This window comes from Streptomyces sp. NPDC058683 (assembly GCF_042716195.1).
Classification (GTDB): Bacteria; Actinomycetota; Actinomycetes; order Streptomycetales; family Streptomycetaceae; genus Streptomyces.
This window is the reverse complement of record NZ_JBHXSK010000077.1, coordinates 1-44,143: the sequence shown is the minus strand read 5'-3', so window position 1 is coordinate 44,143 and position 44,143 is coordinate 1. Positions and strand designations below refer to the sequence as shown.

The 44,143-nt window shown below is 71.3% G+C and carries 38 protein-coding genes and 2 pseudogenes; 23 read left to right on the top strand and 17 right to left on the bottom strand.

What is annotated here, in order from left to right:
- A partial coding sequence (locus ACFWXC_RS48870) for a pentapeptide repeat-containing protein (RefSeq protein ID WP_384490033.1) occupies positions 1-272 on the top strand: 272 nt, incomplete at its 5' end.
- Here ACFWXC_RS48870 and ACFWXC_RS48865 read toward each other — a convergent pair.
- Both ACFWXC_RS48865 and ACFWXC_RS48860 read right to left on the bottom strand, forming a co-directional pair.
- A pseudogene (locus ACFWXC_RS48865) lies at positions 166-1,461 on the bottom strand (cation:dicarboxylate symporter family transporter); the annotation flags it as partial. The gene ACFWXC_RS48870 and the pseudogene ACFWXC_RS48865 overlap by 107 nt on opposite strands.
- A 184-nt stretch (positions 1,462-1,645) precedes the next feature.
- Entirely contained in the window at positions 1,646-3,241 is a 1,596-nt protein-coding gene (locus ACFWXC_RS48860; protein ID WP_384490029.1) for a peptide-N4-asparagine amidase, read from the bottom strand.
- 130 nt (positions 3,242-3,371) lie between these two features.
- Between ACFWXC_RS48860 and ACFWXC_RS48855 the strand changes: the two genes are divergently transcribed.
- A complete protein-coding gene (locus ACFWXC_RS48855) occupies positions 3,372-4,892 on the top strand; it encodes a M1 family metallopeptidase (protein ID WP_384490027.1) in 1,521 nt (506 codons plus the stop codon).
- A gap of 215 nt (positions 4,893-5,107) precedes the next feature.
- A complete protein-coding gene (locus ACFWXC_RS48850) occupies positions 5,108-7,099 on the top strand; it encodes an N-acetylmuramoyl-L-alanine amidase (RefSeq protein ID WP_384490025.1) in 1,992 nt (663 codons plus the stop codon).
- Positions 7,100-7,123: 24 nt separating this feature from the next.
- Here ACFWXC_RS48850 and ACFWXC_RS48845 read toward each other — a convergent pair whose 3' ends face one another.
- The gene (locus ACFWXC_RS48845) at positions 7,124-7,858 is read right to left on the bottom strand and encodes a L,D-transpeptidase family protein (RefSeq protein ID WP_384490031.1); all 735 of its coding nucleotides are present in this window, start codon (positions 7,856-7,858) and stop codon (positions 7,124-7,126) included.
- Positions 7,859-8,096: 238 nt separating this feature from the next.
- On the opposite strand from ACFWXC_RS48845, the gene ACFWXC_RS48840 reads away from it, so the two are divergent.
- From ACFWXC_RS48840 to ACFWXC_RS48825, 4 genes are all read left to right on the top strand, one after another.
- Complete coding sequence (locus ACFWXC_RS48840) at positions 8,097-9,980, top strand: ABC transporter transmembrane domain-containing protein (protein WP_384490023.1); 1,884 nt, start codon at positions 8,097-8,099, stop codon at positions 9,978-9,980.
- Entirely contained in the window at positions 9,977-11,758 is a 1,782-nt protein-coding gene (locus ACFWXC_RS48835) for an ABC transporter ATP-binding protein (protein WP_384490021.1), read from the top strand. The genes ACFWXC_RS48840 and ACFWXC_RS48835 overlap by 4 nt, the downstream gene beginning before the upstream one ends.
- A gap of 195 nt (positions 11,759-11,953) precedes the next feature.
- Entirely contained in the window at positions 11,954-12,424 is a 471-nt protein-coding gene (locus ACFWXC_RS48830) for a DUF5709 domain-containing protein (RefSeq protein ID WP_384490019.1), read from the top strand.
- Positions 12,425-12,493: 69 nt separating this feature from the next.
- Positions 12,494-12,754, top strand: a complete 261-nt coding sequence (locus ACFWXC_RS48825; RefSeq protein WP_360494384.1) for a type B 50S ribosomal protein L31 — start codon at positions 12,494-12,496, stop codon at positions 12,752-12,754.
- A gap of 53 nt (positions 12,755-12,807) precedes the next feature.
- On the opposite strand, the gene ACFWXC_RS48820 is transcribed toward ACFWXC_RS48825, so the two are convergent.
- Positions 12,808-13,602, bottom strand: coding sequence for a metal-dependent hydrolase (locus ACFWXC_RS48820; protein ID WP_384490017.1), 795 nt, complete (start codon positions 13,600-13,602; stop codon positions 12,808-12,810).
- Positions 13,603-13,747: 145 nt separating this feature from the next.
- On the opposite strand from ACFWXC_RS48820, the gene ACFWXC_RS48815 reads away from it, so the two are divergent.
- Together ACFWXC_RS48815 and ACFWXC_RS48810 are read left to right on the top strand one after the other, a co-directional pair.
- A complete protein-coding gene (locus tag ACFWXC_RS48815) occupies positions 13,748-16,261 on the top strand; it encodes a DUF3516 domain-containing protein (protein WP_384490015.1) in 2,514 nt (837 codons plus the stop codon).
- A 34-nt stretch (positions 16,262-16,295) separates the two neighbouring features.
- On the top strand, positions 16,296-17,162 hold the full coding sequence (locus tag ACFWXC_RS48810) for an acyl-CoA thioesterase (protein WP_384490013.1): 867 nt from the start codon (positions 16,296-16,298) through the stop codon (positions 17,160-17,162).
- A gap of 80 nt (positions 17,163-17,242) precedes the next feature.
- On the opposite strand, the gene ACFWXC_RS48805 is transcribed toward ACFWXC_RS48810, so the two are convergent.
- The gene (locus ACFWXC_RS48805) at positions 17,243-18,109 is read right to left on the bottom strand and encodes a DUF6397 family protein (RefSeq protein ID WP_384490011.1); all 867 of its coding nucleotides are present in this window, start codon (positions 18,107-18,109) and stop codon (positions 17,243-17,245) included.
- Positions 18,110-18,235: 126 nt separating this feature from the next.
- On the bottom strand, positions 18,236-18,649 hold the full coding sequence (locus tag ACFWXC_RS48800; protein ID WP_384490009.1) for a roadblock/LC7 domain-containing protein: 414 nt from the start codon (positions 18,647-18,649) through the stop codon (positions 18,236-18,238).
- 95 nt (positions 18,650-18,744) lie between these two features.
- On the opposite strand from ACFWXC_RS48800, the gene ACFWXC_RS48795 reads away from it, so the two are divergent.
- The gene (locus tag ACFWXC_RS48795) at positions 18,745-19,173 is read left to right on the top strand and encodes a PPOX class F420-dependent oxidoreductase (RefSeq protein ID WP_384490007.1); all 429 of its coding nucleotides are present in this window, start codon (positions 18,745-18,747) and stop codon (positions 19,171-19,173) included.
- Positions 19,174-19,177: 4 nt separating this feature from the next.
- Here the strand turns inward: ACFWXC_RS48795 and ACFWXC_RS48790 are convergent, their stop codons facing one another.
- The 6 genes from ACFWXC_RS48790 to ACFWXC_RS48765 form a co-directional block, all read right to left on the bottom strand.
- Positions 19,178-19,789 carry an ATP/GTP-binding protein gene (locus ACFWXC_RS48790; protein WP_384490005.1) on the bottom strand — a complete coding sequence of 204 codons (612 nt, stop codon included), beginning with the start codon at positions 19,787-19,789 and terminating at the stop codon, positions 19,178-19,180.
- Between the two features lie 2 nt (positions 19,790-19,791).
- A complete protein-coding gene (locus ACFWXC_RS48785) occupies positions 19,792-19,962 on the bottom strand; it encodes a hypothetical protein (protein ID WP_384490003.1) in 171 nt (56 codons plus the stop codon).
- A 123-nt stretch (positions 19,963-20,085) separates the two neighbouring features.
- The gene (locus ACFWXC_RS48780) at positions 20,086-20,499 is read right to left on the bottom strand and encodes a DUF742 domain-containing protein (RefSeq protein WP_384490001.1); all 414 of its coding nucleotides are present in this window, start codon (positions 20,497-20,499) and stop codon (positions 20,086-20,088) included.
- Positions 20,500-20,515: 16 nt separating this feature from the next.
- Positions 20,516-20,953, bottom strand: coding sequence for a roadblock/LC7 domain-containing protein (locus ACFWXC_RS48775; protein ID WP_384489999.1), 438 nt, complete (start codon positions 20,951-20,953; stop codon positions 20,516-20,518).
- Positions 20,950-23,454: a nitrate- and nitrite sensing domain-containing protein gene (locus tag ACFWXC_RS48770; RefSeq protein ID WP_384489997.1), complete on the bottom strand. Its 2,505-nt coding sequence runs from the start codon at positions 23,452-23,454 to the stop codon at positions 20,950-20,952. Before ACFWXC_RS48770 ends, ACFWXC_RS48775 begins: the two co-directional genes overlap by 4 nt.
- A 92-nt stretch (positions 23,455-23,546) precedes the next feature.
- The gene (locus tag ACFWXC_RS48765) at positions 23,547-24,320 is read right to left on the bottom strand and encodes an MHYT domain-containing protein (protein WP_384489995.1); all 774 of its coding nucleotides are present in this window, start codon (positions 24,318-24,320) and stop codon (positions 23,547-23,549) included.
- A gap of 150 nt (positions 24,321-24,470) precedes the next feature.
- Between ACFWXC_RS48765 and ACFWXC_RS48760 the strand changes: the two genes are divergently transcribed.
- On the top strand, positions 24,471-25,070 hold the full coding sequence (locus tag ACFWXC_RS48760; RefSeq protein ID WP_384489993.1) for a class I SAM-dependent methyltransferase: 600 nt from the start codon (positions 24,471-24,473) through the stop codon (positions 25,068-25,070).
- Here the strand turns inward: ACFWXC_RS48760 and ACFWXC_RS48755 are convergent.
- Entirely contained in the window at positions 25,067-25,816 is a 750-nt protein-coding gene (locus ACFWXC_RS48755; protein ID WP_384489991.1) for an alpha/beta fold hydrolase, read from the bottom strand. The genes ACFWXC_RS48760 and ACFWXC_RS48755 overlap by 4 nt on opposite strands.
- 117 nt (positions 25,817-25,933) lie before the next feature.
- Between ACFWXC_RS48755 and ACFWXC_RS48750 the strand changes: the two genes are divergently transcribed.
- The 3 genes from ACFWXC_RS48750 to ACFWXC_RS48740 all read left to right on the top strand — a co-directional run bounded on the left by ACFWXC_RS48750 (position 25,934) and on the right by ACFWXC_RS48740 (position 27,852).
- The gene (locus ACFWXC_RS48750) at positions 25,934-26,467 is read left to right on the top strand and encodes a PadR family transcriptional regulator (RefSeq protein WP_384489989.1); all 534 of its coding nucleotides are present in this window, start codon (positions 25,934-25,936) and stop codon (positions 26,465-26,467) included.
- Between the two features lie 105 nt (positions 26,468-26,572).
- A complete protein-coding gene (locus ACFWXC_RS48745; RefSeq protein WP_384489987.1) occupies positions 26,573-26,869 on the top strand; it encodes a hypothetical protein in 297 nt (98 codons plus the stop codon).
- A 134-nt stretch (positions 26,870-27,003) separates the two neighbouring features.
- The gene (locus ACFWXC_RS48740) at positions 27,004-27,852 is read left to right on the top strand and encodes a hypothetical protein (protein ID WP_384489985.1); all 849 of its coding nucleotides are present in this window, start codon (positions 27,004-27,006) and stop codon (positions 27,850-27,852) included.
- A gap of 52 nt (positions 27,853-27,904) precedes the next feature.
- Here the strand turns inward: ACFWXC_RS48740 and ACFWXC_RS48735 are convergent, their stop codons facing one another.
- The gene (locus ACFWXC_RS48735) at positions 27,905-28,087 is read right to left on the bottom strand and encodes a hypothetical protein (RefSeq protein WP_361952527.1); all 183 of its coding nucleotides are present in this window, start codon (positions 28,085-28,087) and stop codon (positions 27,905-27,907) included.
- 518 nt (positions 28,088-28,605) lie between these two features.
- Between ACFWXC_RS48735 and ACFWXC_RS48730 the strand changes: the two genes are divergently transcribed.
- Together ACFWXC_RS48730 and ACFWXC_RS48725 are read left to right on the top strand one after the other, a co-directional pair.
- Entirely contained in the window at positions 28,606-29,724 is a 1,119-nt protein-coding gene (locus tag ACFWXC_RS48730; protein ID WP_384489983.1) for an alpha/beta hydrolase family protein, read from the top strand.
- Positions 29,725-29,795: 71 nt separating this feature from the next.
- Positions 29,796-30,252 (top strand): annotated as a pseudogene (locus ACFWXC_RS48725) (esterase-like activity of phytase family protein); the annotation flags it as partial.
- A gap of 700 nt (positions 30,253-30,952) precedes the next feature.
- On the opposite strand, the gene xylA reads toward ACFWXC_RS48725, so the two are convergent.
- Positions 30,953-32,119: a xylose isomerase gene (gene xylA / locus ACFWXC_RS48720; protein WP_384489981.1), complete on the bottom strand. Its 1,167-nt coding sequence runs from the start codon at positions 32,117-32,119 to the stop codon at positions 30,953-30,955.
- 232 nt (positions 32,120-32,351) lie between these two features.
- Between xylA and xylB the strand changes: the two genes are divergently transcribed.
- From xylB to ACFWXC_RS48685, 7 genes are all read left to right on the top strand, one after another.
- A complete protein-coding gene (xylB, locus tag ACFWXC_RS48715; RefSeq protein WP_384489979.1) occupies positions 32,352-33,797 on the top strand; it encodes a xylulokinase in 1,446 nt (481 codons plus the stop codon).
- A 52-nt stretch (positions 33,798-33,849) separates the two neighbouring features.
- Entirely contained in the window at positions 33,850-35,058 is a 1,209-nt protein-coding gene (locus ACFWXC_RS48710) for an ROK family protein (protein ID WP_384489977.1), read from the top strand.
- A 295-nt stretch (positions 35,059-35,353) separates the two neighbouring features.
- Positions 35,354-36,847 (top strand): APC family permease, encoded by a 1,494-nt coding sequence (locus tag ACFWXC_RS48705; protein WP_384489975.1) that lies wholly within the window; start codon positions 35,354-35,356, stop codon positions 36,845-36,847.
- Positions 36,844-37,857: an acetamidase/formamidase family protein gene (locus ACFWXC_RS48700; RefSeq protein ID WP_384489973.1), complete on the top strand. Its 1,014-nt coding sequence runs from the start codon at positions 36,844-36,846 to the stop codon at positions 37,855-37,857. The genes ACFWXC_RS48705 and ACFWXC_RS48700 overlap by 4 nt, the downstream gene beginning before the upstream one ends.
- 48 nt (positions 37,858-37,905) lie before the next feature.
- On the top strand, positions 37,906-38,511 hold the full coding sequence (locus ACFWXC_RS48695) for an N-acetylmuramoyl-L-alanine amidase (protein ID WP_384489971.1): 606 nt from the start codon (positions 37,906-37,908) through the stop codon (positions 38,509-38,511).
- 88 nt (positions 38,512-38,599) lie between these two features.
- On the top strand, positions 38,600-39,856 hold the full coding sequence (locus ACFWXC_RS48690; RefSeq protein ID WP_384489969.1) for a GAF domain-containing protein: 1,257 nt from the start codon (positions 38,600-38,602) through the stop codon (positions 39,854-39,856).
- 95 nt (positions 39,857-39,951) lie between these two features.
- Positions 39,952-41,475 (top strand): aldehyde dehydrogenase family protein, encoded by a 1,524-nt coding sequence (locus ACFWXC_RS48685; protein WP_384489967.1) that lies wholly within the window; start codon positions 39,952-39,954, stop codon positions 41,473-41,475.
- A 162-nt stretch (positions 41,476-41,637) separates the two neighbouring features.
- Here the strand turns inward: ACFWXC_RS48685 and ACFWXC_RS48680 are convergent, their stop codons facing one another.
- Both ACFWXC_RS48680 and ACFWXC_RS48675 read right to left on the bottom strand, forming a co-directional pair.
- Entirely contained in the window at positions 41,638-43,032 is a 1,395-nt protein-coding gene (locus ACFWXC_RS48680; RefSeq protein ID WP_384489965.1) for a tyrosine-type recombinase/integrase, read from the bottom strand.
- The gene (locus ACFWXC_RS48675) at positions 43,023-43,220 is read right to left on the bottom strand and encodes a helix-turn-helix transcriptional regulator (RefSeq protein ID WP_384489963.1); all 198 of its coding nucleotides are present in this window, start codon (positions 43,218-43,220) and stop codon (positions 43,023-43,025) included. Before ACFWXC_RS48675 ends, ACFWXC_RS48680 begins: the two co-directional genes overlap by 10 nt.
- Between the last annotated feature and the right edge of the window lie 923 nt (positions 43,221-44,143).

Below are 44,143 nucleotides of genomic sequence, written 5' to 3'. Positions count from 1 at the left end.
GATTCCGGAGGGGAGCCGCCCCGTTTCCGCACGTCAGCGTTCGGACACGGACTCCTTGGCCGGTACCTGCGCGGGCACCTCGGCATCGGCGGCCGCGACTTCGACGGGCGCGACTTCGACGGGCGCGACTTCGACGGGCGCGACTTCGGCGGGCGCGACTTCGGTCACCGCGACCTCGCCACCCAGCACCTTCTTCGCCCGCTCGACGTCCAGCGCGCCCTCCCAGCGGGAGACGGCGAAGACGGCGACACAGTTGCCGAGCAGGTTGGTGACGACGCGCATCGAGTCCATGATGCGGTCGACGCCGAGCAGCAGGGCGACCGCACCGGCCGGGATCGCCCCGAGCGAGGAGGCGGTCGCGGACAGCGCGAGGAAGGCCGAACCGGGGATGCCGGCCATGCCCTTGCTGGTGAGCATGAGCACCAGGACGACGGTGATCTGCTCGCTCAGGCTCAGGTCGACGCCCACGGCCTGGGCGATGAACAGGGTGCCGATGGAGAGGTAGAGCGAGGCGCCGTCGAGGTTGAAGGAGTACCCCGTGGGCAGCACCAGGCCGACGGCGTCGTCGCGGGCGCCGGCCTTCCGCAGCTTCTGCATCACGCGCGGCAGCACGGACTCCGTGGAGGCGGTGCCCAGCGCGAGCAGCAGCTCCTCGCGGATGTAGCGGACGAACTTCCAGAGGCTGAGCCCGGTGAGCGCCTTCAGGGCGACCGCCAGCAGGGCGACGAAGACCGCGGCGGCCGCGTAGCACAGGACGATCAGCTTGGCGTAGGTCTCGATGACACCGAGGCCGTACTGGCCGATCAGCACGGCCATCGCACCGAAGACGGCGATCGGGGCGAGGCGCATCACGAAGCCGACGATCGCGAAGATGATCTCCTGCGCCTGCTCGATGGCCGGCAGCACCTGCGGCACCTTGGTCCGGCCGAGGTGGAGCAGGGCCGCCCCCACCAGACAGGCCAGCACCAGCACCTGAAGCAGCGAGTTCTCCGCGAAGGCGCCTATGAAACTGGTGGGCAGGGCGTCGAGAATGAAGTCGGCCGTCGAGGGCAGCGAGCCGCCGCCCGTCTTCGCGTCGACTGCCTTGGCGCTCAGCGTGGCCGGGTCGACATGCATCCCCGAGCCGGGCTGGACGACGTTGGCGGCGACCAGGCCGATGACCAGGGCGAGCGTGCTCGCTACCTCGAACCAGATCAGGGCCTTGAGCCCGATCCGTCCGAAGGCCTTCAGGTCACCGGCCTTGGCGATGCCGACGACGACCACGCAGAACACCAGCGGGGAGATGATCGTCTTGATGAGCCGGGTGAAACCGTCGCCGAGCGGCTGCAGGTCCGAGGCGAAGCCGGGCCACAGCTTCCCGACGACGATTCCGAGCACGAGCGCGCAGGCGACCTGCGCGAAGAGAGAGGTTCGCAGTATGCGTGCGACGCGTCGCGGCAGGGACGGTACGGACTGCGGCACGGGCACTCCTGTGGGGGTGTCGACTCGCGGAAGCCGAGCGGGACTTCCGCGACAGCGGGACTTCTGCCATACGGAAAGCGGTTTCCGTGTCGATCACTCTGGAGACCTTCTTGATCCCGTCCGAGACCAGCGCGTATCAGCCGTGTAAATCACGCGCCTGGTGACGCATCGCACACCACTCGGCTCAGCAGCCGCTGCGATCCTCCGTCAGCACCCCCTGTTCGGTGGCCAGCGAACGGTCGTAGCACCCGCCGGACCCGTACAGCCGGTAGCGCTCGCTCGACGTGCCGACCGCGTGCCGCTGGTCGCGCGGCACATTCAGGGTGTAGGTCGCGTCACCGCGGTAGGTGTCGTCCAGCCGCGACCACCCGCGCCCGGGCCGGCTGACGGCCGCCCGGTCGCCGAGGGTGAGTTCGGTGCGCAGGCGATCGTCCGTGCCGACGGTGATGGCACCGTTCATCGTGTACGTCCGGTGCGTGCGTGTCGTCCGGGGCGCCCCGCCCGCCTTCACAGTGACGTTCTGGTCGTCCGACCAGGTGGCGTCGAGCGCGTCCGTCGTCTCGCCGTCGTTCCAGCGGTGCGCCGAGGTGTTGGCCAGCGTCCGGCTGACGGTGGTGGTCACCCGGCCGTGCGAGGTGTCGACGTATCCGGAGACGGTGAGCCGGTGCCCGGCGTCGGTGTCGACCCGGTACTCCCCCGAACCCGGGGTGTAGACCGAGGAGTTGACGGGGTCGGAGGACTTGGCCTCGGTGAGCTTGCCGGTGACGTGGGCGCGGTGCACGTCCTGCCAGACCAGCACGTTCACGGGGGCGCTCCAGCCGGTCTGCCCCTCGGGGACGCCGACGACGGAGACCTCGACCTGGTGCGGACGGCCGTCGTTGAGGAGCCCGGCGAACGGCGTCAGGTCGTATTCGATCGGCTTGACGTCGAAGGCGCGGGGGCCCGGAACGACGTACCAGAGGAAGGGGTTGGACCAGCCGCCGGTCCACACGTTCGGGAACGGCGCGGCGATTCCGGCCGGCCGGCCGTCGACCTTGATCTGCACCTCCCGGTAGGGCCCCTTGCCCGCCTTGCAGGAGTACGACGCCGGGTCGGCCACCGTCAGGTACCAGAACTCCTCGCAGCCGCCGCCGGACCCGGTGGCGTATACCTCGGCGACGATGCGCTCGCTGTTGCGCGGGGTGGTGAGGGCGGTACCGCCGTCCAGGGTGAGCACCTGGTCGGGGACCGTGGCCTGGGGGCGTCCCGCGTAGAACGTGAGCGTGACCTTGACGTCGATGACGCCGGTGTACGTGTCGTCGACGACGTTGCCGATGAGCATCTCGACGTCCTGCGTGCCGCGGAAGGTGTCGCTGTAGTGGGTGACGTCCTTCTCCACGTGCCACTCGATGCCGTCCGGCGAGGGCTCGGGGGTGGAGGTGCGCAGCACCTCGACGCCTCCGACGTGCAGATAGCCGAGCCGGTCGTACTGACGGCCCTTCACCTTGCCGTCGAGCCGCAGCACCACCTTGCTCCAGCGGTCGCCGCAGCCCTGGGGCGGTGCATAGGTGCCCCTGTACGGCGTGAAGTCGCGGAACTGGGCCTCGGCCAGGGTGACTTGGCAGGACTTGGCGCCCTTGGGCACGGACACCGGCGGCGCCGCGGTCACCGGGTCGTGCCAGTCGGTGCCGAACTCGGCCGGGACGTCGGCGGCTACGGCCGCGGGGGCACCCGTACCGAGGAGTGCGCTCGCCAGGAGGGTCACCCCGGCGAGCATGGACATGATGATCCGTCTTCTCATGGCCGGTGTTCTACGGGGAGTTGACCACCCGACGCAATGAGGAGACCGGCCGACCGCTCAATGACCCGCACGGACGCACCCCATCGGCACATATGATGCTATAAGCGGATCTTGCTGCCACAGTGCTCCCATGGAGATCACGACTGCTCGCGTCCGTCGCGTGGCCCTCGCCCTCGCCCTCGGCGGTGCCGTCACCCTCACCTGCGACGCCGTGCTCGCCGGCCTCCCGCACCGGGGCCACGGCTCCCCCGCCCCCGGCCCCTCGGCGGCCGCCTCCGACCCGGCCCCGGCGCCCGGCGCTCCGGGCATCGGCGACCCGCTGATGCCGCTGGACGGCAACGGCGGCTACACGGTGCACCGTTACACGCTCGACTTCGACTGGCAGGCGCCCGGGACGCCGTTCGAGGCCGGAGCCACCATCAGCGCCACCGCCACCCAGGCCCTGTCCCGCTTCGACCTGGACTTCGCGGGCAACACCCTGCACAAGGTCACCGTCGACGGCGCGTCGGCCATCGCCGTACGGGACGGCGACGAACTCGTCGTCACGCCCGCGCGGCCGATCCCGCGCGGCCGCGCCTTCGCCGTCCGCGTCACCTACACCGCCGACCCCACCCAGCGCCGGCAGCGCGGCGACGCGATCCGGGAGTACGGCTGGGTGCCCACCGCCGACGGCACCCTGCTCTGTGCGCAGCCCGACGGCGCCAAGCTGGTCTTCCCGGTGGACGACCACCCCAGCCTGCGGGCACCGGTCACCTTCCGCATCACCACCCCCGCGGGGCTCCGCGCGGTGGCCAACGGCCGGCTCGTCGAGCGCGTCCCGCGGCCCGGTGGACGCGTGCGCTGGACGTACGACTCCGAGGAACCCATCGCGGCCCAGCTGATCCAGGTGGCGATCGGGAAGTTCACGGTCGTCGACAGCACGGGCCCGCGCGGACTGCCGGTCCGGGACGTGGTGCCGGACGGCCTGGTCGCGGAGACCGAGCCCGACCGCGCGCTCACCCCGGAACACCTCGCCTGGCTGGAACGGCGGCTCGGCCCCTACCCGTTCCGCCGCTACGGCGTGCTGGTCGGGGACACCGACCTGCCGGTGGCGCTGGAGACGCAGTCGCTGTCCCTCGTACCCAAGGACGACCTGCTGGGCGACCGGATCGACGCCGAACGCAATCTCGTCCACGAGCTGACCCACCACTGGACCGGGGACAGCGTCGCCATCCGGCGATGGTCCGACCTGTGGCTGAGTGAGGGTCATGCCCGGTTCTACGAGCGGCTGTACTCCGACGAGCACGGCGGCGTGAGCATGGAGGACGCCATGCGGGCGGCCTACGAGCAGCACGACCAGTGGCGGCACGACGACGGAGCCCCCGCCGAGCCGACGGAGCCGACGCTGTTCAAGGTGATGCGGTACGACGGCTCGGCGCTGGTGCTGTACGCCCTGCGGGAGAAGGTGGGTGACGAAACGTTCGACCGGATCGAGCGCACCTGGGTGACCAGGTACCGGGGCCGTGCGGCCGGTACCAAGGACTTCGTCGCGCTCGCCTCCCGGGTCGCGGGCGAGGATCTGACGCCCTTTCTGACTCCGTGGCTGTACGGGCCGGACACCCCGCCCATGCCCGGCCATCCCGACTGGCAGGTGGACCCGGTCGAGGACTGAGTCCGGGACGGTGGGCGACCGCCCCTCGGACGCCGATCCGCTGCCGCCGACCGGGTGGCCTCTGCCGGACCGCTGGTCCACCCGGTTGACGTTCGGCGCGCCGTGCCGCGCCGGACACGGAAACGTACGAGGGGTGACGTTAAGGGCGATCCCTTCGCCCTGGTTGCGACGAGCGTGGTTGGAGACCCTCAGCAAGCGGTTGGAGACCCTCCGGTATGAGAAGAACTGTCGCCCCACGTGTGCCCGGCGCCCTGCGGACCTGCCGCATGACGGCCTGTCTGCTCGCGACGGCCGCGCTGCTGCCACCGCTGCTGATCCTCCCGGCGTCGAGCGCCGACGAGGCGGAGGGCCAGCGCCTGCAGAACGCCTTCACCGATGCCGCCCGCGAGTTCCACGTGCCACGCAGTGTGCTCCTGAGCGTGTCCTACATGCAGTCGCGCTGGGACTCCCACCCGGGCACCCCCAGCGTCGCGGGCGGCTACGGGCCGATGCACCTGGTGGAGCCCGGCGGCGGCCACGCCCCCGCACCGGCCCCCGCACCGGCGGCGCCGGACGGCCGCGAGAACAGCTCCCCCGCAGGGACGGCGTCCGCCTCGGGCGGGCACGCCGTGCAGCCGGCGGACCTGGAACGCGCCGCCCGGCTGATCAAGGTCCCGCCCACGGAGCTGCGGACGGACGCCGTCGCCAACGTACGCGGCGGCGCGGCCCTGCTGGCCGCCGCACAGCGGCATCTCGGCAAGCCGCTCAGCGAGGACCCGGAGGACTGGTGGCAGGCGGTGGAACGTTTCCCCGGCACCCGTGACGTCACCTCGGCCACGACGTACGCAGACGACGTTTTCACCCTGATCCGCCGGGGGGCGCACCGGACCACCGCCGAAGGCCAGGAGGTCACACTCCCCGCCAGCCCCGGCATCCGCCCGCGCCCCGGCCCGCAGGTCCCACCCCGGCCCAAGGAGGTCGAGTGCCCTCCGGAGCTGTCCTGTGACTGGCTCGCCGCGCCCTACCAGGAGATCGACGAGGACGGCGACTACGGCAACCACGACCTGGCCGACCGGCCCCGGGACCAGAAGATCGAGTACATCGTCATCCACGACACCGAGTCGACGCTGCCGAACATGTTCCAGACCGTGCAGGACCCGACCGAGGCGTCCTGGCACTACTCGATCCGCTCCAGCGACGGCCACGTCACCCAGCACGTCAGGACGAAGGACGAGGCCTGGCACTCCGGCAGCAAGTTCGTCAACGCCCGTTCGATCGGCGTCGAACACGAAGGGTTCCTCGCTCACCCCGGCACCTGGTACACGGAGCAGATGTACCGGTCCTCGGCCCGCCTGGTGCGCTTCCTGGCGAAGAAGTACGGCGTCCCGCTCGACCGGCAGCACATCTTCGGCCATGACAACGTGCCGGCGCCGACCGGCGACAGCATCCCCGAGATGCACGAGGACCCCGGCCCCTTCTGGGACTGGCAGCACTACTTCGACCTGCTCGGCGCGCCGCTGAAGGCTACCGCCGGACCGGACAGCGACATGGTGATGATCCTGCCGGACTACGCCACCCACAAGCCGCGGTACACCGGCTGCGAGGGCGACGGAAAGCGGTGCCAGCCGCACGGCTCCAGCGCCGTCCGCCTCCACACCGACCCGGCCGACAACGCCCCGCTGATCCAGGACCCGGGCCGCAGGCCGGACGGCGACGAATCCACCGAGGACGTCAGCGACCTCGGTTCGCGCGTCTCCACCGGCCAGACCTTCGCCGTCGCCGACCGCAGCGGCGAGTGGACGGCGATCTGGTTCCAGGGCAACAAGGCCTGGTTCAAGAACCCCAAGGACCACCCGACGGCCGTCGGCGCGAGCGGCCGCATGGTGACACCCAAGGAGGGCCTGGACGAGATCCCGGTGTACGGGCGTGCCCTGCCGGAGGAGGAGGCCTACCCGGAGGGAATGGAGGAGGAGACCGACTCGCCGCTCCCGTACACCCTCTGCGCGGGCCAGCGCTATGTGACACAGTCCGGCGTCGACAGTTCCTATGTCGACAGGTCGACCTTCTCCGGCACGCCCCAGCCCGTGGTGCTGGGCCAGGAGAGGTACTACGAGATCCAGTTCGGCCACCGGCTCGCCTATGTCCGGGCGAACGACGTGGACCTGATGCACGCGAGCACCGGCTCGGCGGGCGCGCCCGAGCAGCAGCCCGGCCCGGCAGGCCAGTGACCCCGCACGGCATCCGGGGTCGCCTCAGGCCAGCAGGTCCGCCCGGTCCCCCATCACCACCACGGGATCGCGGTCCGGGTCGAGCGTGCGGAGCAGGAACCGCATGGCCTCCCCGGAGAGGCTGATGCACGCCGAGGTGCCGCTGCCGTGGTCGAGGTGCAGCCAGATGCCGCCGCCCCGCTCGGCGCCCCAGGGGCGGGTGACGTCGTGCGGCGGTGCGCCCCGCAGCCGGTTGTAGTCGATGGCGATGACGTAGTCGAAGTCGTGCTGGTGCGCCGAGTCCCAGTAGTACGGGGGTGCGTAGACACCCACGTCATGGGTGTAGGAGAGCCGGGCGCCCGGGTCGGGGAGCACACCACCCGCGTCGGTGACGGTGAACACGCCCACCGGGCTGCGTCCGTCGCCCGCGTAGTGCTCGGTGGTCCAGCCGTTCCGCCCGTTGTGGGCGGGCCAGCTGCCCACCGGGCGCCAGCCGTCGTCCCGCAGGCTGTACAGCACGACCGTGGCGTCGGCCGAGTCCTCGCCCTCGCCGTACACGGCCAGGACCTGGCTGGAGTCGGCGGGAATCTCCGCGTGCAGCCGCTCGCCGACGCCGGGCAGCGCGGTCGGGTCACCGACGGGCACGGCCGGCCTCGGCTGCCCGGCCCGGCCCGCCCCGGCGGCTCTGTCGGGCGCCCCCGGTACGCCGTTCTTCGCACCGCCGCCGTTCCCCGGCCCGCCACAGGCACTCAGGGCCATCAGGACGGTTCCGAGGGCCATCGCCGTCACGGCGGTCACACGCCGAACGCTCTTGATCTGCACCCGGCCATCCTGGCATCACATATGCGTCCATTGATTGAATTTCCAGACATGGTCCGCGTGTTGGACGGCAAGCCCTGGCCGGAAGACGGTGGATTCTGCCGACCGCCCGGGAAAACCGTTTGATTTCGACCACCCTCCGACGCGAACCTTTCACGGCTTGTCGCCACCTTCCCCCGACACGAGCCGCTGGGACGTCATGCAAATTCAAGATCTTCCGTATTCCGATCCGGGCGTGCCGGACGCACGTTCGGGTCCTCGCTTCCTGTGGTGGCTCGGGCGGAATCAACTGGGTGGCCAGCTCAAGGCACTGGCCTGGGGACTGCTGCACTTCGTGGCCGTCTCCGCGCTCCCCTTCTGCGTGGGGCTCGCCGTCCAGGCCGTCGTCGACCGCTCCGGCACCCGGCTGGCGCTGACGGGCGGTCTGCTCGTGCTGTGCGGCGCGGCGATCGCCGTCGGCGACACCTTCCTGCATCGGGCCGCCGTCACCAACTGGATCACCGCGGCCGCCCGCGTCCAGCAGTTGCTCGCCCGCAAGGCCACCCAGCTGGGCTCGGCGCTGACCCGGCGGGTGGCGGCCGGCGAGGTGGTCGCCGTCTCCACCGGCGACGTCGAGAAGATCGGCTGGTTCGTCGAGGCGGTCTCCCGGTTCACCGCGGCCGCGGTGACGGTCGTCGTGGTCGGCGTGGGGCTGCTCTTCTACCAGCCCGCGCTCGGCTGGGTGGTGGCCGCGGGGCTGCCGCTGGTGGCGCTGGCCGTGCTGCCGCTGCTGCCCCGGGCGACCCGGCGCGCCGACTTCCAGCGCGCCAAGGCCGGCCGGGCCACCGAGCTGGCCTCGGACACCGTGGCGGGGCTGCGCGTGCTGCGCGGCATCGGCGGCGAGGACCTCTTCCTCGACCGTTACCGCCGTGCGTCCCAGGAGGTGCGGCGGGCCGCCGTGCGCAGCGCCCGGATGTGGTCCCTGATCGCCGCGATCCAGGTGCTGGTGCCCGGGCTGCTGCTGATCGCGGTGGTCTGGCACGGCGTCCACCTCGCCCGGCAGGGCCGGGTCACCGTCGGCGAACTGGTCACCGTCTACAGCTCGGTCATGATCCTCAACTACCCGTTGCAGCACTTCACCGAGATCGCCATGGCGTACTCCTTCTCGCGCCCCTCGGCGAAACGGGCCGCCCGGGTGCTCTCCCTGGAACGGGCCACCGACACCGGCGGCTCGCGCGCGGACGCGGTGCCGGACGGCGACCTGTATGACCCGGACACCGGTCTGCTGGCGCCCGCGGGCCGGCTGACCGCCGTGGTCTGCGGCGACCCCGACGCGGCCGGCCACCTCGCCGAACGGCTGGGCGGCCACCCCGCCGAGGCCGCCACCTCCGTGCTGCTCGGCGGCGTACCGCTCGACGAACTGCCTCTGGAGACCGCCCGCACCGCGGTGCTCGTCCAGGACAAGGACCCGGTGCTGCTCTCCGGTTCGCTGCGCGAGCTGCTCGACGTGCCGGCCTCCGGCGCCGTGCGGGCCGAGGACGCGCTGGCCGCCGCCCAGTGCGCGGACGTCCTGGAGGCCCTGGTCCAGGGCTCGTTGGACGTCACCGACCCGCTGGACGCCCGGATCACCGAGCGGGGCCGCTCCCTGTCGGGCGGCCAGCGCCAGCGGCTCGCGCTGGCCCGGTCGCTGATCACCGACCCCGAGGTGCTCGTCCTGGACGAGCCGACCTCCGCCGTCGACTCGCACACCGAGGCGCGGATCGCGGAGGGCATCCGCGAGGTGCGGTCCGGCCGTACGACCGTGCTGTTCACCTCCTCGCCGCTGCTGCTCGACCGGGCCGACCGGGTCGTCCTCGTCCACGAGGGCGAGGTCGGCGCGGTCGGCGTGCACCGCGAACTGGTGCGCACCGAGCCGCGGTACCGGGCGGTGGTGACCCGGGAGACGGACGACGAAGCCGCCCTCCGGAACACGAGGGACGAAGACGGCGCGCTGCGAGGCGGCGCACCCAAGGAGAAACAGGCCGCGCTGCGAGGCAGCACGCCCAAGGAGCAAGAAGTCGCGCTGCGGAACGGCGCGCTGGAAGAGATCGAGGAAAGCGCATGATCGGCGTCGCACCACCGGCGTACGACCCGGCGGCCCCGACGACGGCCACCACCCTGCCCATCGGCGCCACCTCGACCGTGCGCGCCTACGTGGCCGAACTGTTCCACCGGCATCGCCGGGCCTTCTCCGTCCTCATCATGGTCAACACGGTGGCCGTGATCGCCTCCATGGTCGGCCCGTACCTGCTCGGCGGACTGATCGAGCGGGTGTCGGACGGTGCCCGTGAACTCCATCTGGGCCTGACCATCGGCCTGTTCGTGCTCGCGCTCGCCGTCCAAGCCGTCTTCGTGCGCGAGGTACGGCTGCGCGGCGCCGTGCTCGGCGAACGGATGCTGGCCGACCTGCGCGAGGACTTCCTCGTCCGGTCCGTCGGGCTGCCGCCGGGCGTCCTGGAGCGGGCGGGCACGGGCGATCTGCTGTCCCGGATCACCACCGACATCGACCGGCTCGCCAACGCCATGCGGGAGGCCGTGCCGCAGCTGTCGATCGGCATCGTGTGGGTGGTGCTGCTGCTCGGCGGGCTCGTGGTCACGGCGCCGCCGCTGGCCGCCGCCGTGCTGCTCGCCCTGCCGATCCTGGTGGTCGTCTGCCGCTGGTACTTCAGGCGGGCGCCCTCCGGCTACCGCTCCGAGGCCGCCGGGTACGCGTCCGTGGCCGCCGCCCTCGCGGAGTCCGTGGACGCCGGCCACACCGTCGAGGCGCACCGGCTCGGCGCCCGGCGCATCGCCCTGTCGGAACGCCGGGTCAAGGAGTGGACGGCATGGGAGCGCTACACGCTGTGGCTGCGGTCGGTGCTGTTCCCCGCCATGAACGCCACCCACACCACCGTGCTCGGCGCGGTGCTGATGATCGGCGGCGTCCTCGTCCTCGACGGCCGGCTCGACGTGGGCCAGCTGACCACGGGCGCCCTCATCGCCCAGATGCTCGTCGAGCCGGTCAACCTGATCCTGCGCTGGTACGACGAGGTCCAGGTCGCCCAGGTGTCGCTGGCCCGGCTGGTCGGCGTCCGGGACATCGAGCCGGACGCCGGTGACGCCTCGCTGGCCCCCGACGGCCGGGAGGTGCACGCCGACGAGGTCCGCTTCGGCTACCTGCAGGGCGTCGACGTGCTGCGCGAGGTCTCCCTGGAGGTCGCGCCCGGCACCCGGCTCGCCCTGGTCGGCCCCTCGGGCGCGGGCAAGTCCACCCTGGGCCGGCTGCTCGCCGGGATCTACGCGCCCCGCGACGGCCGGATCACCCTCGGCGGCGCCGAGCTGTCCCGGATGACCGCCGAACGGGTCCGCTCCCATGTCGCCCTCGTCAACCAGGAGCACCACGTCTTCGTGGGCTCCCTGCGCGACAACCTGCTGCTCGCCCGGACCGGCGCCGAGGACGCCGAGCTGTGGGCGGCCCTGGGCGCGGTCGACGCGGACGGCTGGGCGCAGGCCCTGGAGCAGGGCCTGGACACCGAGGTCGGCTCCGGCGGCCTCACGCTGACCCCGGCGCAGGCCCAGCAGATCGCGCTGGCCCGGCTGGTGCTGGCCGACCCGCACACCCTGGTCCTGGACGAGGCGACCTCGCTCCTCGACCCGCGCGCGGCCCGCCATCTGGAGCGGTCCCTGGCCCGGGTCCTCGACGGCCGCACCGTGGTCGCCATCGCCCACCGGCTGCACACCGCCCATGACGCGGATGTCATCGCCGTGGTCGAGAACGGCCGGATCAGCGAGCTCGGCAGCCACGACGAGCTGGTTGCGGCCGACGGCGCCTACGCGGCGCTGTGGCGGTCGTGGCACGGGTGACCGGCCGTGGCACGGGGTATGCGCCGCAGGTCGCGCCCCGTGCCGTTGCGCGGGTACGAGCAGGGGTGGAAGGCTGGAGAGCGGCACCGGTTCGGGGACGGGCCGGGAACCGCAGGGTTCGCGGCGCGTGAGGCCCGTGCCGAGCGTGCCGGCGGCCCGCCCCTCGGACCGCCGCCTCACCCCCTGGAGGTAGCCGTGACCACCGCCGACGGATGGGGGGACGACGTCTACCAGCCCGACGGATCCGAGACCCGCGAGGACACGGGACTGCTCGACGTGGAGGACACGCTGGAGTCCGACGGCGTCAGCGATCCCCTGGACCGGGGCTGGTCCCCGCCCGAGCGGCCGTGGGCCGTGGAGCACACCGGGGTGACCGCGGCGGAGGGCCACCGGGGCGAGACCCTGGACCAGCGGCTCGCCGAGGAGCTGCCCGATCCGGTCGCCCCCGACGGCGACGGCATCGGCGACTGTCAGGGCAGCGACGGCGAACTCCTGGACAAGGAGGTCGGCGATCTGCGCTCCGGCCGCCTCGTGGCACCCGACGAGGGGGCGCACGAGGACGACGAGAACGGTCTCGTCGCCACCGACATCGGCATCGACGGCGCCGGGGCCTCCGCCGAGGAGGCCGCGATGCACATCGTCGACGAGGACACCGCCTACGGCTGACGCCGGCCCCCTCTGCCCGACCGCACCGATCGCCCTGTCCGCCCTGTCCGTCTTGTTCGAGGAGCCGCCATGCAGCAGGACAAGCACCCCGACTACCACCCCGTGGTCTTCCGCGACCGCGCCGCCGGATACGCCTTCCTGACCCGGTCCACCGCGACCAGCGATCAGACCATCGACTGGGACGACGGCGAGACCTACCCGGTGGTCGACGTGGAGATCTCCTCGGAGAGCCACCCCTTCTACACCGGGAAGGCCCGCACGGTGGACACCGAGGGCCGCGTCGCCGCGTTCGAACGGCGCTACGGGGGCGGCTCGGGGCAGACCGGCTGACCCCGGAGCCCCTGGAGCCCCTGGAGCCCCTGGAGCCCCTGGAGCCCCTGCGGTCAGATCACGTTCAGGGCGGCCGCGCAGCCTATGCCGCCCAGCACCATGAACACGGGCATCAGCACCTTGAGCTCCACCCAGCTGCCCGCGCGGAACCGCATCACCTTCGGCGGGCCGAGCGGGTACCAGCGCCTGCGGCCGATCGGAATGGGCCACAGGATCGGGCAACCGGAGACGGTCAGCGCGTCCCCGATGTCGTGCACCAGTGCCCCCAGCACCACCGGCAGCCCCAGCCACAGGTACTCCTGGCCGGGCTGGGTGAACAGCCAGTCCGAGCCGTTGCCCGGCTTGTCCAGGACGCCCGCCAGGATCCAGGCGCTGGTCCCCGCGAGCAGCCACACCAGTATGTCGCTGCTGGAGCCGCGGGCGGCCCGCCACAGCAGGCCCTCGATCGCCAGCACCATGTGCGCGAAGAGGATCGCCAGCACCGCCCAGCGGCCGCCGAGGATCGCCGCGGCGGAACAGCCCCCGCCGATCAGCACCGCCCACACCCAGGTGTGGGTCAGCGTCCGGTGCCCACCGTTGCGACGCGGGTCGCCCGGCTTCCGGGTCGCCTTGTAGACGGCGTAGGAGAGCTTGTCGACGATCTCGCAGACCCAGCGGGACAGCGGTCCGAAAGCGCGCGAGATGGTGGCGGCCTTGTGGTCGAGATCCGGGGCGAGCGCGGCGCCGGCGCAGATCAGTGCCCCTACCAGGAGCACCGGCCAGGGCATCCCGTGCCCGGCCGCGGCGGCCGCGGCTCCGACGCCGAGCCAGGCTGCGGCTCCCGACAGTGAGTGTGCTGGTCCCATCATGGCCGCTGTGCGCCCCATTCCTCGTATGCCGCTGTCCAGTTGACCGGGTGCGATGACGCTCCGTCGGCGACACAGCATAGGGGTCGTGATCTTCGGGCTCGCAGCCGATTCCCCCCTCGGCGGTCGGGCCAGGCAAGATGGGTGCGTGACCCTCATCGATCGACTGCCGCCGACCGCCGACCCCGACGCCCTGTACGAAGCCTTCGAGTCCTGGGCTCAGGAGCGCGGTCTCACGCTCTACCCCCACCAGGAGGAGGCGCTGATCGAGGCGGTCTCCGGGGCGAACGTGATCGTGTCGACGCCGACCGGCTCCGGCAAGAGCATGATCGCCGCGGGCGCGCACTTCGCCGCCCTGGCCCGGGACGAGGTCACCTTCTACACGGCGCCGATCAAGGCACTGGTGTCGGAGAAGTTCTTCGAGCTGTGCAAGATCTTCGGCACCGAGAACGTCGGCATGCTCACCGGCGACGCCTCCGTGAACTCCGACGCGCCCGTCATCTGCTGCACCGCCGAGGTGCTTGCCTCCATCGCCCTGCGCGACGGCAAGCAGGCGGACGTCGGCCAGGTCGTCATGGACGAGTTCCACTTCTACGCCGAGGGCGACCGCGGCTGGGCCTGGCAGATCCCGCTCCTCGAACTGCCGCAGGCGCAGTTCATCCTGATGTCCGCCACCCTCGGCGACGTCTCCTTCTTCGAGCAGGACCTCGCCCGCCGCACCGGCCGTCCCACCTCGGTGGTCCGCTCGGCGACCCGTCCGGTGCCGCTCTCCTACGAGTACAAGTTCACCCCGCTCACCGAGACGCTCACCGAGCTGCTGGAGAGCAGGCAGGCGCCGGTGTACATCGTGCACTTCACCCAGGCGCAGGCGGTGGAGCGGGCGCAGGCGCTGATGAGCATCAACATGTGCTCGAAGGAGGAGAAGGAGCAGATCGCCGAGCTGATCGGCAACTTCCGCTTCACCACCAAGTTCGGCCAGAACCTCTCCCGGTACGTCCGGCACGGCATCGGCGTGCACCACGCCGGCATGCTCCCCAAGTACCGGCGCCTGGTGGAGAAGCTCGCGCAGGCCGGTCTGCTGAAGGTCATCTGCGGCACCGACACCCTGGGCGTGGGCGTCAACGTGCCCATCCGCACGGTGTTGTTCACCGCACTCACCAAGTACGACGGCAACCGCGTGCGCACGCTGCGCGCCCGGGAGTTCCACCAGATCGCCGGCCGGGCGGGCCGGGCCGGCTTCGACACGGCCGGGCTGGTGGTCGCGCAGGCGCCCGAGCACGTCATCGAGAACGAGAAGGCGCTGGCGAAGGCGGGCGACGACCCGAAGAAGCGGCGCAAGGTGGTGCGCAAGAAGGCGCCGGAGGGCTTCGTCGCCTGGTCGGAGACCACCTTCGAGAAGCTGATCGCGTCCGAGCCGGAGCCGCTGACGTCGCGTTTCCGGGTGACGCACACCATGCTGCTGTCGGTGATCGCCCGCCCGGGCAACGCCTTCGAGGCGATGCGTCATCTGCTGGAGGACAACCACGAGCCGCGCAAGCAGCAGCTGCGGCACATCCGCCGGGCGATCGCCATCTACCGCTCGCTCCTCGACGGCGGCATCGTCGAGAAGCTGGACGAGCCGGACGCCACCGGCCGTATCGTCCGCCTCACGGTCGACCTCCAGCAGGACTTCGCGCTTAACCAGCCGCTGTCCACGTTCGCCCTCGCCGCGTTCGAACTCCTCGACCCCGAATCGCCGTCCTACGCCCTCGACATGGTCTCCGTCGTCGAGTCCACCCTGGACGACCCGCGGCAGATCCTGGTCGCCCAGCTGAACAAGGCGAAGGGTGAGGCGGTGGCCGCGATGAAGGCGGACGGCATCGAGTACGAGGAGCGCATGGAGCGCCTCCAGGACGTCACCTACCCGAAGCCTCTGGAAGAGCTGCTCTTCCACGCGTACGACACCTACCGCAAGAGCCACCCCTGGGTCGGCGACCATCCGCTGTCGCCCAAGTCGGTCATCCGGGACATGTACGAACGGGCGATGTCCTTCACGGAGTTGGTGTCCTTCTACGAGCTGGCCCGCACCGAGGGCATCGTGCTGCGCTACCTGGCGAGCGCGTACAAGACGCTGGACCACAACATCCCCGACGACCTCAAGTCCGAGGACCTGCAGGACCTGATCGAGTGGCTGGGCGAGATGGTCCGCCAGGTCGACTCCAGTCTGCTGGACGAGTGGGAGCAGCTCGCCAATCCGGAGGAGATGACGGCCGAGGAGGCCCAGGAGAAGGCCGACGAGGTCAAGCCGGTCACCGCCAACGCGCGCGCCTTCCGGGTCCTGGTCCGCAACGCGATGTTCCGCCGCGTGGAGCTGGCCGCCCTCGACCACGTCGACGAACTGGGCGAGATGGACGCGGAGTCCGGCTGGGACGCCGATGCCTGGGGCGAGGCCATGGACAAGTACTGGGACGAGTACGAGGACCTGGGCACCGGCCCCGACGCCCGCGGCCCCAAGCTGCTCGTGATCCAGGAGGAGCCGCAGAACGCGCTGTGGCGTGTCCGGCAGATCTTCGACGACCCGAACGACGACCACGACTGGGGCATCAGCGCGGAGGTCGACCTGACGGCCTCCGACGCCGAGAGCCGCGCGGTCGTCCGCGTCACCGATGTCGGCCAGCTCTGACCCGGCCCGTTCTGACCACAGGAGAACCCCACCCATGACGAACCCGGCCGAGAGACTGGTCGACCTGCTCGACCTCGAGCAGATCGAGGTCAACATCTTCCGTGGCCGCAGTCCCCAGGAGTCCATCCAGCGGGTCTTCGGCGGCCAGGTGGCGGGCCAGGCGCTGGTCGCCGCCGGCCGCACCGCGGAGGGCGACCGCCCGGTGCACTCACTGCACGCGTACTTCCTTCGACCGGGCCGGCCCGGCGTGCCGATCGTGTACCAGGTCGAACGGATCCGGGACGGGCGGTCGTTCACGACGCGCCGGGTCACCGCCGTGCAGCACGGCCGCACGATCTTCAATCTGACCGCCTCCTTCCACAAGCCTGAGGTGGGAGCTTTCGAGCACCAGCTGCCGCCGGCCCGCGAGGTACCGCACCCGGAGTCGCTGCCGACGCTCGCCGAGGAGATCCGCAAGTATCTGGGCGAGCTGCCCGAGCAGTTGGAGCGGATGGCGCGCCGTCAGCCCTTCGACATCCGCTATGTCGACCGGCTGCGCTGGAACCCCGAGGAGATAGCGGGCGCCGAGCCGCGCAGCGCGGTGTGGATGCGTGCGGTCGGTCCGCTGGGCGACGATCCGCTGGTGCACACCTGCGCGCTGACCTACGCCAGCGACATGACCCTCCTGGACGCAGTGCGGGTCCCCGTCGAGCCCCTGTGGGGGCCGCGGAACTTCGACATGGCCTCGCTGGACCACGCCATGTGGTTCCACCGGCCGTTCCGTGCGGACGAGTGGTTCCTGTACGAGCAGGAGTCCCCCATCGCCACGGGCGGCCTGGGCCTGGCCCGTGGGCGGGTCTACGACCTGGAGGGGCGGCTGCTGGTGTCGGTGGTCCAGGAGGGCCTGTTCAGGGCTCTGTAGGGTTCAGGGCTCTGTAGGAGAGAAGAGCCACGAGGAAGAGCCGCTTGGGCCCCGGAGGCCCGGAGTTCTTCAGGGCGTCCTCAGTGGGCAAGACGGGGGCTTCTGCGGCGCAGCCAGCCGCGCAGGCCGTGCGCGGTCCTCGGCTGGGCCGGTGCCGGGTGCTGCGCGTACGTGACAGGGCGGGGCGCCGGGCGGAATGCGCGGGCCTCCGTCACAGCCCGTGCCAGGTCGTTCCGGAACCAGTCGATCTCGTCCGGCTCGTCCGCCGTCATCAGCTCCTCGGCGAGCAGCGCGGTCGGCGAGCCGGGTGCGCCGTGGGCGGGCGGGGCGGGCCGGAATGCCTGTACGTACGCCCGCTCGTGCGGATCCGTCAGTGCGTCGTCGATCTCACCGGGGTCCAGGAAGCCGGCCACCACCCCGGCCCGCTCCCACCGCCCGCCCGCCGCCCGCAGCAGGAAGCCGCAGTGGCGTCCGCGCCAGTTGCGGGCCCGCTGGTCCGCTCCCGCCCCGAGCCGGTCCCGCAGCTCCACGGGCGTACGGCCGGTGAGCAGCTGTGCGTTCTTCTCGTCGGCCGCGAACTGCCTCAGCTCCTCCGCCAGATAGAGCCAGACCACGGCCCGATAGCGGTTCGGATACCAGGTCACGGGAGTCACCAGGCCGAGTTTCGCGAAGCGGGTGAACCTGCCCGCCGGGATCTCCATCAGGGCCGCGCCCTCGGTCGTACCGACGGCTCGCACGCTCTCGCGGAGGGTTTCGGCCCGGTCCTGGAGCCGCTCGATCTCGCTCCGGGAGACACGGTGGCCTCCGCCGCCCTCGTCGGGCACTGTGCGGATCCGGCCAAGATGTACCGCGAGGTCGAACTCGCCTCGCCTGAGGCCCAGTTCACGGGCGGCGCGGCTGAACGTGCAGGTGACCTGGCGGGGTCGGGCGATGGTGGTGCCGGACATGGTCGTTCTCCCCCGTGGAGCGGGTGGCTCGCGCCGGGTGCGCTCGCCGTGGAAAAACCGTAGCCGCTCCGGCGGATCTCGTGGCGGGCCTGTGGATAACTCCGCGACAGGGGAAGAAACAGCAGGTCAGAGGTCCACTGGCGAGGAACGCTCCGGTTGCCGGGCGTCCACGCCGAGGTGTTCGCCGACGCGGTTGACGAGCAGTGTCATCTCGTAGGCGATCTGGCCGATGTCCGCCTCCGCGCCGCTGAGGACGCACAGACAGCTGCCGGTTCCGGCGGCGGTGACGAACAGGACCGCGTCGTCGTACTCGATCATCGTCTGGCGGACCTGGCCCGCGCCGAAGTGGCGTCCCGAGCCCTTGGCAAGGCTGTGCAGCCCGGAGGCGACGGCGGCCAGATGCTCCGCGTCCTCCCGGCGAAGGCCCGTGCTCGCTCCGGTGACCAGCCCGTCGTTCGACAGGACCAGCGCGTGACGTACGTGCTCCACGCGCTCGGTCAGGTCGTCGAGCAGCCAGCCGAGTCCCTGGTTCTGCGCCATGTCGTAGCGTCTCCCCGTGTGCCGTCTCCCCCTGGCTGGAGGATCTCCCCGCCAGCCTTCACCACCACCGGCGTCCGGGCAAGGAGGATGGGGACATGGCACAGAAGATGACCGACGAGGAATGGCGGGCGTTCGTCTCACACGGCACCCGCACCGGCAAGCTGTCCACCGTCAACGCCGACGGCAGCCCGCACGTGGCCCCCGTCTGGTTCCTGCTGGACGGGGACGACCTGGTCTTCAACACCGGCAAGGAGACCGTGAAGGGCCGCAATCTCACCCGCGACGGGCGAGTCGCCCTGTGTGTGGACGACGACCGGCCCCCGTTCCATTTCGTGGTGCTGAGCGGGCGCGCCCGGCTGTCCGAGGAACCGGGTGAGTTGCGTGATTCGGCCACCCGGATCGCGGCCCGTTACGTGGGAGAGGAGCGCGCGGAGGAGTTCGGCGCCCGCAACGGCGTCCCGGGCGAGCTGCTGGTCCGGGTCACCGTGGAGAAGGTGGTGGCGCTCAAGGACCTCACGGGCTGAGGTCTCAGCCCACCGAGTCGAGGAGCCGGGCGGTGTGCATCCGCCCGGCGTACTCGACGAGCCGGATCAGCACCTCCTTGCCGGAGTCCCGGTCCCGGGCGTCGCACAGCACCACGGGCGTGCCCTGGTCCAGGTCCAGGGCGCGGGAGACGTCGCGCGCGCCGTAGGTCCGGGCGCCGACGAAGCAGTTGACGGCGACGACGAACGGGATGTGCCGGTGCTCGAAGTAGTCGACCGCCGGGAAGCAGTCCTCCAGGCGGCGGGTGTCGGCGAGGACGACGGCGCCGAGGGCTCCTTGCGACAGCTCGTCCCAGAGGAACCAGAAGCGGTCCTGGCCCGGGGTACCGAAGAGGTAGAGGGAGAGCCCGGAGCGGATGGTGATGCGGCCGAAGTCCATGGCGACGGTGGTGGTGACCTTGTGGTCCACCCCGTCCGTGTCGTCCACCAGCTGGCCTGCTTCGCTGAGCAATTCCTCGGTGCGCAGCGGCCGGATCTCGCTGACGGCGCCGACCAGGGTCGTCTTCCCGACGCCGAAGCCGCCGGCGACCAATATCTTGAGCGCCATGGCCGACGTGTCGTCGTCGGCGGCGGCGGGCTCGGAGTACTCGGAGACCATGATCACTTCTCTCGGGAGGGCCGGCTGCGGTCGACATGCTCGGGGGCTCGGGAGGGCCGGTGGCGCGGCTCGGGCTGCGCGGGACGCCGCTCGGTCCGCACGGTCCGCTTGATCCGCTCGGTGCGTTTGGTCCGCACGGTCGGCTGGGTCCGCTCGGTGCGTTTGGTTCGCACGGTCGACTTGGTCCGCTCGGGACACGCAGCCAGCATCATGACAACTGCGGCCCCCTCGCGGGCGGTTGTACCGGAACGCGTCTGTTCTGACCGGCGCGCGTCCGATTGGTTCCGGATGCTCATCTACAGTGCCCGCAATCCCGCGATGACCTCGCGCAGAATCCGTTCGTCGGGAAGCTGGGCCGGTGGCACCGGACGGCTCACGGTGACACAGCCCAGTTCCAGCAGGTCGCCCAGGAGCACCCGGACCACGCCCACGGGAAGGTCGGCGCCGGCGGCGAGCTCGGCGACCGACTGCGTCTCCACCCGGCACAGGTCGATCAGTGCCCGGTGTTCGGGGCCGAGCGCGGTGTCGTCGTCGACGCCGGGCGCGCCCGGGTCGAGTGTGACCAGGGCGATCAGGTCGAACCGCACTCCGGTGGGGCCGGGTTTGGTGCGGCCGCCGGTCATGGCGTAGGGGCGGACGAGAGGTCCGGCCTCGCCGTCGTACCACTGGCTGCCCGGCTCGCGCGGGGCGCCGATCGTGTATTCGGTCATCGGTGGGGCTTCCGGATCATCCGGCGGCGGGCGGCCGGGCGGCGGCCCGCGGCGCGGTGTAGAGGTGCTCGCCGACGCGCTTGACGAGGCGGGCCATCTCGTAGGCGACCAGGCCGATGTCGGCGGTGACGGCGGTGAGCACGGCGAGGCAGGAGCCGTCGCCGGCGGCGGCCACGAAGAGGAAGGCGTCGTCCATCTCGACCATGGTCTGGCGCACCCCTCCCGCCCCGAAGTGCCGTCCCGTGCCCTTGGCGAGGCTGTTGAAGCCGGAGGCGACGGCGGCGAGGTGCTCGGCGTCCTCACGCCCGAGGGCGGTCGAGGCGCCGACGGCGAGGCCGTCGTTGGACAGCACCACGGCATGCTGCACTTCCTCGACGCGCAGCACCAGGTCGTCCAGCAGCCAGTCGAGTTCGCCGGAGCGGCGGTCGGCCCTCATGCTCGGGTCCTGGATCATGCGCGGTCTCCTTCGGTGCTGTCGGTGCCCTCTTCGGGTTCCGGAGTGGCTGCGCGGCCGGGTTGTCTGCCGCCGCCGCGCGTCCAGCCGTCGCGGTAGGCCGTCATGCGGTCGCGGACGAGTTCGGGGGTGCGATCGTCCCGTAGCCGGGCGGGCGCGGGTTCCTCGGTGCGTGGATCGCGCAGTTGGGGGGCGAGGTTCGCCTGCCGCACCCGGCGTGGGAGGTCGTCGTCGCCGGCCTCGGAGTCGTGCGGGGGGCGGTGCGGCCTCAAGGTCGTGACTCCGGGGGGTGGTGGCTCGGGCGCCGGGTGCGGGGTGGCGTGGGTGGTGGCGTGGGTGGTGGCGAGGACGGGACGGGGCGCGGGGACGGCGGCCGGTGGAAGGGCGGTGCCGGGCACACGCGCGTAATCGCGTTCCGGTGCCTGTTCGATGCCGGCCGGCGGACGGCCGGAACGTTCCGCCGGACCACCGTGAAGCAGGGCCTTCGGCAGCAGGACCACCGCGGTGGTGCCGCCGTAGGGGGAGGTGCGCAGGTGCACCTTGATGCCGTGGCGGGCCGCGAGCCTGCTGACGACGAAGAGGCCGAGCCGGTCGCTATCGAACAGGTCGAGGGCCTCGGACTGCTCGATGCGCCGGTTGGCTTCGGCGAGGGTCTCCTCGCCCATGCCGAGTCCGCGGTCCTCGACCTCCAGGGCGTAGCCGTTGCCGACGGGTTCCCCGGTGACGCGCACGCGCGTGTGCGGGGGCGAGAACTGGGCGGCGTTCTCCACGACCTCGGCGAGCAGATGGGTGAGGTCGGCGACGGCCGCGCCGACGACGGCTGCCTCGGGGAGCTGGCGTACCTCCACGCGCGCGTAGTCCTCGACTTCGGACACGGCGGCCCGTACGACGTTGGTCAGGGACACCGGCATGCGCCAGGCCCGGCCGGGGGCCGCCCCGGAGAGGATGATCAGGCTCTCCGCGTGGCGGCGCATTCGGGTGGTGAGGTGGTCGAGGCGGAAGAGGTCGCTCAGTTCGTTGGGGTCGTCGGAGCGGCGTTCCATGCTGTCCAGCAGGCTCAGCTGGCGGTGGACCAGGACCTGGCTGCGGCGGGCGAGGTTCACGAACACGCCCGAGATGCCGCTGGCGAGTTCGGCGCGCTCCACGGCGGCACGCAGGGCGGCGCGGTGGACGGTGCCGAGGGCCTCCGCGACCTGTCCGGTCTCGTCCTCCGCGGGCGGCCCCGGGGGTGCCTCCGCGCGGACGTCGATCTCCTCGCCGGCACGCAGTCTGCGCATCGCCTCGGGGAGCTTGCGCCGGGCGATCTCCAAAGCGCCGTTGCGCAGGCTCACCAGCTCGACCACGAGGCCGCGTCCGATGCGTACGGAGATGACGAGCGAGGCGGCCACCGCGAGGAGACCGAACAGGACGGCGGCTCCGGCCGGGGTGAGCAGACCGCGTGCGAACGGATCGGCCCGGCCGGCGACCGCGTGTGCCGTTCCGGTCTGGACGGTCCGCATTCCTTCCTGCACGCGCGCGTGAGCGGTGTTCCAGGTCGCTTCCGGGGCCGCGTCGAGCGCCTTGGCTCCGGGTTGACTCGCGAGGATCTTGTCCTCGGTGGCTGCCAGCGTGGTGTAGTCGCCGCCATGGGCGAACCGGTGCCAGGCGGTGCGCTGTGCGCCGGGCAGGTCGGCGACGGCCGTGTCGGTGAGGACACGGCGGGTGCCGACGACGCCGGTGAACAGCCGCAGTCGCTCGCCGTCCAGGGCGCCGGTCGGCCGGGCGCCGGCGAGGATCGCGTCCTCTTGGGCCAACGCCTCGCCCGCGCGGGAGAATTCGAGCAGCACGCGCGCGTCGGCGCCCATGTCGTCGGCCTGGATGCCGGTGAGGGCGCCGTCCACGGCGAAGCCCATGGCGATGGCCTTCGTGTACCGCCCGTAGGTTTCGTCCCAGTCGGCGCCCCGGTTCCGTACCGCCGTGCGCAGTTGCTCGGCGCCGGTGACGAAGGTCCGGAGGCGCTGGGCGACGCCGGAGGGCAGTTCCTCGCTGTCGGCGACGGTGCTGTCCTTGCCGAGCCGCAGCTCGGCCACGGCCTGGTCGGTACGGGCACCGAGCCTCTTGAGGTCGCCGGCCTGTTCGGCGGTGGGGTCGGTCGCGTATCGGACGGCTGCGGTGCGCTCGGCCTGGAGCGCGGCGACGGCGCCGGCGACCGGGGTCCGCAACGCGGCGTCGACACGTTGGGACTGGCGCAGCCGGGAGACGTCCTGCGCGGTGGTGACGGTGGCGTACGCCCACAGGGCGAGCAGGGACATGACCGGCACCATGAGCAGGCAGACGACCTTGGCCCGCACGGTCCGGGGACGGATCCGCCAGCCTCCGGCGGGCGCGTGGTCGGCCGCGATGCCGACGGCATCGTCGACCGGTTCGTCGGCGGGTGGTCCGGCGTGCGCGCGGCGGCCGCTGGGTGGCCGCTGGGACGGTGTCTGCGGGCCTGCTGTGGGGGTCCTACGGGGTGTACGCATGGCCTCCTCGCTCGGGAGTGGGTCGGGGAACCGCGGGGCCGGGCCGGGTCAGCGTGCGGCGTTCGGCCGGGGCGGCGCGGGGCCGGGGCCGGTCAGCGTGCGGCGCTCGTGACGGGCCGCTGGGCCGAGGCGGACGCCTCGCGCTCCCCGGCCGTGGGCGAGAGCGCGACGAAGGCCGAGGTGAGGAACAGGTAGGAACCGAGGCCGACGGCGAGGGGGAAGATGAACTGCATCGCCGTGGCCCCGGGCAGGGGGGTGCCGGAGGGCGTGACGTGCACGCTGACCGCGAACATCCCGGTGTAGTGCATGCTGCTGACGGCCGCCCCCATGACCAGGGAGGCGATGGTGACCGCGACGGGTGACTCGATGTTGAGCGCCGCCCACAGGGCCGCGGTCGCGGCGGCCACGGCGATGAGCACGGAGAGCCCGACGCGCATCGGGTCGTAGTGCACGTCACCGTGCAGCCGGACCGCCGCCATGCCGAGGTAGTGCATGCTGGCGACGCCCAGGCCGGTGGTGAGCCCGCCCAGCAGAAGTGCTCGGTTGCGGTCACGGCTGTAGCCGACGGCGAAGACGCCGACGGTGACCACGATCACGGCGACGAGCAGGCTGAGGATGGTCAGCGGCACGTCGTAGCGGATGTCGGTGCCGCTGACGCCGAAGCCGAGCATGGCCACGAAGTGCATGGTCCAGATGCCGGTGCCGAGCGCGGAGGCCGCGGTGAGGAGCCAGTTGCGGCGCGAGCGGCCGGTGCTGCCGAGCGCGCGGACGGTGCAGCGCAGCCCCAGTGCGGCGCCTATGCAGGCCATGACGTACGACAGCACGGGGGTCAGCCAGCCGAAGGTGGCGTGGTCCAGGTGTCCCATGGCCAAGGGACGCTAGGGGGCACGGAAGCACAAAGGGGGCGCATTTCGAAAGGTGTTGCAATATGACCTGGAGATGCGCCGGAACGATCGCGTCCGGCTCGAACGTGCGCGCAGGTTCGTCCTCCGTGACGGTGAGGGAACATGCGGAACATGAGCGATGACCACACGCACGTCCAGGATTTCTTCACCGCGCGCGCGGCCGGCTGGGACAGCAGGTTCCCGGGCGACGGTCCCGCGTACGCGGCCGCCGTGACCGAGTTGGGGCTGCGCACGGGTGACCGGGTGCTGGACGCGGGCTGCGGCACGGGGCGCGCACTGCCGCCGCTGCGCGCCGCCGTGGGACCCTCGGGCGCGGTCCTCGGGATGGACCTGACCCCGGCGATGCTCCAGGCCGCCATACAAGCCGGTCGGCACCGTGACGGGCGCTTGCTCCTCGCCGACGTCGCCGCGCTGCCGGTGCGCTCGGAGTCCCTCGACGCCGTGTTCGCCGCCGGCCTGATCGCTCACCTGCCCCGGCCCGACCGGAATCTGCGGGAGTTGGCGCGCGTGGTCCGCCCCGGCGGCACGCTCGCTCTGTTCCACCCCATCGGCCGGTCCGCCCTGGCGGCGCGCCAGGGACGGCGGATCACATCCGACGACCTGCGCGCGGAGGGCAACCTCGGCCCGCTGCTGGCCGGTTCGGGCTGGCACATGGCCTCATACGTGGACGAGGACGCCCGATTCCTCGCCCTGGCGGTCCGCGGAGGCTAGCCGGCGACCGCCGCGGCGAAGGCGTCGGGACGGTCGAACATGATGTTGTGCCCGGCGCCGGGCACCGTCACCACCCGCACTCCGGACGCCTCCAGCCGGTCCCGCCCGGCGAGTTCACCGCTGAGCTCGCCCTGGAGGTAGACGCGGTCGACCGTCAGCCCCTCCAGAAGGGTGCGCATGACCGGGTCCGAGCCGCGCCGGAGGCCCACCGCGCTGCGGTGCAGTGCACGCGGGTCGGCCAGCCGCATGGTCGCCGCCCAGAGGGGACCCACCTTGTCGAGCACGCGCGCGTGGCCGCTGTCCACGAACTCGTCCTCCTCATAGGCGACGATTCCGCTGCTGCCGGCGGTGGGCGGCGGAAACGGGTCCAGGTTGGCCTCCGTGAGCACCAGCCGCGAGACCAGGTCCGGCCGCCGGTGGGCGAGTACGACGGCGACGGAGCCGCCCATGCTGTGCGCGATCAACTCGGCGCCGGCGACTCCCGCCGCGTTCAGTGCGGCGGCCAGCGCGGCGGCGTGGTCGTCCAGCGTGTACCCGAAGTGGGCGGGCCGGTCGCTGATGCCGTGCCCGGGCAGATCGACGAACAGGCTACGCCTGCCGACGAGTTCGGGACGGGCCGCGATATGCGCGTGGTACGCGGCCGATGCCGACCCGAGCCCGTGGACATACACGCGCGCGGGTTCCGCACCGGGCGACTCCGTCCAGCGGATCCAGCTCCCCTTGCCGTCGAACTCGGCCTGTTGCACAGCACCCTCCCCGATGACGTCACCGTGTACACCTCAGACAATACATCGACACCGATGTATTGCAAGTCCGATGTATCCGAGGGTGGATGTACAGCGGGAGTGCGGAACAATGCCTGCATGCTGGAACTCGCCATCCTCGGATTCCTGTACGACGCCCCCTTGCACGGCTATGTCCTGCGCAAGCACATCGCGGCGCTGACCGGGCATGTGCGGCCCGTCGCCGAAGGCACGCTGTATCCGGCGATCAAGCGCCTCGAGAAGGCGGGCCTGCTGGCCCGGGCCACCGAGCCCGGCTCCGTGGCTGCACCGCGTCATGTGCTCACACTCACCGAGGACGGCAGGAGCGAGCTGCGCCGACGTCTGGCCGAACCGGCGGAGCGCGACATCACCGACGAGAACCGCTGGTTCACGGTGCTCGCCTTCCTCCGTCACCTCGACGACCCCGCCGCCCAGACGGCCGTACTGCGCCGGCGGCTGGCCTTCCTGGAGGAACCCTCCAGCTTCTTCTACGACGGAGACCGGCCGGTGCGCGCCGAGGAGGTGGACGACCCTTTCCGGCGCGGCATTCTCACGATCGCGCGCGCCACGAGCCGCGCCGAACTCGCCTGGCTGCGCACCACCGTCGCCTCCCTTGAGGCCCAGGCCGGCTGAGGCGTGCCGTCGGCGCCCTCTTCTTTTGCCGGAGCTTCAACCCTACGTTCAGTAGGGGAAGACAAATGTTCCCGAGCGACAGCCGACAGGGGGAAGGTGGCCTGAGTGTTCGACCGGATACGCAAGTACGCAGACCGATTTCGTGGCACCGGGGGCACGGAACCGCCGACGCGACGTGAGAGGCGTGGGCACAACTTGTTCGAGGCCGCGGCCGCCTATGTCGCGGCCCGCGCGGAGGACGACCAGGACCGGATCGAAGAGGCGGCGGGGTGGGTGTCGCCGGAGGCGCTGTCGTTCGGGGTGAGCGAGCTGGCCTGCCGTGCCGTCGTCGCGCTGGCGCGGGAGCGCGGGCAGTCGCCGCGGACGGTGGCGCGCGACCTCCTCGGACTGCCGGTCGCCTGAAGCTTCGCCCCGCCGGGGTCGTTTCGTCCCGTCCCGGTGGAAAACTGCAGCTCCGGGTGTGATGGCGGGTCGTGACAACAGCCTTCCGGTCCCACTAGGGTGCGCGCCGTTGGACGAACGACTGGGAGGCAGGCATGGCCGGGACGGACGAGGAGGCCCTCGCCGCCGCGGACGAGGCGCTGTACGTGCTCACAGCGGTGCTGCTGACGCCGGCGCAGTTTCCGAGCGTGCTGGGCGACGACTACCCGGAGGCCTGCGCCTCCCTGGAGCTGGCGCCCCGCGCGGACGGATACGGCCTGGTCCTCGGCCAGGACGGCGTCGGGGCGCGCTGGACGGTCGTCGTCGACGACGTCTCGCTGGTCGCCGTGGCGATCGCGTCCTGGGACTGCGGCATGGAGCACGACCTCTCCCCGGACGAGCGCACGGTGGTCGCCGCCCTGCCCGGCTGGCCGCTCGCGGTCGCCGTGGCGGCCCCGAACTTGCCCGCACCGCACGACCCCCGCCCGGAGACGGCGGGCCGCGTCCCGCTGACCCCGCCGGACACCAGCTCCTGGGGCGCGGCGCAGCGGCGGCTGGGCGCGGACGAGATCGCCCTCCAGTGGGCGGTCTGGCGGGAGCAGATCGGCGACGACCACTTCCGGGCACCGGCGACCGAGGCCCCGCAAGCCGACGAGGACGCCTCCGGAGACGGCGAGGCGGCCCCGAAGGGTCACAGCCACCTCGGGATCCGGCGCGTGCTGGCCGAGGCGCGGGCCTATGTGGACACGCCTCCGCCGCTGGGCCGGGTCCGCTCCTCGTTCGCCCCGGGCGACGCCCGCACGCTGCGCGCCGACGGGCCCGGCTGGTCGATGGTGGCCCGCACCGACGACATCGCCTTCGTGCTTCTCGACGAGGAGCCAGGCGAAGTCCTGCCCGTCGGCCGGGGCCCGGAGCTCCCCGGCCTCCTGGAAGCCCTCGACAAGATCGCCGTACGGCCCCTGTAAGCCCTCCCGAGCCGCCACCCCGCGGAGGGGGTCGCGGCCTCGGGTGGGCGACTCAGCGGCCGATCTCCTTGCGCGTGGCCCTGCGCAGCCTGCGGCGCTGCGAGGGGTCGAGGGTGAGGTAGGCGGCCACCGGGACGCCGACCACGATCAGGAACGTCACCCACCAAGGCAGCCATATCAGCAGGATGAGTCCGACCGCCACACCTCCTGCGGCGATCTTCGCGTTCTTCGACATCAGCGTCGCCTCCTTCGCGGCCACTGCCGCTCTCTGATCTGAAAACGGGCCCGCGCCTCCCACGGTTCCGGACCACGACCCTGAGACATCCCTGACGAGCGACCCCTACTGGTCCCCGAGACCGAGTCGAACAGTTTGTGAAGCAGTCCCGCTCTCAGCGTAGCCACTCCCGGTCGGCTGCCGGGACGGGCTGTTCCCCGATTGCCGGTCTTGCGGAAAACGATGGCCGGCCCTGCGGAAAGCGAGAGCCGGCTCTGCGGAATGAGAGAGCCGGCCCGCGAAAGACGATGGCCGGCCCTACGGAAAACCCCACACGCACAGGCCGGATGGCCGGTGGCGGCGGGGATTCGTACGGTCACGGTATGAAGCGAATGAGCAGGATATTGGCGATTTCTGCGGTCTCGGCGGCGCTGACGGCAGCCAGCGCGACGGCGGCGGTCGCACAGGAACCGGGCACGCCTCGGGCCGCCGCGGTCGCGCCGCCGAGGGTGGGGGCGGACGTGTCACGAGGCGCGCTCGTGTCCGTCGAGCACGTGCGGACGCTGACCGCCCGGGAGGTCGCCGCCGAACTGGCAGGCGACGAGGGGGGAGCCTGGGACACCGGCGCCGTCCGCTACGGTCTGGACACCTTCCGGATCGTCTACCGCACGGTGGACACCGACGGCCGGCCCACGCTCGCGAGCGGGCTGCTGGCCTTGCCGCGCAGCGGTGAACGGCGGCTGCGCGCCGTGTCGTTCACTCACGGCACCGAACTGTTCAAGGGTGATGTCGCCTCCGTCTCGACGGACGTCTGGGGCCAGGCCCCCGCCCTGACCTACGCCTCGGCCGGTTTCGCCGCGGTGCTCCCCGACTACCTCGGTCTGGGCCTAGGCCCCGGCCCGCACCCCTGGATGGACGTGCCCTCGGACACGACGGCCGCCCTGGACATGCTGCGCGCGTCCCGCACCGCCGTGTCCGCGCGAGGGCGTGACCTTCGGCGCGAGGTACTGGTCACCGGTTTCTCCCAGGGCGCTTCGGCGGCACTGGGACTGGCCCGTTCGCTGCAGGAGGGGGCCGATGGATGGTTCCGGCTGCGCGCGGTGGCACTCGTCAGCGGCGCGTACGCGTTCCGGAGCGTGGAACTTCCCGCGCTGCTGGCCGGGCGGACGGAACCCAAGGCGAGCGTGATCTACACGGCCCTGGCCCTGGTCGCCTTCAACCACCTGCACCAGGTGTACGACGCACCGGCCCAGGTGTTCAGGGCACCGTACGACCGCACGATCGAAGGGCTGCTCGACGGGACGCACACCGGTCAGGAGGTCGTGGCCGGCACCCCGGACTCCCTCGACGGGCTTCTCACCCGCCGGGGCCGGGTGATGCTGGCCCACCCCACCGGAGGGCTCGCCGCGGCCCTGCGGATCACCGACAGCGTCTGCACCGACTGGACACCGAAGGCTCCGGTCCGGCTCTACTACGCCGACGGGGACGAGCAGGCCGTCAACGCGAACACCGCCCGCTGCCACGCCGATCTGCGCGCCCACGGCGTCGACGCCCCGGTGGTCGGCCTCGGCACGCCGGACTACGGCGGCTCCCGTCATCTGGGCTCCCAGCAGGCCGGAACCGCCGCCGTGGTGCGATGGTTCGGATCCCTGGGCTGAGCGAGCCTGCTGGATTCGCAGTACCGGCAGAGGACCCGGCGAACAGGTGACACACCGGAACCCGGCGGTCCGCCGTCCGGCGGCCGCTCTCCCTGCCCGACGAGCACGCCGGGGACACCTCGCTCGCCACCCGTCCACTGTGTTTCTCGCCGCGCAAGAAGGCGGTCACGGCCGAGTACGCCTACCGGTTCGACCCGGTGAACGTGGTGGACCTCAGCGAGGACGACGCCTCCGAGCTGAAGATCTCGTCGGTCCGACGCCACGCTCGCGTCGCTGGAGCAGCCGGCCGACCCGGCCGCCGCCGGTGTCCCGGTGTTCGCCGAGCGTCCGGTCGTCGACCTGAAACCGGTGACGGTCGTGCCGCTGCAGATCGAGGGCATCGCGCGCGTGGACCACGACCCGCTCGCCCTGATCAACGACTGCGACCTCGGGATGCCCGACGGGGCGGACGCCTTCGACGCGCAGGGCCGCCTGGTCGACAACGGCATCGAGACGACCCTGGTGCGCCTCCGACTGCCCAAGGGGCTGCAGTCGGGTCCGATCGGCTCTGGTCACCCCAGCAGTGAGGGCAGCAACGAGTCCAGATCGCTCGGCAGCTCACTGGGGAGTCCCGACGGCCAATCGGAGGGGAGTTCGCTCGGCAGCCCCGACGGCAGGCTGCTGGGCAGCTCCGTCGGGAGGCTGAACGAGGGCCGCGACGAGCCGGAGGCGCTCGGTCCGCTCGTGGTGGGCTTCTCTGCGGGTGAGTCGTCACCGCCGGACGCCATCAGGACGACGACGGCGACGGCCACGGCGGCCACCAGGACGACCAGTACGGCGTACAGCGGGCCCCTGCGGCGACGGGGCGGCTCCGGGGGCGGCTGTGGCGCCCAGCCGACGGCGCCGGGCGGGTCGGAGTCCCCGAAGCCCCCTCCCGAGGGTGGTCCGAACCCTCCGTACGGAGGCGGGTCGTAGCCGCCGTCCGGGGGCGGGGTGCCGTTCGGCGGGCCGGGCGGGCGGGGCGGTACGGGTGGCATGGCCATACCGCCAAGAGTCACCGCGTACCGGTCATCGCGCGAGCCCCACGCGGGAGTTGATACGGACTCATGCAACGGATCGCACGATTCCGAAGCATTTCCCGCACGAACCGGTCGTGCGGGTGCAGGCAACTCGTACAGGTTGCGGGCAACGACACGCGCGCGTGCGGGCGTGCCGTTGCGAGATCCGCCCCCACGCGCGCGTGTGCGCGTCAGCCCCGGGCGCCCAGCAGGTGGTCCATCGCCAGCTGGTCGAGCTGCTCGAATGCCATCCCGCGCGCGGCGACCGAGTCCGCGTCGAACTCCTCGAAGGCCGTGCGGTCGGCCAGGAGCGCCTCGAGACCGTCGGCGGCCGTCGCCTGGGCCAGCTGGTCCAGTCGGGAGGCGCGCAGGGCCTCCTGGACCTCCGGGTCCGCACGGAAGGCGGCGGCGCGCTCCTTGAGGATCAGGTAGTTGCGCATGCAGCCGGCGGCAGAGGCCCACACGCCGTCGAGGTCCTCGGTCCGCGGCGGCTTGAAGTCGAAGTGCTTGGGCCCCTCGTAGCCGGCGTTCTCCAGCAGGTCGACGAGCCAGAAGGCGGCACGCAGGTCGCCGGCGCCGAAGCGCAGGTCCTGGTCGTACTTGATGCCGGACTGGCCGTTGAGGTCGATGTGGAAGAGCTTGCCCGCCCACAGGGCCTGGGCGATGCCGTGCGGGAAGTTCAGGCCGGCCATCTGCTCGTGGCCCACCTCGGGGTTGACGCCGTACAGCTCGGGGCGCTCCAGGCGCTCGATGAAGGCGAGCGCGTGGCCGACGGTGGGAAGCAGGATGTCGCCGCGGGGCTCGTTCGGCTTGGGCTCGATGGCGAAGCGCAGGTCGTAGCCCTGGGAGGTGACGTACTCGCCGAGGAGGTCGAAGGCCTCCTTCATACGGTCGAGAGCGACGCGCACGTCCTTGGCGGCGCCGGACTCGGCGCCCTCGCGGCCGCCCCAGGCGACGTAGGTCTTCGCACCCAGCTCGGCGGCCAGGTCGATGTTGCGGATGGTCTTGCGCAGCGCGTAACGGCGCACGTCACGGTCGTTCGCGGTGAACGCGCCGTCCTTGAAGACCGGGTGGGTGAAGAGGTTGGTGGTGGCCATCGGCACGGTCATGCCGGTCGCGTCGAGGGCCTGACGGAAGCGCTTGATGTGCGATTCGCGCTCGGTGTCCGAGGACCCGAAGGGGATCAGGTCGTCGTCGTGGAACGTCACACCGTAGGCGCCCAGTTCGGACAGGCGCTGCACCGTCTCGACCGGGTCGAGGGCGCGGCGGGTGGCGTCGCCGAACGGGTCCCTTCCCTGCCAGCCGACGGTCCACAGGCCGAAGGTGAACCTGTCCTCGGGGGTGGGCTGGAAGCTCATGCCGCGGCTCCTTGCTTGATGCCTCTGCTTGATGAGTGTGCTCGACGACGGTCGGACACACTGTCGGGCCGACTATTTCGTCATGGCCGTTTACAAATTAGTATGCCGACGCATCCCTGGGAAGGGTCACCCTGTCCCCGAGGGATGAAATCCGGGTCGCGACACCCCGGTGAACCAGGAAAACTGCAGGTCAGGCCAGACCGCGAGACGCGGAAAAAAGGGAGAGAGCCCGATGTCAGCAGCCGAGGGTCCGCTCGTCGTCGGCGTGGACACGTCCACCCAGTCCACCAAGGCGCTGGTGGTCGACGCGTCCACCGGCCAGGTCGTGGCGAGCGGCCACGCACCGCACACCGTGTCCTCCGGCGCGGGCCGGGAGAGCGATCCGCGTCAGTGGTGGGACGCGCTGTGCGAGGCACTGCGCCAGTGCGGGGATGCGGCGCACGAGGCGGCGGCCGTGTCGATCGGCGGACAGCAGCACGGTCTGGTCACGCTGGACGAGCGGGGCGAGCCGGTGCGGCCGGCCATGCTGTGGAACGACGTCCGTTCGGCGCCCCAGGCGCAGCGGCTGATCGAGGAACTGGGCGGTCCGAAGGCCTGGGCCGAGCGCACCGGCAGTGTCCCGGGCGCGTCGTTCACGGTCACCAAGTGGGCCTGGCTGGCGGAGCACGAGCCGGAGGCGGTCCGTGCGACCAGGGCCGTACGGCTCCCCCACGACTACCTCACCGAGCGCCTCACCGGGCAGGGCACGACCGACCGCGGCGACGCCTCCGGCACCGGCTGGTGGGCGTCGGCGACCGAGGCGTACGACGAGGAGACCCTCGCCCACGTGGGCCTGGACCCGGCGTTCCTGCCCCGGGTGGTCCGCCCCGGCGAGGTCGCCGGCACCGTGCGCGACAGCCACGAGCTGCCGTTCTCCAAGGGCACCCTGGTCGCACCCGGTACGGGCGACAACGCGGCGGCCGCGCTGGGGCTCGGGCTGCGCCCCGGGACCCCGGTGCTGAGCCTCGGCACGTCGGGCACCGTGTACGCCGTCTCGAAGCACCGCCCCGCCGACCCGACCGGTACCGTCGCGGGCTTCGCCGACGCGCACGGCGACTGGCTGCCGCTCGCCTGCACCCTGAACTGCACCCTCGCGGTCGACCGGGTCGCGGCGCTGCTCGGCCTGGACCGCGAGGCCGTCGAGCCCGGCACCTCGGTCACGCTGCTCCCGTACCTGGACGGCGAACGCACCCCCAACCTGCCGAACGCCTCCGGACTGCTGCACGGCCTGCGCCATGACACCACCGCCGGGCAGCTCCTGCAGGCCGCCTACGACGGCGCCGTGCACGCCCTGCTCGGCGCCCTGGACCTGGTGCTCGACGAGGACGCCGACCGGACCACGCCGCTGCTGCTGATCGGCGGCGGCGCCCGGGGCCGGGCCTGGCAGGAGACGGTACGGCGGCTGTCGGGTCGCCCGGTGCAGGTGCCCGAGGCGAAGGAGCTGGTCGCCCTCGGCGCCGCGGCGCAGGCGGCCGGGCTGCTGACCGGTGAGGACCCCGCGGCGGTGGCGCGGCGCTGGAACACGGCGGCGGGGCCGGTACTGGACGCGGTGGAGCGGGACGCGGCGACGCTGGCCAGGATCTCCGGGGTACTCTCCGACGCGGCCCCGCTGCTGGAGCGGGCGCCGGGGGACCGCTGACCACGCGGGAGGCAGGTCGCAGACCGTCCAGGGACTGAGGATTGATGGAGGCATGACCGCACCACTGCACGAGGCGCGCCCCACGGCGACCGGCCGCGCCCTGCCGGACACCCAGCAGGGCATGCGCCGGCGCAACCTCGCGCGCGTGCTGCACGCGGTCAGCGCCGAGGGTTCGCTGTCGCGGGCCGCGGTCGCCTCGCGCATCGGTCTGACCAGGGCGGCGGTGTCGACCCTGGTGGACGAGCTGATCCGCTGGGGACTCCTGGAGGAGCTGGGCCCCGAGCGGCCCAGCCGCGTCGGGCGGCCGGGCTCGGCGCTCGCGGTGAGCGGGCGCGGCCCGGCCGGTATCGGGGCGGAGGTCGGGGTCGACCATCTCGCCGTGTGCGCGATGGACCTGCGCGGCGAGGTACGCGCGCGTGCCGTGCGGCACGGCGTCAACCGGGGCCGGGCGCCGAAGCCGGTGGTCGAGGAACTGACCGCGCTGGTCCGGCGGGTCGTGACGGACGCGGAGCGGGAAGGCCTGTGGCCGGCCGGTCTCGCGGTCGCCGTCCCCGGCCTGGTGGCCCGTGACGGGCACACGGTCGTCCATGCCCCGAACCTCGACTGGCACGACACCGACCTCGGCGCGCTGCTGCCCGCGGACCTTCCGCTGACGGTCGACAACGAGGCCAACTTCGGCGCCCTGGCGGAGCTGTGGCTCGGCGACGCCACCCCACCGGATTTCCTGCATGTGTCCGCGGAGATCGGTATCGGCGCCGCGGTGGTCGTGGACGGTCAGGTGCTGCGCGGGAAGCGGGGTTTCGCGGGCGAGCTCGGCCATGTGCCGGTCCACCCCGACGGGCCGCACTGCGCCTGCGGCGGACGCGGGTGCCTGGAGCAGTACGCCGGCGAGGAGGCGGTGCTGCGGGCGGCCGGTCTCGAACCCCGCGAGGACGCGGTGGGCCTGCTCGCGCAGCGGGCGGGTGAGGACCACGAGGGAGTGCGGCGTGCCCTGCACGACGCCGGTACGGCCCTGGGTATCGCCCTGACCGGTGCCGTCAACCTCCTCGACCCCGAGTCGGTGGTCCTGGGCGGCGCGCTGGCCGGCCTCGCTCCGTGGCTCCTCCCGTCCCTGCAAGCCGAACTGGCCGCCCGCACGACCGGCCCGGCCTGCCCGGTCACCGTCTCCCGCCTCGGCTCCGAGGGACCCCTCCTGGGCGCCGCCCACTCGGTGGTCCGCGCCGTACTGGACGATCCGGCGACGGTGGCGGAACGGGTCTGAGGGCGGGGCCGGCTGACCAACCAGTCGGAGCCCTGGCTCTTCAACCAGTCGAAGCCCCGGCTCGCCAGCCGGGGTCCGAGGGTCGGCCGACCAGCGGTTACCCGCGATCGACCACGCACCCCGCGCTTCTTTCCTCACCCGTTCGGGTGGCGAGGTTTTCCACAACCGCCGCCCTGTCCACGGAATCACTCGGCGCTCTTCTGCCCAACCCGCAAGCGCCGTACCGTGATTCACGCGAAGCGGTCCGTGGGACCGATGGGTTCACGCACGTCGGGGGGTGTGTATGGCCGAGGAGATGACCGGAGGAGCGGCCGCAGGGCTGCGACGGGACGCGGTCGGGTTGCGGGAGGTTCTGTTCCAGAGCGTCACAGCGATGGCGCCTGCCGCCGCCGTCGCCGCGTCCATTCCGTCAGGGGCGGCCTTTGCCGGCGGCAGTCTGCCGCTGGCGGTGGTAATCGCCCTGGTGGCCTGTCTGTTCACCGCGTCCTGTGTGGCCGAGCTGGCCCGGGAATTACCGGCGGCGGGCTCCGTAGCCACGTATGCGGCGCGGGGACTGCATCCGGCCGTGGGGTTCCTGGTCGGCTGGGGCTATGTGTTCGTGGAGGCGCTAGTACCGCCGTTGCTGCTGCTCCAGCTCGGGTTCACCGCGGCGGGCACCCTGCATGACGAGTGGGCCTCCTGGCCGGCGGATCTGTGGTGGCCGTGGTCGCTCGCCGGCGCCGCCGTCATAGCCGTCACCGGGTATCTGGGGGTGCGTGCCTCGGCGCGTTTCGGGACGGTCCTCGGGGTCTTCGAGATCGCGGTCTTCCTCGTCTTCGCCCTCTGGCTGATCGGCAAGGCCGGTGCCCACAACACCCTTTCCGTGTTCGGCACTTCGCATACGGCGGAGGGCTACGGGGGCATCAGCGGGGTCTTCGCCGGTTCCGTCTACACCGTGCTGGCGTTCGCCGGTTTCGAGGCTGCCGCGCCACTCGCCGAGGAGACCCGCGACCCACGCCGCACGATGCACCGCGCGGTACTCGGCGCGGCGCTGGGGATCGGCCTGTTCTATGTGGTGACGACCTATGCGATGACCGTGTACTTCGGGCCGGACCGGTTCGCCGGCTTCGGCGCGGCGGGCGAAGCGTCCTGGGAAGGTGTCGCCCGGGCGTCCTTCGGGCTCTTCTGGGTCCTGGTGTTCCTCGCCGTGGTGAACTCGACGATCGCCAACGCCAACGCCTGTGCCAACGTGTCCACCCGGACGGCCTTCGCGCTGGCCCGCATCCGGGTCCTGCCGCGCGTCCTCGCCACGCTCCACCCCCGGTACCGCTCCCCCGTCGTCGGAATCGCGGTCCAGACGGTCGTGGCGGTCGGCGCCGTGCTGGGGCTGGGCTTCGGTTACGACCCGGTGACCGCGTTCCTGCTGCTGGCCACGGTGATCGTCACGGTGGTCATCGGCGTCTACATCGTCGTCAACCTGGCCTGTGCGGGCTACTTCCTGCGCCGCGGCCGTGCGTCCCTCCGACCGGTACGGCATCTGCTCCTCCCGCTGCTGGGCATCGTGGCCTTCGTGCCCGCCCTGCTCACCGCGGCCGGCCTGCCCGTCTTCGACTTCGTGACGAAGCTGACCGCCCCGGTGTCGTACGCCGGTCCGGTGGTCGGCGTCTGGATGGCGGCCGGAATGGTCGTGCTGCTGGTGCTGATACGCCGTCACCCCGAGCGCATAGCCGAGACGGCGCGTGTCCATCTCGAAGAAGGCGACGACCGAGCAGACGCCGTCGACCGGCGGAACGGAGACCTCCCGCGATGACCGACCCCCTCATCCTCACCGTCCGGCCCAAACCGGGCGAATACGCGTGGACATTCGGCGGAGCGCCGCCGGTGGCACGGATCGCGCCCGGCACGGTGCTCGACCTGTACACGGAGGACTGCTTCGCCGGACGAGTGCGGTCCGAGAAGGACCTGGTGTCCGAGGTGTGCGAGTTCCCGTTCCTCAACCCGCAGACCGGGCCCTTCCACATCGAGGGCGCGGAGCCGGGGGACACCGTCGCCGTGCACTTCGTGTCGATCGAACCGGCGCGGGACTGGGCGGCGTCCACGACGGTCCCCCTGTTCGGCGCGCTCACCTCGACGCACACCACGGCCACCCTGCAGCCGCCGCTCCCGGAGAAGGTCTGGATCTGGCAGCTGGACCGGACCCGGCGCACGGCCCTGTTCGGGGCCCACGAGAACGACATCGAGCTGGAGCTGCCCCTGGACCCGATGCACGGGACGGTCGGCGTGGCCCCGGCCAACCTGGAGGTCCGCTCGGCCCTGGTGCCCGACGCGCACGGCGGGAACATGGACACGCCCGAGATGCGGGAGGGCGTCACCTGCTATCTCGGGGTGAACGTCGAGGGCGCGCTGCTCAGTCTCGGCGACGGGCACGCCCGGCAGGGCGAGGGCGAGACCTGCGGAGTGGCCGTCGAGTGCGCGATGAACACCGTGGTGATCGTCGAGCTTCTGAAGGGGATCGCGACGCCGTGGCCCCGACTGGAGTCGGACACGCACATCGTCTCGACGGGGTCGGCGCGTCCGCTGGAGGACGCCTTCCGGATATCGCAGCTCGACCTGGTGCAGTGGCTGGTACGCGACTACGGATTCGCCGAACTGGACGCCTACCAGTACGCAACTCAGACGGTGGAATCACCGTTGGCCAACGTGTGCGACACCAACTACACGTGTGTGGCCAAGCTCCGCAAGGAGTGGCTGCCCGCGCGCGAGACTTACCGCGGACTGCACGCGCGGCTGCGCGAGACCGCGGCGGCCCTGCGCGGCTGACCGCACCTCTCCCATGCTTCAGGCACGCTTCCGAAAGGCACCTCACTCATGGACCGGGCACGACCGCTCCCCAGCAGGCGATGGCTCCTGAAGGGCGCGGCCCTCGCCGCCGTCCCGTACGCGCTGCTCCCCGAGAGCCGCGCGGGCGCGCAGACCGCAGTCGTCGACTATCCGAAGGCCGAGTGGCAGGCGGCGAGCAGTGAGAACCGCACATCGGCCCAGCGCCCCGACGAGTACGACATCGACCGGGTGATCATCCATGTCACACAGCAGGCGTACGCCGGCACGCTGTCCATCTTCCAGAACCCGAAGAAGCGGGTGTCCGCGCACTATCTGGTGCGTTCGGCCGACGGCCATGTGGCCCAGTGCGTCCGGGAGTCGGATGTCGCCTGGCACTCGGGGAACTGGGACTACAACACACGCAGTGTCGGCATCGAGCACGAGGGCTGGGTGAGCAAGCCGGAGTACTTCACCGACGCCCTGTACGCGGAGTCGGCGCGGCTGACGGCGTCGATCTGCGACAGATACGGCATCCCGAAGGACCGCGACCACATCATCGGCCATGTCGAGGTGCCGGGGACCGACCACACGGATCCGGGAAAGTACTGGGACTGGGTCCGCTACATGAGACTGGTCGGCCTGTCCTCGGAGTGAGAGCGAGTCAGGGCGGTCGAAACGGTTGTCGGCGCGAACACCCCGAGTGACGATGTCCCCAGCCGCATCGCCGTCCGGGGAGGACGAGTTGACCGATCCGTGGGTGGCCCTGGAGCCGGGGGCCGACCCTGCCGAGCGCGTCCGGGTGCTGCGCCGGGCGCACGAGACGTTCACCACGGCGGGTACCGTGCCGCGCCCGGTGCGGTCGGTGGTGGCCGAGTCGTGGCGGCGTTCGGTGCGGGCCGGGGTGGGACCGGACGGCGCGGCGCGGGTGGAGCTGACGGACGGCGACCTCGGGGCCTATCGGGCGGAGCATCCGCTGGCCAGGGTGATGCCGCTGGTCCGGGAGCTGATGGGCACGTTCGCGGCGGACGGCGAGCATCTGCTGGCGGTGTGCGACGCGGACGGCAGGCTGCTGTGGGTGGAGGGGCATCCGGCGACCCGGCGCCGGGCGGACCGGATGAACTTCGTGCCGGGCGCGCGCTGGTCGGAGACCGCGGTCGGTACCAACGCGCCGGGGACGGCGGTGGCCGTGGACCGGCCGGTGCAGGTGTTCGCGGCGGAGCACTTCATCCGCCAGGTGCAGCCGTGGACGTGCGCGGCGGCGCCGGTGCACGACCCGCGCACCGGGCGGGTGCTGGGTGCCGTCGACATCACCGGCGGCGACCGGCTGGCGCATCCGCACAGCCTGGGCTTCGTCCAGGCTGTGGCGCGGGCCGCCGAGTCGCAACTGGCGCTGCTGGATCCGCCGACGCCCGCCGACGAGGCGCCCGCGCTGGCGGCGCTCGGCCGTGACGAGGCCGAACTGCGGCTGGACGGGCACCGGATCAGGCTCGGCCGCCGGCACAGCGAGCTGCTGGTGCTGCTGTCCCGCCACCCGGAGGGGCTGACCGGCGACGAGCTGCTGTGCGCGCTGTACGAGGACGAGTCGGTGACGCCGGTGACGCTGCGGGCCGAACTGGCCCGGCTGCGGCGGCTGCTGGGGCCCGGGCTGCTCGCCTCCCGGCCGTACCGGCTGACCGCTCCGGTCGAGTCCGACGCGAGCGTCGTCGAGCGGCGGCTGGAGGCGGGGGCGGTGACGGCGGCCGTGACGGCGTACCCGGGTCCGTTGCTGCCCGGTTCGCAGGCGCCGGCGGTCGTACTGCTCAGACGGCGGCTGGCGGACGGTCTGCGGGCCGCGCTGATCGCGCGTCGTGACCCCGATCTGCTCGCGGACTGGGCGCACGCTCCGTGGGGCGAGGACGACATCGACGTGTGGCGGGCCCTCGCGGCGCTGCGGCCGACGGCGGTCGTACGGAGCCGGTTGACCTCGCTGGAGTCCGAGTTGGCGGCGCCCGCGCGCTGACCTGCGGTGCAACGTGGGCGCAACGTCCGCTTCACTAGCCTGCGCGCCGGAGCTGCCCAACGGCGGGCAGCGCATCTGCAAGGAGGCAGGCCACCATGACCCGTTACGCGGCGCCCGGCACCGAGGGTGCGATCGTCTCCTACCAGGCGCGCTACGACCACTTCATCGGCGGCGAGTATGTGCCGCCGGCCCGGGGGCAGTACTTCGAGAACCCGTCGCCGGTGAACGGTCAGCCGTTCACCGAGGTCGCGCGGGGCACCGCCGAGGACGTGGAGCGGGCGCTGGACGCGGCGCACGCGGCCGCGCCGGGCTGGGGCCGTACGTCGGTGACGGAGCGTTCCGACATCCTCCTCAAGATCGCCGACCGGATGGAGGCCTACCTCGAACCTCTCGCGGTCGCCGAGAGCTGGGAGAACGGCAAGCCGGTGCGGGAGACGCTGGCCGCGGACATCCCGCTCGCCATCGACCACTTCCGCTACTTCGCGGGGGCGATCCGCGCGCAGGAGGGTTCGCTGGGCGAGATCGACGACGACACGGTGGCGTACCACTTCCATGAGCCGCTCGGGGTGGTGGCGCAGATCATCCCGTGGAACTTCCCGATTCTGATGGCCACTTGGAAGCTGGCGCCCGCCCTGGCCGCCGGCAACGCCGTCATCATCAAGCCGGCCGAGCAGACCCCCGCCTCCATCCACTACTGGATGAGCCTGATCGCGGACCTGCTGCCGCCGGGCGTGGTGAACATCGTCAACGGCTTCGGTGTGGAGGCGGGCAAGCCGCTGGCGTCCAGCCCGCGGGTGGCGAAGGTGGCGTTCACCGGGGAGACCACCACCGGGCGGCTGATCATGCAGTACGCCTCGGAGAACATCAAGCCGGTCACCCTCGAACTGGGCGGCAAGTCCCCGAACATCTTCTTCGACGACGTCTGGGCCCACGACGACGACTTCCGCGACAAGGCCCTCGAAGGCTTCACGATGTTCGCGCTCAACCAGGGTGAGGTCTGCACCTGCCCGTCCCGGGCGCTCGTCCAGCGCGGCCACTACGCCGAGTTCATGGCGGCGGCGGTCGCCCGCACCCAGCAGATCAAGCCGGGCCACCCTCTCGACACCGACACGATGATCGGCGCGCAGGCCTCCAACGACCAGTTGGAGAAGATCCTCTCCTATCTGGACATCGGTCGTCAGGAGGGCGCGAAGGTCCTCACGGGCGGCGAACGCGTCGAGTACGACGGCGAGTTGAAGGGCGGCTACTACGTGCAGCCGACCGTCTTCGAGGGCGACAACCGCATGCGGATCTTCCAGGAGGAGATCTTCGGCCCGGTCGTGTCAGTGACGTCCTTCGACGACTTCGACGACGCCATCAAGATCGCCAACGACACGCTGTACGGCCTCGGTGCGGGCGTCTGGACCCGCGACACCAACACCGCGTACCGCGCGGGCCGCGCCATCCAGGCGGGCCGGGTGTGGACGAACTGCTACCACGCGTACCCCGCGCACGCGGCGTTCGGCGGCTACAAGCAGTCCGGGATCGGCCGCGAGACCCACAAGATGATGCTGGAGCACTATCAGCAGACGAAGAATCTCCTGGTGTCGTACTCGCCACGCAAACTCGGCTTCTTCTAAGGGCACACGAAAGGGTGCCTGACCTGGGGATATCCCCTTCAGGCACCCTTGTGATTCGCTGTTTCAAGCAGCAAGGCGAAATGAAGCCTTACTCCCGTTTCATCCCACCTGTGTCCCAGCGTTGCCCACCTGGTCCGGAATATTTCCGGACCAGATCCCCGGTCACCCGGTCTCGTCAGGAGGAGACGAGGAGCCCTCCCAGCGATTCATCGACTCCTCGATCAGCTGATTCGCATGGTCTCGGGCCCCGGCCAGGAACTTCGCGTAGTAGCGAAAGAGGACCTGGATGCTTTGGCCCGCCCTGCGTGCACATTCGGCAGGGTCCACGCCTGAGGCCAGCCAGAAGGAGATGCCGGCGTGGCGCAAGTCATACGGTCGCTTGGCGAGATTCAGCGCGTGCTCGTCCAAGGTGAGCGCGGCTTCCCTGGCACGCCCCCAGGTGATGCAGTACGCCGAGGTCTCGATGTAGTTGCCAGCCTCGTTCTGGAAGATCCTGCCGTCGGCGGCGACACCGAAACGGTCGATGTGGTTGCGGAGCATCCGCACGAGTACCGGCGGGATAGGAACCGGGCGGGTCGCCTTGGCCGCGCGTCGTTTCAGGGAGTGGGTCTCGTGGACCGCTCCGTCGTCCGTCCACTCCTTGCCCGCAGTGACAATCCCACCCTTGAGATTGAGCAGCCCCCAGCCGGTCGAGGGCAGGCGACACTGGGACTTCCTTAGGTGGATCACCTCCGCCGGTCGCATGCCGGCGTAGTACAGGCAGCCGAAGAACGCGTACAGGTGAGGCCCGCGCCCCGGCAGCCGGCGTACTGCTTCCAGCAGACGAGCCACCTGGATGGGATTGGGCACGCAGTCGGGGTCGACTGCGTCGTCCACTTCAGGAGCCGCCCAGCGGAGACCGATGAGCGGGTTGTAGGTGAAGTACCCACGCTCCACTGCTTCGACGAAGACCTCATTGACTGCGGCTCTCTTGCGCTTCGTGGTCTTGGCCGCGGCGACGGTCCCGTCGAGTTTGCGGCACAGCGCGTCCAGCCCTCGCCGCAAGACGTCAGGGTCCTCAAGTTCCCCGATGGGCAGTGACTTGCTCTCAAGCCAATCCAGAGCAGCCAGCCACTCCGCCCTCGGCTCGCGCGCCCAGGCGTTCTTGTTGAACGCCCACGAATACACCGCCCTGCGCAGCACACGCGGCTCGCGGTATACGGCACCCTTCTCCACGAAGGCAACGGTAATGGTGGCCAGACCCTCGGCGATGGTGCGTCGGGTGCTTCCCGGGGTCCGGTCCCAGCGCGTGTCCATGTACTCCCGTGCCACGGCGTACCACGTCGTACGCTGCCGCAGTGCGCGCAACTCGGATGCTGGCAGACCCGTCTTCGGATCGAAGGGCTCACCGTCGCGCGCAGCGCTCATGAGCTTGGCTCTGCGGCTGTCCGCAAGGCCCCGGGTTAGAAAAGACTCGGACTTTTCACGGCCATTGACCGTCCAGCGCACATCAAAAGCCTTGGCCCGGCCGGACCGCTCTCGTATCTCCCAGAACCTGACCTTGTAGCTCAATACCATTCAGGCGTTTCCCTTGCACACGCTTCCCACCACGCATCCAAGTCGGCGCGGCGACAGCGAAGTTCTCCGTTTGGCAGCTTAGTCATTCGCGGTGCCTGACCACGGGCACGTAGGCGGTAGAAGGCCGATTGACTCATCCGGATTTCCGCTAGAACTTCGGCGAGCTTGAGCGCAGGTGGACGAGCCATTGATGTTTCCTCGGGATTCCGGATTTGTCGGCCGCCCAAGCGGCAGCGCGCGCAACTCGCACCCACTCCGTCACGACTGATGGGCAGGCACTGTCACTTGCGGGTGCAGGGCACCGATATGAAGGGCTGTAGTGTCCGAAGGGCTCCACCGCCAAGCACAGCCGCCGCGAACACCTCAATGGTCGCGACGATCGCCGGTTTGGCTAACCGGCGATCGTCGGCTATGTTGCGCGCCACATCACGAACCCGACGTCTGCTTGGGATCGCGGTCGGCGAGGGCAAGCTGGTAGGACCGCAGGGCCCGGGGTGCGCCAACAGAAGCGACCGCTAGTAGGCCAGCATCCGTGAGCCAGTCGATATTTCACGCAGCGAAGCGCTCAGAAGCCCTAATTGCCTGTGTAACTTGCCGCGTTGCGGCGCCGGGATGCGCCGCAACCTACGCGAAGACGGTACGATTGCTGCGATAGCCGCGTTGCAAGAGATCCTCGCCGAACAGGCCAGCCGCGCAAACGCAGAGCCCGGTGGATACCGCGAGGTAGTCGCCCGTCGTTTGGCCGACCCAAGCGCTCAGTCCGCCAAGGGCAAAGACCGCGGGTGAAGTGAAGCGGGCAGACGGACGGTGGATTCAGACAGACGGGCCTCCCAAGTAGGAGCGATGCCAGCCGGAAAACTCACCTGACGTGGCATTCCGAGCAGTTTCGGAAACCGGATCGCAGCCGAGGAGTAGCACCGTCTGACGCGGTATTTTGCGAGACGTTGTACGTTGGCATGGCCCTGGCGTAGATTTCCAGTCTTTCTGTGCTCTTTCTTGTCTGCCGTGGGCGAATCCCCTACTTGCCACCCCATGAGGGGTCGATCCGGTACGGACTCGACGCGGGGAAGGCTAGCCTCGATCGTTCATGAGTCCCCGTCAGCCTGCTGAC

Bases quoted from the DNA above. Each gene is read 5' to 3' on its own strand.
- ACFWXC_RS48860 (WP_384490029.1), bottom strand. From the start codon at position 3,241: ATGAGAAGACGGATCATCATGTCCATGCTCGCCGGGGTGACCCTCCTG.
- ACFWXC_RS48855 (WP_384490027.1), top strand. From the start codon at position 3,372: ATGGAGATCACGACTGCTCGCGTCCGTCGCGTGGCCCTCGCCCTCGCC.
- ACFWXC_RS48850 (WP_384490025.1), top strand. From the start codon at position 5,108: ATGAGAAGAACTGTCGCCCCACGTGTGCCCGGCGCCCTGCGGACCTGC.
- ACFWXC_RS48845 (WP_384490031.1), bottom strand. From the start codon at position 7,858: ATGGCCCTCGGAACCGTCCTGATGGCCCTGAGTGCCTGTGGCGGGCCG.
- ACFWXC_RS48840 (WP_384490023.1), top strand. From the start codon at position 8,097: ATGCAAATTCAAGATCTTCCGTATTCCGATCCGGGCGTGCCGGACGCA.
- ACFWXC_RS48835 (WP_384490021.1), top strand. From the start codon at position 9,977: ATGATCGGCGTCGCACCACCGGCGTACGACCCGGCGGCCCCGACGACG.
- ACFWXC_RS48825 (WP_360494384.1), top strand. From the start codon at position 12,494: ATGCAGCAGGACAAGCACCCCGACTACCACCCCGTGGTCTTCCGCGAC.
- ACFWXC_RS48820 (WP_384490017.1), bottom strand. From the start codon at position 13,602: ATGATGGGACCAGCACACTCACTGTCGGGAGCCGCAGCCTGGCTCGGC.
- ACFWXC_RS48810 (WP_384490013.1), top strand. From the start codon at position 16,296: ATGACGAACCCGGCCGAGAGACTGGTCGACCTGCTCGACCTCGAGCAG.
- ACFWXC_RS48805 (WP_384490011.1), bottom strand. From the start codon at position 18,109: ATGTCCGGCACCACCATCGCCCGACCCCGCCAGGTCACCTGCACGTTC.
- ACFWXC_RS48800 (WP_384490009.1), bottom strand. From the start codon at position 18,649: ATGGCGCAGAACCAGGGACTCGGCTGGCTGCTCGACGACCTGACCGAG.
- ACFWXC_RS48795 (WP_384490007.1), top strand. From the start codon at position 18,745: ATGGCACAGAAGATGACCGACGAGGAATGGCGGGCGTTCGTCTCACAC.
- ACFWXC_RS48790 (WP_384490005.1), bottom strand. From the start codon at position 19,789: ATGGTCTCCGAGTACTCCGAGCCCGCCGCCGCCGACGACGACACGTCG.
- ACFWXC_RS48780 (WP_384490001.1), bottom strand. From the start codon at position 20,499: ATGACCGAATACACGATCGGCGCCCCGCGCGAGCCGGGCAGCCAGTGG.
- ACFWXC_RS48775 (WP_384489999.1), bottom strand. From the start codon at position 20,953: ATGATCCAGGACCCGAGCATGAGGGCCGACCGCCGCTCCGGCGAACTC.
- ACFWXC_RS48770 (WP_384489997.1), bottom strand. From the start codon at position 23,454: ATGCGTACACCCCGTAGGACCCCCACAGCAGGCCCGCAGACACCGTCC.
- ACFWXC_RS48765 (WP_384489995.1), bottom strand. From the start codon at position 24,320: ATGGGACACCTGGACCACGCCACCTTCGGCTGGCTGACCCCCGTGCTG.
- ACFWXC_RS48760 (WP_384489993.1), top strand. From the start codon at position 24,471: ATGAGCGATGACCACACGCACGTCCAGGATTTCTTCACCGCGCGCGCG.
- ACFWXC_RS48750 (WP_384489989.1), top strand. From the start codon at position 25,934: ATGCTGGAACTCGCCATCCTCGGATTCCTGTACGACGCCCCCTTGCAC.
- ACFWXC_RS48740 (WP_384489985.1), top strand. From the start codon at position 27,004: ATGGCCGGGACGGACGAGGAGGCCCTCGCCGCCGCGGACGAGGCGCTG.
- ACFWXC_RS48735 (WP_361952527.1), bottom strand. From the start codon at position 28,087: ATGTCGAAGAACGCGAAGATCGCCGCAGGAGGTGTGGCGGTCGGACTC.
- xylA (WP_384489981.1), bottom strand. From the start codon at position 32,119: ATGAGCTTCCAGCCCACCCCCGAGGACAGGTTCACCTTCGGCCTGTGG.
- xylB (WP_384489979.1), top strand. From the start codon at position 32,352: ATGTCAGCAGCCGAGGGTCCGCTCGTCGTCGGCGTGGACACGTCCACC.
- ACFWXC_RS48710 (WP_384489977.1), top strand. From the start codon at position 33,850: ATGACCGCACCACTGCACGAGGCGCGCCCCACGGCGACCGGCCGCGCC.
- ACFWXC_RS48705 (WP_384489975.1), top strand. From the start codon at position 35,354: ATGACCGGAGGAGCGGCCGCAGGGCTGCGACGGGACGCGGTCGGGTTG.
- ACFWXC_RS48700 (WP_384489973.1), top strand. From the start codon at position 36,844: ATGACCGACCCCCTCATCCTCACCGTCCGGCCCAAACCGGGCGAATAC.
- ACFWXC_RS48695 (WP_384489971.1), top strand. From the start codon at position 37,906: ATGGACCGGGCACGACCGCTCCCCAGCAGGCGATGGCTCCTGAAGGGC.
- ACFWXC_RS48685 (WP_384489967.1), top strand. From the start codon at position 39,952: ATGACCCGTTACGCGGCGCCCGGCACCGAGGGTGCGATCGTCTCCTAC.
- ACFWXC_RS48680 (WP_384489965.1), bottom strand. From the start codon at position 43,032: ATGGTATTGAGCTACAAGGTCAGGTTCTGGGAGATACGAGAGCGGTCC.
- ACFWXC_RS48675 (WP_384489963.1), bottom strand. From the start codon at position 43,220: ATGGCTCGTCCACCTGCGCTCAAGCTCGCCGAAGTTCTAGCGGAAATC.